The sequence below is a fragment of the Paraburkholderia sp. MM6662-R1 genome, from assembly GCF_050436245.1.
In the GTDB taxonomy this organism is placed as follows: Bacteria; Pseudomonadota; Gammaproteobacteria; order Burkholderiales; family Burkholderiaceae; genus Paraburkholderia; species Paraburkholderia tuberum.
Window position 1 is genome coordinate 1200473 of the sequence record NZ_JBNDLV010000001.1, and the last position, 57293, is coordinate 1257765.

Below are 57293 nucleotides of genomic sequence, written 5' to 3' on the forward strand. Positions count from 1 at the left end.
CGCAGGAGGCGACACGCTCGCCTTACGCGTCTTCTCCAGCGTTGCGAGTTGCTGCTGCGCCAGCGCCAGTCGTTCGCACTCGCGCAGCAGCCGCTCACGCAGCTCGGGCGGCAGCGGCGTGCCGTCGTGGCACTTCACCTCGTTACGGGCGAGCCGGCCAGCGAAGGCCCGGTGGTCGACCTCATCCCAGCAGCCGAGCGTGGCCAACAGTTTGCGCATGCGGTCGCGGTGCTGCAGCACTTCCTTCTGCAACTGGCCGCGATCGCGCATCAGCTGGCGCGACGCCTCGTCCTGTGGCGACGGCACGTGGACCACGTGCATGCGATCGCGCTCGCCGCGTAGCCACGCGCGCAGATTCATCACAAGCTTGATGGCATCGAGCCGGTCAGTTTTCGCGCGCCGCTTGTGGCGTTCGACCGGAATGCTCGCCGGATCGACGACGTAGCACTCGATGCCGTGCGCCTGCAGCGCGCGACAGATCCAGAACGCGTCCTGGCCGGCCTCGTAGCTGACGACGATGCGCACGCCCGCGGGCAGCGACCACTTCTCCTTGTGCCGTTCGATCAGGTCCAGCACCGCCTGCAGGCGGGCGGCGGCCTGTGGCTGCGCGACCGCGTACACGGCGGGCTTCTCGCGTCGGCCGTCGTGCAGCGCGACCTTCCAGGTTGCTGCGGCGAGCTCGAGTGACATCGCCAATACCAGTTCTTCGCCACCCGCCGTGAACGTCTGATTCGTGCGCATGATGCTCCTCCTTTGAACGGGACTTGACACGCTGATTTTAAGTATCAGTTCGTCGACGCCCCTCGCTCATAGGATCTGTCGCTGCTGCTCAACGATCTGCGGCTGCCGGCCATCAAGCAGATCTGGTCCAGCTTTGCCGAGCGGTCCGACACGGAAGGCTGGCCGGCAGCGCGCCTGCTGATGGCGCTGACCGAACACGAGATCGCCGGGCGTGATCGACGCCGGATCGAGCGTCACCTCAAGGACGCCAGGCTATTGCCGGGCAAGACGCTGGAGAACTTCGATTTCGATGCAGTGCCGATGGTGTCCAGGGCACACATCTCGGCGCTTTGCGCTGGCGACGGCTGGTTGCGTAACGGCACCAACCTGATTCTTCTGGGGCCCAGTGGGGGTGGCAAATCACACTTGTCGTCGGCGATTGGACTGAGCCTGCTGGAGAAGGGCTGGAAGGTCCTCTTCGCTCGCACGACCGACCTCGTGCAGCGGTTGCAGGTCGCGCGCCGCGAGCTCGCTCTGGAGTCCGCCATCAACCGGCTGGATCGCTTCGATTTAGTCATCCTGGACGATTTCGCATACGTCAGCAAGGATCAGGCCGAGACGTCGGTGCTGTTCGAGCTCATCAGCGCCAGGTATGAGCACCGTTCTCTTTGCATAACGGCCAACCAGCCGTTCGGCGAATGGGACAAGGTCTGAGGTTGACCCGGTTCGACGGATAGATTTGCAGTTGAGTTTAATGCGGTGTGGCACCTCCCGATAAGATCAAATCGCAGGTTGTCCACGGCCGGGCGGCGGGTCGCCTGTCAAGACCACGACGCTGCCCGGCGGTGGGCAACCCGCGCGACGATAAGCTTTGATTTTGCGCATGCAGGTTTTCGAATTCGAGCGGCGAACAGTGGCCGATGCTGCTGTGGAGGCGGCGTATGTTGTACCAGCTCTCCAGAAACGAGAACCGACGCCGCCTTGCCTGTTCGTGGGTCGCGAAGTGTTCGCGACAGAGCAGTTCGGCTTCGAGCGTGCCGAAGAATGACTCGCACATCGCGTTGTCATAAGCGTCGCCGGTGGTTCCCATCGACGGTTGTACGCCGGCTTCTCGGCAGCGCCGCCCGAAGGCAATGGAGGTGTATTGGGCAGCCTTGATCGGAATGTAGAATCACACCGTCATGGCGTCGCTGCTGCAACGCCATGTCCAGGGCGCGTAGCATCAGTTCGGTGTACAGATGGTTGGACATCGCCCAGCCGACGACGCGACGGCTGAATACATCCAGCACAACCGCCAGATAGAGGAATCCTTCACCGGTGGGTACATAGGTCGCGTCTGCGACCCACAGCACGTTTGTCGCCTCGGCACTGAAGTGCCGGCGCACCAGATCAGGCGCACGCCGGGCGCCTGCGCGTGGCCGTGTGGTGCGCGGCCAGCGCCGCCGGCTTGCCCCGCACAGACCCGCCATACGCATGAGGCGCGCCACCCGCTTGCGCCCCACGTGTACGCCTTCGCGCGCGAGTTGCGCATGAATACGCGGTGCCCCATACGTGCCGCGCGAGCTTGCATGGAGCGTGCGGATATGCGCGAGCAGTTGCGCATCGCTACGCGTGCGCATCGCGGGCTCCCGCACCAGCCACGTGTAATAGCCGCTCGTCGAGACGCCGAGCAGCCGCGCCATCATCGCAATGGGCCAGCGGGCCCGGTTCGCTTTCATGAATCCGTACCGCCCTTCGGTGGAATGGATCCCGTCTCCCTCGCGAACCAGGCTGCCGCGTGAGAGAGTATGTCGCGCTCCATCTTCAGTTGCCGGACTTCGCGACGCAACCGTGTGAGCTCCTGGCGTTCGGCTGTGGTCAGACCGTCATGCCGCACACCTGTGTCGCGATCAGCCTGCGCCACCCAGTTGTAGATGGTCTGTGCAGTCGGCTCGAACTCCTTTTCCAGTTCCTCCGGCCTGCGTCCGGCCTTCACCAGCCCGACCATTTGCGCCCGAAATTCCGCCGGGTACGGGGTACGATGCTTGGCCATAATCGGCACCTCCTTCTCCAAAGGATAGATGTCCGTTTTTGCGGGTCAACTTCAGAACGTCGAAAGCTACCGTCGCCGTACCGCCCTGCAGCGCAAGCAACAGGGACCGGGACGCCCGGCCAGCATAGCGACACCAAAGAACGTCGGCGTGCCGCCGAAACAGGAGGATCAGCAATGACGGGCAATTCGCAGCCCACGGGCGTAACGGGTGACGACACATCTGACAGTGCGATGGCGACGCCCCGCGCACTCACGGGAGCGCAACGGCAACGCGCGTATCGTTTGCGGCGCAAACGGACCGTGATTGACGCCATTGGCGAGGAAGCCATCGCGTCACGCGTTACTTTGCTGGCCCTGCTCGGTGACGCACTGGCTGCACTGGAATCCAGTTGCACTTCGACGATGCTCATCGAGATCAAACGCGAGAGCGTAAAGCGCGTGCTCAAGGCGATCATCACGCGTTACGGCATCGACCTCACCGACTGACGCGCTGTTCTCATCCAGATTGACGCGCGGCTGGCAGGCAAAGCTCGCCGGCGTCAATCAACATCGGCGTCATCACGCACGCCACCACATTCTTATCCTGATTGTCGCGCGGCCAGAATACCTGCAGCGTCACGCGTCACACAGCAATCCTAAACGACCGAAGAGCAACCATCAGCTTGATTGTCGCGCGCGTCAATCAATAAACGCTTGCCAGCGTCAATCAACGTCGGCATCATCATCCCTACCGCGACATTCTCAACTTGATTGTCGCGCGTCTCTCATCCAGATTGTCGCGCCACAGCCAACCTCCCCGCCTGCGCACTATTGGGGCTCGCAAGCTGCAGGCCATGGGCCATATGGTCCGACTGATTGCACCGCAGTTTGTCAAACCGTACGTCAAGACGAACAAGAATGACGCGGCGGATGCTGAGGCAATCTGCGAGGCAGTCGCGGGGCCGAACATGCGTTACGTGCCGGTCAAGAGCATCGAGCAGCAATCGGTGTATAGGCAACTTGATGAGCAGGGACTTCAGGGCGGCGAGTTTCTGCTGAACCTGTTGATCGTCTTTCACCGGTCAGTACGCCAACCACGATGAAGCACGGCGCGACATCAACCAGTACATCGTCGGTTTTTACAACGCAGTACGCTTGCATTCGACTTTGGGCTATTCGTCGCCCGTTGCCTACGAGGCAAAACCGACAGTAAAAGAACCTATCAGCCTGTCCGAAATAACTTGACCACTACAATTAAACCCGCCATTGCGCTTCGACCTTGAAACCGCCCTTTCCACGTAGTGATTTGGCTTACTGATACGCATAAGACTATCCGATATAGTAAGAGAGTCCTTGTGTCCTTAGATACGTGCGGGAGGCTAGCGTCGAGCGCGGGAACGCCACCGAGCAGCGCTCGGGACGAGCTAGACGCTTGTTTGTGCGCAGGTCGTATGCGCAAAAACGCGTCGATCAACAGGCTACTTTTGGCAGTGGCTGGCAACGGCGTCCGACCACGCTTGTTGTTCGTGCTCGGTCGAGCATGTTGCTGTTGATTTGGGCCGCGGTAAACGCAAAAACCCCACCGCGGCGGGTGGGGTTTCTGACTGGAGGGGAGCCTGACGATTACCTACTTTCACACGGGCAATCCGCACTATCATCGGCGTGGAGTCGTTTCACGGTCCTGTTCGGGATGGGAAGGGGTGGGACCGACTCGCTATGGTCATCAGGCATGACGGGTTGCTGCGTCGCAGGGCTGGAGTCAACCGGTTGCGCCACAGCCAATCGGGAAGAAGCGTAAAGGATTCGAGTGTGGGGGTTGTGTTGTTTCTGGCACAACACTGAATCCCAACCGTGCGTTTCTGTGAGCTCCCGCGGGAGGTCACACAAATCCCCTTCGGGGATCGGACCCGCGTAAGTGCTGAAGCACTCACGCGGGTCGAGACACACCTGTTATAGGATCAAGCCTTACGGGCAATTAGTATCAGTTAGCTCAGTACATTACTGTACGTGCACACCTGACCTATCAACGTCCTGGTCTTGAACGACCCTTCAAGGGGCTCGAAGCCCCGGGGATATCTCATCTTAAGGCGAGTTTCCCGCTTAGATGCTTTCAGCGGTTATCTCTTCCGAACATAGCTACCCGGCGATGCCACTGGCGTGACAACCGGTACACCAGAGGTTCGTCCACTCCGGTCCTCTCGTACTAGGAGCAGCCCCCTTCAAATATCCAGCGCCCACGGCAGATAGGGACCAAACTGTCTCACGACGTTTTAAACCCAGCTCACGTACCTCTTTAAATGGCGAACAGCCATACCCTTGGGACCGGCTACAGCCCCAGGATGAGATGAGCCGACATCGAGGTGCCAAACACCGCCGTCGATATGAACTCTTGGGCGGTATCAGCCTGTTATCCCCAGAGTACCTTTTATCCGTTGAGCGATGGCCCTTCCATACAGAACCACCGGATCACTATGACCTGCTTTCGCACCTGTTCGACTTGTCAGTCTCACAGTCAAGCACGCTTATGCCATTGCACTATCAGCACGATTTCCGACCGTACCTAGCGTACCTTCGTACTCCTCCGTTACACTTTGGGAGGAGACCGCCCCAGTCAAACTGCCTACCATGCACTGTCCCCGACCCGGATCACGGGCCAAGGTTAGAACCTCAAACAGATCAGGGTGGTATTTCAAGGACGGCTCCATTGAGACTGGCGTCCCAACTTCATAGCCTCCCACCTATCCTACACAGACCGGTTCAAAGTCCAATGCAAAGCTGCAGTAAAGGTTCATGGGGTCTTTCCGTCTAGCCGCGGGGAGATTGCATCATCACAAACACTTCAACTTCGCTGAGTCTCGGGAGGAGACAGTGTGGCCATCGTTACGCCATTCGTGCAGGTCGGAACTTACCCGACAAGGAATTTCGCTACCTTAGGACCGTTATAGTTACGGCCGCCGTTTACCGGGACTTCAATCAGGAGCTTGCACCCCATCATTTAATCTTCCGGCACCGGGCAGGCGTCACACCCTATACGTCCACTTTCGTGTTTGCAGAGTGCTGTGTTTTTATTAAACAGTCGCAGCCACCAGTTTATTGCAACCCTTTCACCCTTCTGGCGCAGGCCAGTCAGGCTATGAGGGCGTACCTTATCCCGAAGTTACGGTACCAATTTGCCGAGTTCCTTCTCCCGAGTTCTCTCAAGCGCCTTAGAATACTCATCTCGCCCACCTGTGTCGGTTTGCGGTACGGTCACTGTGAAACTGAAGCTTAGAGGCTTTTCCTGGAACCCCTTCCAGTTGCTTCGCCACCGAAGTGGCTCGCCTCGCACCCTTGAATTCTGCGCCCGGATTTGCCAAAGCGCCTTCTCCAATGCAAGGACCGGGACTTCCAACACCCGGACAACCTTCCGCGATCCGTCCCCCCATCGCATTTCACAATGGTGCAGAAATATTAATCTGCTTCCCATCAGCTACGCATTTCTGCCTCGCCTTAGGGGCCGACTCACCCTACGCCGATGAACGTTGCGTAGGAAACCTTGGGCTTACGGCGAGGGGGCCTTTCACCCCCTTTATCGCTACTCATGTCAGCATTCGCACTTCCGATACCTCCAGCACACTTTCCAGTGCACCTTCGCAGGCTTACGGAACGCTCTCCTACCATGCACATTACTGTGCATCCGCAGCTTCGGTATATGGCTTAGCCCCGTTACATCTTCCGCGCAGGACGACTCGATCAGTGAGCTATTACGCTTTCTTTAAAGGGTGGCTGCTTCTAAGCCAACCTCCTGACTGTTTTAGCCTTCCCACTTCGTTTCCCACTTAGCCATATTTGGGGACCTTAGCTGGCGGTCTGGGTTGTTTCCCTCTTGACACCGGACGTTAGCACCCGATGTCTGTCTCCCGTGATTGCACTCTTCGGTATTCGGAGTTTGCTATGGCGTAGTAATCCGCAATGGACCCCACAACCATGACAGTGCTCTACCCCCGAAGGTGATACACGAGGCACTACCTAAATAGTTTTCGGAGAGAACCAGCTATTTCCAGGTTTGTTTAGCCTTTCACCCCTATCCACAGCTCATCCCCTAACTTTTCAACGTTAGTGGGTTCGGTCCTCCAGCACGTGTTACCGTGCCTTCAACCTGGCCATGGATAGATCACCTGGTTTCGGGTCTACACCCAGCGACTGGACGCCCTGTTCGGACTCGCTTTCGCTACGCCTGCCCTAATCGGTTAAGCTCGCCACTGAATGTAAGTCGCTGACCCATTATACAAAAGGTACGCCGTCACCCCTTCGCAGAGGCTCCGACTGTTTGTATGCATGCGGTTTCAGGATCTGTTTCACTCCCCTCCCGGGGTTCTTTTCGCCTTTCCCTCACGGTACTGGTTCACTATCGGTCGATCACGAGTATTTAGCCTTGGAGGATGGTCCCCCCATCTTCAGACAGGATTTCACGTGTCCCGCCCTACTTCTCGTACACCCAGTTCTTCCATGCTGTTTTCGTCTACAGGGCTATCACCTGCTATGGCCGCACTTTCCAGAGCGTTCGACTAACAATACAGATAACGTGTACCGGCTGATCCCATTTCGCTCGCCACTACTCTGGGAATCTCGGTTGATTTCTTTTCCTGCGGTTACTTAGATGTTTCAGTTCACCGCGTTCGCCTCACGCAGCCTATGGATTCAGCTACGGATACTCCATTAGGAGTGGGTTTCCCCATTCGGACATCTCCGGATCAATGCTCGTTTGCCAGCTCCCCGGAGCTTTTCGCAGGCTACCGCGTCCTTCATCGCCTGTGATCGCCAAGGCATCCACCACATGCACTTGTTCGCTTGACCCTATAACGGGTGTGTCTCTGTGTCGACCCACGCTAGCGCTTTAGCGCTTACGTGGGTCCCATCCCCGCAGGGGATAGACGCACTCGCTACAGGTTGAGTATTCGTGTTGCGCCGTATTCCAAAGCGATCTCTCGATCACCTTTAAAATACATCGATACAATCACAACCCTGATTCACCTACTCCGCACCCATCTCCAGGTGCCTTTCGTGAATCTCTTTACTACTTCTTCCTGATTGTTAAAGAACGGCAGCCGGTATGAAGCCTGTGCCTCATACCGCTCTGACTGGCTCAATCGCCAATGCAAAGTACTCAGCATCACTTCGTGCTGAACCCTTGGCATTGAGGATTGGTGGAGGATGACGGGATCGAACCGACGACCCCCTGCTTGCAAAGCAGGTGCTCTCCCAGCTGAGCTAATCCCCCAGTCTCACAGATATTCCAGCGGCCCCAGCCCTTCAGCTCACCAGACAAGACACTGGTGGGTCTGGATGGATTCGAACCATCGACCCCCGCCTTATCAAGACGGTGCTCTAACCGGCTGAGCTACAGACCCCTGAGCCTGCCTGCGTTTCTTCTAACCACAGCCGATAAGCGTGAGCACTTGAGTGCGATGAATGCACAGCTCTGGAAAGGAGGTGATCCAGCCGCACCTTCCGATACGGCTACCTTGTTACGACTTCACCCCAGTCATGAATCCTACCGTGGTGACCGTCCTCCTTGCGGTTAGACTAGCCACTTCTGGTAAAACCCACTCCCATGGTGTGACGGGCGGTGTGTACAAGACCCGGGAACGTATTCACCGCGGCATGCTGATCCGCGATTACTAGCGATTCCAGCTTCACGCACCCGAGTTGCAGAGTGCGATCCGGACTACGATCGGTTTTCTGGGATTGGCTCCACCTCGCGGCTTGGCAACCCTCTGTTCCGACCATTGTATGACGTGTGAAGCCCTACCCATAAGGGCCATGAGGACTTGACGTCATCCCCACCTTCCTCCGGTTTGTCACCGGCAGTCTCCCTGGAGTGCTCTTGCGTAGCAACTAGGGACAAGGGTTGCGCTCGTTGCGGGACTTAACCCAACATCTCACGACACGAGCTGACGACAGCCATGCAGCACCTGTGTTATGGCTCCCTTTCGGGCACTCCCGCCTCTCGGCAGGATTCCATACATGTCAAGGGTAGGTAAGGTTTTTCGCGTTGCATCGAATTAATCCACATCATCCACCGCTTGTGCGGGTCCCCGTCAATTCCTTTGAGTTTTAATCTTGCGACCGTACTCCCCAGGCGGTCAACTTCACGCGTTAGCTACGTTACCAAGCCAATGAAGGCCCGACAACCAGTTGACATCGTTTAGGGCGTGGACTACCAGGGTATCTAATCCTGTTTGCTCCCCACGCTTTCGTGCATGAGCGTCAGTATTGGCCCAGGGGGCTGCCTTCGCCATCGGTGTTCCTCCACATCTCTACGCATTTCACTGCTACACGTGGAATTCCACCCCCCTCTGCCATACTCCAGCGCTGCAGTCACCAATGCAGTTCCCAGGTTAAGCCCGGGGATTTCACATCGGTCTTACAGCACCGCCTGCGCACGCTTTACGCCCAGTAATTCCGATTAACGCTCGCACCCTACGTATTACCGCGGCTGCTGGCACGTAGTTAGCCGGTGCTTATTCTTCCGGTACCGTCATCCCTCACGGATATTAGCCACGAGGTTTTCTTTCCGGACAAAAGTGCTTTACAACCCGAAGGCCTTCTTCACACACGCGGCATTGCTGGATCAGGCTTGCGCCCATTGTCCAAAATTCCCCACTGCTGCCTCCCGTAGGAGTCTGGGCCGTGTCTCAGTCCCAGTGTGGCTGGTCGTCCTCTCAGACCAGCTACAGATCGTCGGCTTGGTAGGCCTTTACCCCACCAACTACCTAATCTGCCATCGGCCGCCCCTTGAGCGCGAGGTCCCGAAAGATCCCCCGCTTTCCTCTCCCGAGCGTATGCGGTATTAATCCGGCTTTCGCCGGGCTATCCCCCACTCCAGGACACGTTCCGATGTATTACTCACCCGTTCGCCACTCGCCACCAGACCGAAGTCCGTGCTGCCGTTCGACTTGCATGTGTAAGGCATGCCGCCAGCGTTCAATCTGAGCCAGGATCAAACTCTTCAGTTCAAACCTGTTACTGTGTTCGGGCTCTCTCGAACCCGGTCGCTCACTCAACGTACTGACGATGATTGATCCGTCTTTCGACAGACAAACCTTCCTCTAATACTGTGTGAGGCTTCTGATACTTCTGCCTGACAGCAGACTCCGGAGAATCCGCCGCCGCATTCCGCATCAAGCGCCCACACTTATCGACTGTTAGTTTTTAAAGATCGGTCCGCCAAACCCGCCGCGCCTGACCCACCACTACCCGGCACCGCTTCGTTTGCGTCGCTGCGTCTGCAGCAGAGAAACGGGATTATGGAGAACTTCCACCGGATCGTCAACAGGTTTTTATCACTCGCCTAACCTGCCCACGCCGCCGAAGCCCACGCCATCAAAGGCTTCCCGCTTCTCCGCACCCCGGCGTCCGGAGCGCGAAAGACCGGAATTCCAGTCGCCGCAGCCCGAACTTGCAAGCGAAATCCTGGGGTTTTCCTTAGGGGATCTTTCCCATACGGCCCGGATCGTCTATCGATGGGGTTTTCACTTCGGGCGCCAGCGTCTGGGCGGCGCATGCGCCGATCGTCCAATCATGCAGCACGGTATAAGCGACCGCCAGCAACGTCGGGCCGATGAAAACACCAAGAAAACCAAACGCAAACGCGCCGCCGAGGATGCCGAGCATCACCAGAATCAACGGCATGTCACTGTTTTTGCCAATCAGGATCGGCTTGATGACGTTGTCGGCCATGCCGACTACCAGCAGGCCCCATATGACCACAAAAATCGCCCATCCAGTCGACCCGCCCTGATACAGCCAGATCGCTGCCGGCAACCAGACAATGACCGGACCGCCCGGCACCACCGACAGAAAAAAAGTCACGAGCCCGAGCAACGCCGGCGCCGGTACGCCCGCCATCCAGAAACCGAATCCCGCGAGAACCGCCTGTACGAGGGCCGTACCAAGAATCCCGTAGACCACCCCCTTCACCGTGCTGCCCGCCAGCGCCAGCAGATACCCGGCGCGCTCACCGGCTACTCGACGCATGCCGGCGTTCAGCCAGGCGGCCGCCCCCTCGCCACCGGTATAAAAGAAGAACGCGAGCACGATGCTCAACGCCAGCAGCCCCAGCCCATGCGTCACCGCAAGCGCCGCCGCCAGAATCCACTTCCCAGCCGGCGCGGCGAGCGTGTGCAATTGCGCGATCAACTCGGAATTGCTGCTGGTCAAGCGCTCCCAAAAGGCCTCGATGCTCGAACCAACCAGCGGGATCCGCTGCACCCACGGCGGCAAATCGGGCAACCCCGACTCGAAAAGTCTTTGCACCAGCGCAACGATGTCGTGAACATGCGCGCCGAACGCGAAACCCGCATAGACGAACGGCCCGAGCACCACGACCAGAATAATCAGCACGATCAAGGTCGCGGCCAGCTTGCGCCGCCCGCCGACCACGCCGGTGAGTCGCCGGTAGAGTCCCCAGGAACTGTAGCTGAGGATGGCGCCCCACAGCAGCGCGGTCGTAAATGGCGCCAGCACCAGCAACGACCCACCCACGAGCACAATCAATGCGAATACCGCGGCAAGTCGCTCGATCAGTTGGTCAGATTTCACGATGAATCTCCTATTGCACCAGACCGTGGCAATGACATGACACACGCCCGTCAGGCGCCCGCTGAACGCCGTCAGTATAGAAGCGAGTTGGGCGTCCGGGGTGTCTTATACCATCCCGCCAGGGTGTTGCGAGTCGCTTGCGACTGTGCCGGTGGCGACCGCATTTTTTGAGATGAAAGCGCCCAAATTGCCCGGAGATTGCTGGCCAATCCATATAGCTGCCTGGAAAAGACTAGAATATAAGGTTCCGTGCCCCCAATTTTTCTGGATTTATGCGCTCGCGAATCACCAAACGTCTCCCTCCCGACGCCGACAAGCTCGTCGGTCTCTCGCTCGCGCTTTTCGCCTCGGGCAGCCGTACCGAAGATCGCTTCTGGGAAGCGAAGCTCGACGCGCTGCTGGCCAAAGTCGTGCGCAACGCCAACCAGACTACGCTAGACGCCGCGCTCGACCATCTGCAGCAAAACCATCCGGATGCCTACGGCGCGCTGGCCGACATGGCGGAAACGCACAGCGAATCGTTCGTGATCGAATATGAAGGCGTGTCTTATGAAGCGCTGCTGATCGCCGCGCCTGTGCTCGCCTGGACCCGCTACGTGATTCCGTCCGGCCCGCTCAAGTCCGACGCCGCCGACGCCCTGCGCGCACACCTGCAAGCGCACGTGCTCGCCGCCAACACGCGCGTGGCAATGGCTCCGTTCCTGTTCAGCATCGACCAGTTGCCGCGCCATCACGTCGAAACGTGGCGCATCGCCCAGCAACTTGCGCAAGCCGCGGTCAGCGGCGGCAACGCGAAGCTCAATTTCGGCGAACTGCCGGAGACCTCGCCGATTCTGGCGGACCCGCGCTTTCTGCTCGCCGTAGTCGCCGCTCCCGTCGGCGACGCGACGTTCCGCTGGCAGGAAGAAGAGCACGGCGCTCGCATCGAGCGCGGCCAATGTCTCGAACAATGGGCCACCCAAGGCGGCGCGAATCTGTCGGTCGTGCTGCCGGGCTGCGAATTCGAATGTCTGCTGCCGGATGCGTACTACTCGGCGTGCCGCGACGCCGATGAAAGTGTGCGTCCGCACACCGTGCGTACCGCCGTGCGTTATCTTTTCGACACTATTGGCGCGGCGCCGCAGGATCTGCGCGCGGTGGTCGCCGGCTTCGGCGAACGGCGCATCGACGAGTACCGCGTCGGCTTCACGCGCAAGGGCAGCAACGACGTGATCTACGGTGTCGTGTGGCCACTCTACGGCCGCGAAAACGGCGAGGCGGGCATCGACGAGGAGCCGGAGGAAATCACCGGCTCGGATGAACCGCTCGAGGAAATCGTCGCGCTGCTCAAGGAAACCGGCATCACGGATGTGCGCCGCCACGCGGGCCGCTTCGAGCCGGAATATTGCGACGACTGCGGCGTGCCGCTGTATGCGGACCCGCTCGGCGAAATCGTCCACGCGGAAATGCCCGAAGACGCCGAGCCCGCGCAACCCCATTTCCATTGATTTCGAAGTCGTCATCCCTGCCTTATCGCAAAAAAGCCCCGTATACACGGGGCTTTTTTGTTGATTGTCCGCATTTCTTATGCCTTTTGGACAGCCGTCAAAACGAAGGGAATTTGTCATCATAGGCACGGTGACGCATCGCCGTGATCGAGTCAGCTCCACGAGTCCCACAGATGCGTCGCGCCATTTCGCCCGATACATCTGGAGACATGCATGCGCTTCGCGATTCTCAATTCAAACGCAGAACGACGTGATGGACTCAAGGCCTTGCTGCGGCAGATCGACCGGCTGGCACGCTTCACAGAAGCCGATGAACGGCGTCTGCTCGAACGTCCGTTCAAGCGTTATCGGCCTGATCTCGTCGTGATCGACTGGGAGGACTGGATGTCGGTTGCGCAGGTGCGCGCGTTGCTCAGCCACTTTCCGGACCTGCGCATCAGCGTGCTCACCGACGGGACTTTGCCCGCGCTCGTGCGCGCGCTGATGGACGAAGGTGTGCTCGGCGTTGTTCCACGCGACACCGATCCCTGCCTGATCGTGCGCGCATTGGAAATGGTGCTGCTCGGCGGTCACTACGTGCCGCCCGGCGCGCTGGCGATCGATCCGCCGCTGCCGACCGACACCGCGATCCGTACGTTCGACGAAGAAAGTCCGCCGCCCCGCCGCAACAAACTCTCGGGCGGGCTGTCACCGCGGCAGGAGCAGATCATGCGCTGCGTGCACATGGGCAGCACCAACAAGATGATCGCGCGCACGCTCGGCATTAGCGAAGGTACGGTCAAGATCCACCTGACGAGCATATTCCAGCAACTTGGTGCGCCCAATCGCGCCGCCGCGGTCGCGCTTTACAACGGATGGCTCACGAATCATTTGCAAGTGCTGCGCAACAACGGCGAGCACAGCGCGCGGCCGGTCATCCGCGGGCAGCCTGGCCCAGTTCCGCTCCGGCGCCGCACACGTGCGCGCTTCCAGTATCCGTTGCCGGGCAGCGACGCCAGCAGCGCGCTACCGATGGCCGCGGAGCCCGCCACGTCGTACGGTGAGGCCCCACCCGGCCGGCCCGCGCGGAAGTCGGTCGGGCCGGGTTCCGCATGACGCGGGGCGCGGGGCACGCCGCGCGCATGGGTTGGAACGTCCGCATGCGCGCAGCGTCGAGGGTGGGCTGGCATGGAATCCGCTCACACCTTTTGTCGTCCAACGAGTAATATGAGACACATGGGTTTCCTCTACACACCGCTTCCGTTTTGGGTCGCTGTCGGTGGCTGGATTGCCACTGCGATGGTGATCGCGCTCGCGCTGTGGAAAAAACCTTTCAAAAGACTTCAGGACGGCACGCTCCAGCATGTCTGGCTCGCGATAATCGTCGCGGTGTCGGTGCTGTGGTCGAGCAACGCCTGGCTCGACGACGGCACCGTGATGCACCTGCTCGGCGCCACGCTCGTCGTCACGCTGTTCGACTGGGGGCTCGCCCTGATCGCGATGGCGGTGGTCGCGGGTCTGGCCGCCGTCGTCTTCGATGCGCCGTGGCAGGGCATCGCGCTGACGTTCCTCGTGTACGGAGCCCTGCCCGTCGCCATCTCGACCTTGCTCCAGCGCATCTGCACCGCGTGGCTACCGCGCAATCTTTTCATGTTCATCTTCGGCCAGGGCTTCGTTTCGCCCGCCATTGCCGTGTCGTTGACGGCCGCGGCAGCGCTCGGCATCCATATCGTCGTGTCCGGCGGTTCGATGACCGTGGTGCCGATCGGCTACGCGCTCAGCGTGCTGCTGCTCGCCACCGGCGAAGCATGGTTCACTGGCATGGCGACCGCGCTGATCGCGGTCTACCGTCCCGCATGGGTGACCACCTACGACGTGCGGCGCTATCGTCTGGGCGGCCCGCGCACCTGAGAATGCGCGCTTTGACGTCGCGTGCGGCGCATCTGTGATAATCAGCGCCTCGTCACTGGAGACTTTCCGGGCGCCCCCATCAGGACAAGGCAGAATATTTGCAGCAACATTGAACTCAACCCTTGCGCGCGGCATCTTATTTGCCTCGTCTCCCATTTGCGTCTAAAGAACTAGATGGATCGCACCAATGTACCGAGCCGGTTGCTGCGGGTGATCGGCCGGTTGGCAGCCTGCGCAGCGAGTCTCTCGCTCATCTGCGCGGCTCCCGCACTCGCTGATCAACTCGAACAGCACAACGACCTCGTCAAAAGATTTATCACCGAAATGCACGCGGATCCGCTCGTCGCGGACTGCGCCGCGCATGGCGACTTCGTCGCGAGCACGTCGACCGCTTTCGACCACGTCGAATTCCCGTCCAGTTCGTTCGACAGTGCGCACTCGTCGGTCACGCCATGGAACGACTCGTTCGACGAAGGCAAGCAGCGCGTCAAGGTGGACAGCATCGTCACCGTCGAGGGCGTCGGCGTGCGCCAGGACAACTCGGGCGAGCCGGCCGATCTGAAATTCCGCTGCGGCTACGTCGGCTCGCAGATGCTCGCATTCAGCTGGAACGATCCGGTACCGCCAAACCGCGCGCATAGCGCGGGATCGGGCAAGCACAAAGGCGGCAAAGGCAAGCACGCGGTCGGCGGCAAGACGTCGAAGAAGTCGTCGAAGACAGGCTCGGGCCAATCGTCGCGCACGACGTCGAGCAAATCGGCAAACAAGAGCTCGAAGAAGAAGAGCCAATGACATCTGGCGCTGATCGAGCCGCGCCATCGTCCGATCAGTCGCCCCAATAAAAAACGAGGCACGCACTTTTGCCGTGCGCGCCTCGTTTTTTGTGTCCATCCGTCCGCTTCTTCAGGCGAACGTCTCCACGTGTCGCAGGATCGCTTGCAACATTGCGGCGCCAAGCGATGCGCTGCGCTCGCCGTTCCAGCCGACCCGCTCGTCGGGCAGATTTGCGTTGTCCTTGAACGGCATTTCCAACGTCAACGACAGACAGCCGAATTCGTTGCCGATGTACTTCGACGCGAGCTTCAACGCATCCTCGCGATACTTGCTCGCCGCATAGCCATACTTGTCCTGAAAATCCGGACTCGCGTGCTTGAACGCCTCGATGAACGCCGTCTGCTCGCGGCCCTGCCGCTCGGTGAAGCCCGGCAACATTTCGGAGCCCGCGACGAACACATACGGCAATGCCTCGTCGCCATGAATATCGAAGAACAGGTCGCAGCCTATCGCATGAATCGCGTCGCGCACCACCAGCACCTCGGGACTGCGCGCGGCATCCGGCTCCATCCATTCGCGATTCAGGTTCGCGCCGGCCGCGTTGGTGCGCAGATTGCCGCGCACGCTGCCGTCCGGATTCATGTTCGGCACGATGTGAAACACCGCATGATCGTAGAGCTTGCGCGCGACCGGGTCGCCCGCCCAATCGCCCCAACCGGCGAGGCGCTTCACGAACCCCTCGATGAACCATTCGGCCATCGTCTCGCCCGGATGCTGCCGGGCAATCAGCCAGATGTTCTTTTTGGGCGCGGCGTTGGCGGCATCGTTGGCGGGCGGCGTGCCGAGCGTGAGCAGCGAAATCGGCCGGCCTTCGACCGTCTTGCCGAGTTCGGTCAGCGACGCGTGCGGCATCTGCTGCACGGCGCCGAGAAACTCGGCATGACGCTCCTCGCTGTACGGTTCGAAGTACGCGTAGTAGATGCTGTCGAAATCGGGCGTATGGTCGATCGTCAGCACGCGGCCGTCGTATGACGTCGGCACGCGAAACCAGTTCACGCGGTCGTAGCTCGCGACCGCCCGATAGTCGCGCCAGCCCTCCGCGAACGCGCACGCGGCGGCGTTCTCGAAGGTCATCACGCAGCGCTCGCCCGCCGCGCCCGACAGGCGGAAATAGAACCACTGCGCGAACTCGGCATGGCTGTCGGGCCGTACGCGCAGGCGAATATTGCCGGCGTCCTCGCAGGACAACACATCAACTGCGCCTGCGTCGAAATTGCTCGTAATCGATAACGTCATCGGAGTCTTCCCTGCCTGAATTCACGCTGCCTTTTTAGCGCAGCGGCACGCTTATTCCGCAACGCGGCGGCGAAATACGAAAGTGGAGTCGTTCGAGGCTTCGGCACAGAACGCGTAGCCTTCGGTCTCGAAGTCCTTCAACTGCTCGGGACGATCGAGGCGATTTTCCACCGCGAAGCGCGCCATCAAGCCGCGCGCGCGTTTTGCATGGAAGCTGATGATTTTGTAGCGGCCGCCCTTCCAGTCTTCGAACACCGGCGTGACGACCGGCGCGTCGAGCAGCTTCGGCTTGACCGACTTGAAATATTCGCCCGATGCGCAATTGACCAGCACGCGCGAGGTGGCCGCATTCTTCTTCAACTGCGCGTTCAACGCGTGCGTGATCCGCTCGCCCCAGAACGCGTACAGATCCTTGCCGCGCGGGTTGACGAAGCGCGTGCCCATTTCGAGCCGGTACGGCTGCAGCAGATCGAGCGGACGCAGCAGGCCGTAGAGGCCCGACAGCACCCGCACGTGATTCTGCGCATAGTCGAGATCGGCCGACGACAACGTCTTCGCATCGAAACCTTCGTACACGTCGCCGTTGAAAGCGAGCACCGCCTGCTTGGCGTTGTGCATGCCGAATTGCGGCGACCAGTCCGCGTAACGCTGAAAATTGAGGTGCGCGAGCTGATCGGAAATGCTCATCAGCGAAGCGATCTGTTGCGGCGACAAACGGCGCAGGCCGCTGATCAGTTCGGCGGCGTCATCGACGAAATCGGGGATCGTGTGCTTTTTGACGTGCGGCGGGGTGTCGTAGTCGAGCGATTTCGCCGGCGACAGAACGATTATCATAGAGGCTTGCAGGCACGCCGTGCCTGGCGGTCAAAGACGAAAGCCCGATTGTAACGAATGCCCGGTTCCCTCGCCTCAAGCGGCGCGTTGCGCGTCGTACTCGATTCCAATGTCTGGATCGACATACTCGTATTCGACGACCCTCACACGCGGCCGATCGCCGCCGCGCTCGAAAGCGGCGCGCTCGCCGCGCTGATCGACGCGCGCTGCCTCGCCGAGCTCGCCTACGTGCTCGACTATCCGCAGTTCGCGCACCGCAGTGTCGACAAAGCCGCTGCGCTCGCGGTCGTCGCGCGGCTGGCGCAACTGGTCAAGCCGTGTGAGCCGACCGAGTCCGCCGCCGACGCGCGGCCGCTGCCCCAATGCAAGGATCGCGACGATCAGAAGTTTCTCGAGCTTGCGCATGCGGCGCAGGCCGACTGGCTCGTGTCGAAAGACCGTGCGGTGCTGAAGCTCGCGAAACGGATCGCGCGCGACTTCGGCTTCAGGATCGCGCAACCGGCACCGTTCGTCGCGGCAATCGGCATCGCGCAGAATGCTGGGGGCGAGCCCGTCAACGCGTGAATCCGACCGTCCGTGCGGCGCGTTGAGCCGAGCGCATGTTGAAGGTTCATCGTCAGGCGGCTTCTGACGATCAACGCGACACCCACGGCGCGCACAGCGTGTCGCGATTCCCTACAATCAGGCTTCGCCCTTCGCAACGACAGTTCGAGAACCGGCCAACCTTATCGCCCTGCTACCCACGACGCCATGAACGCACCGCACGACACGCCCACGAGCCCCACGTTTCCGTCTCGCCTGCCGAACGTCGGCACGACAATTTTCACCGTGATGAGCGCGCTCGCCGCGGAAAAAGGCGCGGTGAATCTGGGTCAGGGCTTTCCCGACTTCGCCTGCGATCCGCGCATCGTCGACGCGGTCGCGAACGCGATGCGCAACGGTCACAACCAGTATCCGCCGATGGCCGGTGTGCTGCCGCTGCGTCAGGCGATTTCGGACAAGATCGCGAATCTGTACGGCCGCCACTACGACGCCAATAGCGAAATCACCGTGACCGCGGGCGCCACACAGGCGTTGCTGACCGCGATTCTTTGCACTGTCCATCCCGGCGACGAAGTGATCGTGATCGAACCGACCTACGACAGCTATCTGCCGTCGATCGAACTCGCGGGCGGCAAGCCGGTCTTCGTCACGCTCGACGCACCCGACTACGCGATCCCGTTCGACAAGCTCGCCGCCGCGATCACGCCGAAGACGCGGCTCATCATGATCAATACGCCGCACAATCCGACCGGCACCGTGTGGCGCGAACAGGACATGCGCAAGCTCGAGGAGATCGTGCGCGGCACCAACGTGCTGATCCTGTCCGACGAGGTGTACGAGCACATGGTCTACGACGGCGCGCCGCATGAAAGCGTCGCGCGTTATCCGCAACTCGCGCAGCGCAGCTTCGTCGTGTCGAGCTTCGGCAAGACCTACCACGTAACGGGCTGGAAAGTCGGCTATGTGGCCGCGCCCGCCGCGCTGACCGCCGAGTTCCGCAAGGTGCACCAGTTCAACGTGTTCACCGTCAACACACCGATGCAGATCGGCCTCGCCGATTACATGAAAGACCCGGCGCCGTACGTGGAGCTACCGGCGTTCTATCAGCGCAAGCGCGATTTCTTCCACGCGGGCCTCGCGAATTCGCGCTTCAGGCTGCTACCGTGCACGGGCACGTATTTTCAGTGCGTCGACTATTCGGCGATCAGCGACCTGCCCGAAGCCGAATTCGCGCAATGGCTGACCGGCGAAATCGGCGTCGCGGCGATTCCGGTCTCGGCGTTCTATCACGAGGCGCACGAGTCGGGCGTGGTGCGCTTCTGCTTCGCCAAGCAGGAAGGCACGCTCGCTACCGCGCTCGAACGGCTCGCGCGGCTCTAGGATGCCTTGCGCGATGCCACGAACGAACCCACGTTACTTGCCATCGCGCTGCGCGGCACGGGTGTGCGCTTCGCACCCATGCGCGCTTCATGGCACTGCGCTCATTCCCTCAGGACGCACGCGATGCCGCGACACAGGCCTTGCGATCCTCCGTCACGCGCTGCGCAGCCGGCCGCGGGTTGATCGTCTTCACGTAGCGCTTCCAGTCGATCCCCGCTTCGAGCAGAAGATCGCGGCCGTAAATGGTCTGTGTCGCCATACCGACGAGCGGCAGGCTCACGTAGCCGGCGGTATCCGCCACGCTGAATTGCTCGCCGCACAGATACGGCGAGAACTTCGCGATCCGTTTGAAACCGGCGATGTGATGCGTGAGCAGCTTCTCGACGCGCCCTTTCGTCGCGTCGCTGACCGTGCCGCCGAAAAACGCTTCCTTGTACAGATTGCGCACTGTCAGCTCGAGATGTACATCGACGAAAAAGATCATTTCGCGTTCCTTGGCGGCCTGCCACGGATCGGCGGAGAAGATCCGCTTGTCGGGAAAACGCGCAGCCAGATATTCGACGATGCACTGCGACTCGCAGAGGTCGCCGTGCTCGGTCTGCAGATATGGCACCTTGCCGAGCGGCGAATGCTCGAGCAGCGCTTCCTCCTGACTCGGCTTCACGAACTGCTCCTCGAACTCGATGCCATGTTCGAGCAGCACGAACTTGACCTTGTTGTAGTAGTTGGACAGCGCAAAACCGCACAGCTTGATCATGGGGTGTCTCCTTGTGTCATGGTGTGTGAGACCGCGCGTCGAGGTTGAAGCAGCGGCTTTCCATCGAATCATCCAAGAAATTGCACGATCGTGCTATTCTAAAATAACCATGGAGTCGGGCATCACAATGAACTCTCGCAATTTCAGCATCGCAACCATCGGCATCGTCGGCACCGGCGCGATGGGCCGCGGTATCGCGCAAATCGCGGCGCTCGCGGGCCTGCGCGTGCGGCTCTACGACACCCACGCGGCCGCCGTCGGCGCCGCGCGCGACTATCTCGCGGAGACTTTCGCCAAATTGACGGCCAAAGGCAAGCTGGAGCAGTCGCGCTCGCTCGCCGCGCTCGTCAACGTGAGCGGCGTGCAGACGATCAGCGAGCTGGTCGGCTGCGATCTCGTCATCGAGGCGATCGTCGAAAAGCTCGAGGTGAAGCAGGCGCTGTTTCGCGAGCTCGAAACCGTGGTCAGCGGCCGCTGCATCCTCGCGTCGAATACGTCGTCGCTGTCGATCACCGCGATTGCCGCGGGCTGCACCGATCCGTCGCGCGTGGTCGGCTATCACTTCTTCAATCCGGTGCCACTGATGAAGGTCGTCGAAGTGATCGACGGCCTGCGCAGCGACCCCGAAGCCGGCGACGCGCTGATGGATCTCGCGCGCCGCATGGGCCACACGCCGGTGCGCGCGAAGGACATGCCGGGTTTCATCGTCAATCACGCGGGCCGCGGCATGAATACCGAGGGCTTGCGTGTGGCGGGCGAAGGCGTCGCGAGCTTTGCGGACATCGACCGCATCATGCGCGAGCAGGCCGGCTTTCGCCTCGGGCCGTTCGAGCTGCTGGACCTGACCGCGCTCGACGTGTCGCATCCGGTGATGGAGTCGATCTATCACCAGTTCTACGAAGAACCGCGTTACACGCCGTCGCCGATCACGGGCACGCGGCTATCGGGCGGACTGCTCGGCCGCAAGAGTGGCGAAGGTTTCTATCGCTACGTGGACGGCAAGCAGCAGGTTGCCGCCGAAGCGCCCGCGCCGACCACGCTGCCGCAAAGCGTGTGGGTCAGCCAACGCTACCGCGACGCGTACGAGGCCGTCGTGCAACTGGTCGGCAAAGCGGGCGTAAAGCTCGACGAAGGCGCGACGCCCGCCGCCGGTTCGCTGATCGTCGTCACGCCGTTTGGCCACGACGCGACCACGGCCGCGGTCGACGAAGCGCTCGACGCGAGCCGCGTCGTCGCCGTCGACGCACTGTTCCCGCTCCTCAGCGCGCAACGCCGCACGCTGATGACCACACCGGCCACGACACGCGCCGCGCGCGATAGCGCGCATGCGCTGTTCGCCGCCGACGGCATCCCGGTCACCGTGATCCGCGATTCGACCGGCTTCGTCGCGCAGCGGGTGGTCGCGACGATCGTCAACATCGGCTGCGACATCGCGCAGAAGCAGATCGCGACGCCGGAGGACATCGACCTCGCCGTCATGCTCGGCCTCGGCTATCCGCGCGGACCGCTCGCGCTCGGCGACGCGCTCGGCGCCACCACCATTCTCACGATCCTGCGCAACATGCACAGCGTGCTCGGCGAGCCGCGCTACCGTCCGTCGCCATGGCTCGCAAGACGCGCGCAACTCGGCCTCGCGCTCACGCAGCGCGACGCCGCCGACATCCCAACGGAGACCCAATCATGAGCGCCGCCCTGCTCGCTTCACGCCCGGCCAGCAGCGAATCCACGCTGGTCCTCACGCTGTCGAACCCCGGTGCGCGCAACGCGCTGCATCCGGACATGTACGCCGCGGGCATCGAGGCATTCGATACCGTCGAGCGCGATCCGTCGATTCGCGCCGTCGTGATCACCGGCGCCGATAACTTCTTTTGCGCGGGCGGCAACCTGAACCGCCTGCTCGAAAATCGCGCCAAAGATCCCTCCGTGCAAGCCGATAGCATCGACATGCTCGCTCAATGGATTTCGGCACTGCGGCTATCGTCGAAGCCGGTCATTGCCGCGGTGGAAGGCGCGGCGGCAGGCGCCGGATTTTCGCTCGCGCTCGCCTGCGATCTGATCGTCGCCGCGGACAACGCCAAATTCGCGATGTCCTACGCGCGCGTCGGTCTGACGCCCGACGGCGGCGGCTCGTGGTTTCTCGCAGAGGCGCTGCCGCGCCAGCTGGCCACCGAGGTACTGATCGAAGCCAAGCCGATCGGCGCCGCGCGTCTGCACGAACTCGGCGTCGTCAACCGGCTCACCAAAGCCGGCACCGCGCTCGATAACGCGCTCGCCTGGGCCGACGAGCTCGGCGCGATTTCGCCCAATTCGGTCGCGCGCATCAAGGGGCTGATCGCCGCGGCCGGTACGCAGCCGCTCGCGGATCATCTGGTCGCCGAGCGCGATAACTTCGTCGCGTCGCTGCATCATCGCGACGGTCTCGAAGGCATCACCGCGTTCCTCGAAAAACGCGCACCGATCTACAAATGAACGACGAGAGAGCCGCCCGACATGCCCGACTACCAACTGCCGAAACGGCGCCGCATCTTCCTGATGCGTCACGGCGACGTCACCTACTTCGACGACTCCGGCCGCGCGATCGATCCTGAAACCGTGCCGCTGAACGCGAACGGCCGCGAGCAGGCGAGCGCGGCGGGCCGCGTGTTCGCCGAACAGCAGGTGCGCTTTGACCGCGTGATCGTCAGCGGCTTGCCGCGCACGATGGAAACCGCGCGGTGCGTGCTTGCCGAAACGGGTCAGCAGATCGAGCCCGAAATCGAGCCCGCGTGGCGAGAAATTCGCGGCGGACGGCTCGGCGGCATTCCGCCGAGCGATATCGAGGCCGCGTTTCTCGGCGTGTTCGACGGCATCGTGCCGGAGAGCATGCGCTTTCTCGACGGCGAAACGATCGGCGAGCTGTTCGATCGCGTTCTGCCGGCCGTCACGGCGCTGCGCGAAGACACGTCGTGGGACACCGCGTTGCTGGTGCTGCACGGCGGCGTCAATCGCGCGATCCTGTCGCACGCGCTGACGGCCGGCGGCCGCACGTTCTTCGGTCATCTGGCGCAGGCGACCGGCTGCATCAATGCGCTCGACGTCGGCGCCGCGCCGCGCGACTGGGTGCTGCGCATGCTCAACTATTCACCGCCGTCGCCGTTGCATCGCGACGTTCGCAACACCACGATGGAAATGCTCTACGCACAGTTCATCCGATACCAGCGTAGCTGACACCGAACTGGAGGAGACACATGGCGCAAGCCACGCAGACCGGCGAACCCGCACGCAGACAGGACTACTCGGCTTTCGAGGGCACCCGCCCGGTCAACGAGCGGCAACGCTTCGACAACGACGCGCTCGCCGCGTGGCTGGCCGGACATGTCGGCGGATTCGAGGGGCCGCTCACGCTCGAGCAATTCGCGGGCGGACAATCCAATCCCACGTTCAAGCTGATCACGCCGTCGCGCGCGTACGTGATGCGCGCGAAGCCCGGACCCGCGGCGAAGCTGCTGCCGTCCGCGCATGCGATCGAACGCGAATACCGCGTGATGCACGCGCTCGCCGACACCGACGTGCCGGTCGCACGCATGCTCGCGCTGTGCGAGGACGAAAGCGTGATCGGTCGCGCGTTCTACGTGATGGAGTTCGTGGAAGGTCGCGTGCTGTGGGATCAATCGCTGCCCGGCATGACGCCCACCGAGCGTGCGGCGATCTACGACGAAATGAATCGCGTGATCGCGGCGTTGCACAGTGTCGACGCCGCCACCGCCGGCCTCGCCGACTACGGTAAGCCAGGCAATTACTTCGCGCGCCAGATCGGCCGCTGGAGCAAGCAGTATCTGGCGTCCGAGACCGAGCCGATCGACGCGATGCACCGGCTGATCGAATGGCTGCCGCAGCATATGCCGGCCGAAACGAACGAGCGCGTGTCGGTCGTGCATGGCGACTACCGGCTCGACAATCTGATTTTCGATCGCAACGAGCCGCGCGTGCTCGCGGTGCTCGACTGGGAACTGTCGACGCTCGGCGATCCGCTTGCCGACTTTGCTTACCACTGCATGGCGTGGCATGTCGACCCCACGCAGTTCCGCGGCATCGCGGGACTCGATTGGGCCGCGCTCGGCATTCCCGATGAAGCGCGGTACGTCGAGCGCTATTGCAAACGCACCGGTTTCGAGATTCGTGGCGACTGGAATTTCTATCTGGCCTACAACATGTTCCGCATCGCAGCGATCCTGCAAGGGATCATGAAGCGCGTCGTCGACGGTACCGCATCGAACGCGCAGGCGCTCGACGCCGGCCGGCGCGCGAAGCCGATGGCCGAACTCGCCTGGCGCTATGCGCAGAAGGTTCTCTAGACACAAGGGCGCGCCCTGCTCCCCATCATTCGCAGTCCGTTACCCGCGAGGTCCAAGATGAATTTCGATTACACCCCGAAGGTCCAGGCGTTGCGCGAAAAGCTGCTCGCCTTTTTCGACGAGCACATTTACCCGAACGAACAGGCGTTCTATGCGGAGATCGCGCGCAACCGCCAGAACGGCAACGCATGGGTGCCGACCGAACTGGTCGAGCAACTCAAGCAGAAGGCGCGCGACGCCGGTCTATGGAATCTGTTCCTACCGCAATCGGAGCGCGGCGCGGGCCTGACGAATCTCGAATATGCGCCGCTGTGCGAGATCATGGGCCGCGTGCCGTGGGCGCCGGAAGTGTTCAACTGCAACGCGCCGGACACCGGCAACATGGAGACGATCGAGCGCTACGGCAGCGAAGAGAACAAGCGCGAGTGGCTCGAACCGCTGCTGCAAGGACAGATCCGTTCGGCGTTTCTGATGACGGAGCCAGAGGTCGCGTCGTCGGATGCGACGAACATCCAGACCAGCATCGTGCGCGATGGCGACCATTACGTGATCAACGGTCACAAGTGGTGGTCGTCGGGCGCGGGCGATCCGCGCTGCAAGGTCTATATCGTGATGGGCAAGACCGATCCCGACGCGCCGCGCCATCAGCAGCAGTCGATGATCCTCGTGCCCGCCGACGCCACCGGCATCACCGTGCATCGCCCGCTCACGGTGTTCGGTTACGACGACGCGCCGCACGGCCACATGGAGATCACACTCGACAACGTGCGCGTGCCCGCTACCAGCATGCTGCTCGGCGAAGGCCGCGGCTTCGAGATCGCGCAAGGCCGTCTCGGCCCGGGACGCATCCACCACTGCATGCGCCTGATCGGTCTCGCCGAACGCGCGCTCGAATTGATGGCGAAGCGCTCGCTGCAACGTGTCGCGTTCGGCAAGCCGGTGGCGTCGCAAGGGGTCACGCAGGAGCGTCTCGCCGAGGCGCGCTGCATGATCGAGCAGGCGCGTCTGCTCACGCTGAAGACCGCGTACATGATGGATACCGTCGGCAACAAGGGCGCGCGCGGCGAGATCGCGATGATCAAGGTGGTCGCGCCGAACATGGCGTGTCAGGTGATCGACTGGGCAATTCAGGCGCATGGCGGCGGCGGCGTCAGCGACGATTTTCCGCTCGCGTATGCCTATGCGTCGGCGCGCACGCTGCGTTTCGCCGACGGCCCCGACGAAGTGCATCGCAACGCGATCGCCAAGCTCGAACTTGCGCGTCATATGGATGCGGGCGCGGCGGCTCGCGTTGAGATGCCGGTCACACGCGTTTGAGTGCTTCGGCTCGGTGTGAGCGTGGGGACTGAGCCCGCGGCAAGCAGCGTCGCGCGATCTATGCTCTAATTTTCGGCAACGGCGGCGCCCTCTTTGCGGCGCCGCTTCGACGAACAAAGGAGCCAGGATGATCGACGTCTATAGCTGGGCGACCCCGAACGGCCACAAGATTCATATCATGCTCGAGGAAACGGGCCTACCCTACAACGTGCATGCCGTGAACATCGGTGCCGGCGACCAGTTCAAGCCGGAATTTCTCGCCATCAGTCCCAACAACAAGATTCCCGCGATCGTCGATTCCGAAGGTCCGAAAGGCGCCGACGGCCGGCCTTTCGCGCTATTCGAATCGGGCGCGATCCTGATTTATCTGGCCGAGAAAACCGGCAAGTTTCTACCGAGCGATCCGGCCGCGCGCTACGCGGCACTGCAATGGCTGATGTTCCAGATGGGCGGCCTCGGTCCGATGCTGGGGCAAACGCATCACTTCCGCGTGTATGCACCCGAGCAGATCGAATACGCGGTCAATCGCTACACCAATGAGGCGCGACGTCTGTACGGCGTGATGGACACGCAACTCGGCAAGACGCGTTACCTGGCCGGCAACGACTATACGATCGCGGACATCGCCGCGTTTCCGTGGACCCGTTCGTGGAAAAACCAGGGCATCGAGCTCGATACGTTGCCGAACGTGAAACGCTGGCATGAAGAGATCGCTGCGCGGCCGGCGGTGGTGCGCGGCGTCGACGTGCTGGCGTCGGCGCGCGCGCCGCTGATGGACGACAAGGCGAAAGAGATCCTGTTTGGCGCGACGCAGTACGCGAAACACTAGTTTCGGCCGTCTCGCTGACGCGGCTCGATACAAACAGAAAGCGCGAGCGGCATGCCTGCCGGCTCGCGCTTTTTCATTTCGTCTGCGAAGGGAAAACGCTAGAAATAATGCCGCGTGATGAACTCCGCGACGCACACCGGTCGTTTGCTGCCCTGACGCTCCAGCATCACGTTCCACGCGAGTTGCACGCCGCTGTTGTCGACGTCGGTCACCGACTCGACGGCGAACTTCCCGCGCAGCGACGACCCCACGAGTACCGGCGACATGAAACGCACGCGGTTCAAGCCATAGTTGACTCCCATGCGCTGCTCGATCTTCACCGTTTTGCCGAGCAAAGCCGGAATCAGCGACAGCGTCAAAAACCCATGCGCGACCGGGCCGCCAAACGGCGATTCGCGTTTGGCCCGCTCGGGATCGATGTGAATCCACTGATGATCGCCGGTTGCCTCGGCGAAACGGTTGACCCTCTCCTGATCGACGCTCAGCCATTCGCTGACGAGCGGCTCGGCGCCGATGAGCGCGCGCAAAGCACCCGCATTGTCGAAAGCGACTAGCGTCGCCGCGCTCGCCGTCATGCCGCCGCTCCCGGATTGCGCAGGCCGAACATGCCGTTCGAGCGCACGGTGATCACCGTTTCGCCGTGCTGATTGATGCCCTCCCAGCGTGTCGACACGATGCCGCGATCCGGCTTGCTCTGCGACACGCGCTTGTCGACGATGACGTTCATCATCGTGATCGTGTCGCCGACTCGTACCGGCTTGAGCCAGCGGATCTCGTCGATCCCGGGCGAACCCATCGATGTCGAATCCGCCAGTACCTTGCGCACGAGCATGCCCATCATTACCGAGCAGGTGTGCCAACCACTCGCGACGAGGCCGCGGAATGGCGATTCGGCCGCGGCGGCTTCGTCGAGATGAAACGGTTGCGGATCGAACTTCTGCGCGAACTCGACAATCTCCTCGCGCGTGAACATGTGCTTGCCGATTTCGCGGCTCGAGCCCACTTCCATGTCTTCGAAACTGATTTTCATCGTGCACCTCCTTTGTCCGGTGGAACGGCCCGATCAGTCTTCGGCGACCGCAAATCCGGGCAGCGTGGCAAACCGCGCGAGATGATGATCGACGTCGCCAAGCGTGGTCTCGATGATCGCGAGGCGCTTGAACAGATGCGCGGCCGCCACTTCGTTCGTGACACCCATGCCGCCGTGCAACTGCACCGCCTGTTGACCAACGAAACGCGCGGCCTGGCCGACCCGAACTTTTGCCGCGGAGATCGCTCGACGGCGCTCGTTCGCGTCTTCACTCGCGTAGCGCATCGCAGCCAGATACGTGATCGAGCGCGCCTGCTCCGCGTGGATCAGCATCTCGACCATGCGATGCTGCAACGCCTGGAAACGCGCGATCGGCTGGCCGAACTGCTGGCGCGTTTTGGTGTACTCGACGGTGGCGTGATTGAGCGCGTCGAGCGCGCCGAGCGCTTCCGCGCACAGCAGCAGCGTGCCGTAGTCGGCGATCTGCTCGAGGGTTGCCGCCCCCCCGTGTTCGCCGGCGAGCCGGCGCGCGGGCGTGCCATTGAATTCGAGCGTCGCGGCGCGTTGACCGTCGATCGTGCGGTACTCGGTGAGCGTGACGCCGGCCGCGTCACGCGCGACGACAAAGAGTGCGATCTCGCCATCGAGGCGCGCCGGCACGATCCAGTGGTCTGCCTGCGCGCCGTGCAGCACGACCGATTTGGTGCCGCTCAGCGCGTGCTGCGCACCCTGCCCGTTCGCGGTCGTCGCGACGTCGAACAGATCGTAGCGCGCATGCGGCTCGTGAAACGCCACGGCCAGCCTCGCTTCGCCCCGGGCCGCCCGTTCGAGCAGCACGGCATCTTCGCCGTCGCCGGTGCCGGCAAGGCGCAGCGCTTCGATGCCGACCGCGGTCGCCCAAAACGGCTCGACGACGAGCGCGCGGCCGAGCTCCTGCATGACCACGAGCATGTCGAGCGGACCACCGTTGAAGCCGCCCTGCGTTTCGGGCACCGGCAACGCGGTCAGCCCCAGTTCGGTGAACGCGGCCCAGTGCACAGCCGATACGCCCGCCTCCGAGCGCACGATCTGCTGGCGCGCTTCGAAGCCGTAGCTCCTGTCGAGATAGCGGCGCAGCGCATCGGCAAATTGCTGTTGTTCGTCGTTGAAAGTGAAGTCCATGCGCCCCCCTCAAAGTCCGAGAATCATCTGCGCGATGATGTTCTTTTGAATTTCGTTCGAGCCGCCGTAAATCGACGTCTTGCGGAAGTTGAAGTAGTACGCGGCAAGCGGCGCGGCATCGTCGTCGCCGGCAAGACTGTGCTCGCGTTCGCCTTCGAGGAACGGCACGTCGAACGGCGCGGCCAGCGGGCCGATTGCTTCGAACATCAGCTCGGTGAGCCCCTGTTGCACTTCCGTGCCCTTGATCTTCAGCATCGACGCTTCCGGGCCCGGGCCGCGACCGCCCGCCTCGTTGGCTACCACCCGTTGCACGGTGACTTCCAGCGCCATCAACTCGATTTCGAGACTCGCTACCTTCGCCGCAAATACCGGATCGTGCAGCAGCGGCTTGCCGTTCTTTTTCTGATTCAGCGCGACACGCTTCAGAAACGCCAGCTCACGCTTCGACGCTCCGACTCGCGCAATGCCGGTACGCTCGTGGCCGAGCAGATATTTCGCGTACGTCCAGCCGCGATTTTCTTCGCCGACGAGATTGTCGACCGGCACTTTGACGTCCTCGAAGAACACCTCGTTGACTTCGTGATCTTCGTCGAGCGTGATGATGGGCCGCACCGTGATGCCCGGGGTTTTCATATCGATCAGCAGGAACGAGATGCCCTCCTGCTTTTTGGCGCCGCTGTCGGTGCGAACGAGGCAGAACATCATGTCGGCGTGCTGGCCGAGCGTGGTCCAGGTCTTCTGGCCGTTGACCACGTAATGATCACCGACGCGCTCCGCGCGGGTGCGCAGCGACGCAAGGTCGGAGCCCGATCCCGGTTCCGAGTAGCCCTGACACCACCAGTCCGTGCCGTCGAGGATACGCGGCAGATAGTGGCGCTTCTGCGCCTCGTTACCGTACTTCATCAGCACCGGCGCAACCATCGACACACCGAAAGGCAGCACGGAAGGTGCGCCGATACGCGCGCACTCTTCTTCCCAGATATGTCGTTGCGTCGCGTCCCAGCCGGGGCCGCCGTATTCGCGCGGCCACGCGACTGCCGACCAGCCTCGCGTGCCGAGCAGCCTGTGCCAGCTTGCGAAGTCTTCGCGGGAAAGCCGTTTGTGATTGAGAACCTTGTCGCTCAGCTCGCGAGGCAGATTTGCTTCGAGCCAGGCGCGGATGTCGGCGCGGAACGCGTCTTCAGCGGGGGAATAGTCCAGATTCATGCGTAGTGTCTCCTGGCCGCCACCGCCCGGCCGCCTGGAGCCACCGCGCTATTGCAGTGGTTCCTTCAGCGCAGCTGGGACCGGCAGCGGCATCACTTCGATGCCTTCCTCGACCAAGGCACGCGCATCCTCCGGTGTCGTGACACCGCGAATACTGCGCACAGGCGCTTCGTTGTAGTGAATGCGTCGTGCTTCCTCGGCGAAGCGGTCGCCCACGTTCTCCGTCTTCTCCAGTACCTCGCGCAGCGCGCGCATCAGGTGCGCCTGCATTTGCTCCACGCCCGCCGGCGCCTTGGAGTCGGTCGCGCCCGACAGATTCAGACGCGGTGCCGAAGGCAAACGGCTCACCTCGTTCGCGCCGCAGATCGGACATTCGACGAGCTTGCGGGACTGCTGCGACTCGAAGTCATCGGTCGAAGCGAACCAGCCTTCAAACCGATGGCCATGCGGACACTGTAAATCGAGGACCTTCATGTGGAATCAGGGCTTGCGTGCCAGTTTAGCGCAAAATGGAAATTTGTGAACGATCGTTCGCAAAGCTTTAGAGTCGACGCGCAAGCGTCAGCGGCCGCAAGGGAATATGACGCGGGTGGGCGATTTTAACGCTTTACGGCAGGTGCTGCCGAAGGCGGCCCGGCTAGTAAGCGGTGCCACATCTGCTCCGCTCTACGGCCCGCTTGCGGCGCACTGCTACGCCACGAGATTGCTCAGTTGACGGCTCACACGCGGTTCAATCTGCCGGGCCTCCTTCGTCAGATTGATCTGCTTCGCGAGTTTTGCGACATCCGCCACACCGACCTCAATCTCGTACCCGCCGCGCGCGGTCAGCCATTCGAGCACGTCCGCCAGATGCCAGACCGACGCACTGCCTTCGTGGACCGGTGACGGGAAGTCGATTGCGTTGTTCAGCATCAGCTTGCGCATGTTTTGCCGCGACACGCCGGCCACCTCGGCCACGTCGGTCAGCCCTACGAAGTCAGGTCCCGCCTCGACCAGCCGCGCGGACGGCACCGCACCTTTCACGTCCTTGAGCGCGCTGGTGACAGCCGCGAGCGCGCTCGCGCCTTCACGGGTGAAAAGCAGCCCGAGGCGGCCGGGTTGCCCGACGCCAATCGTGGCGTCGTCGCACCCCGCTTCGCCCAACCGCTCGACGATTGCGTCTGCATCGCATTCTTCCGCGGCGAGGCGGTATTTCAACGTGAACACATATTCCATACGTTACTCCTGTCTTCGTTGAGCCCAGGTTGTTGCGATTCCTGCTTGATACCTGCTTGATACCTGCGTGATACCTACGAACCCACTAGCGCAGTGCCGTGCAGTTGCCGACGATGCGCCGCAAGTGCCTGGCGTGATTGCCGGCATTCTTCGGCGTACTCCAGACGCTCGATATACAGAACTCCCCGCAACGACATTCGGCGTCTCTGTACGGGCAATGGATTTTTCCCCACGCATGACCTCTTCCGCCGTCCTGAACGCGCCAGCCGTGCTGCTCCGCGTATGCCAATGCGGCCTCGATCTCTTTCTTCATGTGCCTTGCTCGAACCATCGAGACCTCCAATTTAGTCGCTCCAGCACAGGTTGTCAATTGACAACCTGTGCTGGAGCAGAAATGAGATCACTGCGATCTTTAACCTCAGTCATCCAAAACAGAATCGACGACGAATTCGGTGATCGAGAGGTTCATATTAGCCGGCCGCCGGCGCCACGACGAGCTAGCCAGATGGCATAGGAGACGGCTTATTTTTCGAGCCAGAAAGAAACCGCGAAGCCAATGAAAAGCCCCTGCCGGTCATCGACCAACAGGGGCTCCGTTCACCTGCAACGCGGATCAGCTACCGGGCAGACGCGAACTTATACCGTTTCGGGCGCCTCGGTCGGCCACGTACCCGACAGCACTTTCTCGAGCCAGAAGGTACCGATGATCGTCTTCACATCGGTGATCTTGCCCGTGCGCACCCACTCGGATACCTGCTCCACGGTCGCGGTGAAAAGTTCGAGAAACTCGCCTTCATCGAGGTTGCGCTCACCCGCGGTCAAGCCCCGCGCGAGATAGATATCAATGAATTCGGTCGAGTAAGAAATGATCGGGTGAATCCGAGTCAGGTACACGTACTCGCGCGCGGTATAGCCGGTTTCCTCGCGCAGTTCCCGGACCGCGCAGGCCAGCGCGCCCTCGTTCGGGTCGAGCTTGCCGGCCGGATATTCGACCATCACCTTGCCCATCGGATAGCGATACTGACTTTCGAGCAGCACGCGAGCGTCGTCGAACAAGGGGATCACCATGACGGCGCCCGGATGCTGAACGTATTCGCGCGTTGCCTGTTTGCCGTCGGGCAGTCGGACCGTATCGTACTTGACCGTCATGAACGGTCCTTGATGGACCGTCTTGCTGTCGATACAAGTCTCGGTTAGCGCGGCGTCGTGATTGGGAAGCTCAGCCATGTGCGGACCTCAGAACAAGCCAGGCGCGCGCGACGGCGGGACGCCGTCAGCGGCGTTTGACGAGATATTGGAAGGTAAAGCCGGGGAAAGCGAACACGACGAACAGCGCGAACGTGATCGCGTAGAACTGCCAGCCCTGCTCGAAGCGATTTCCCGCGCGCGCTTCGAGCAAAAAGCCCAGCGCGCCGACCACGAAATACAGCACGATCAATTCGGCAATCCGGAGCCAGGCGCTTTTCTTCGCCGCTTTCAACGGCACCGCGGCGAAGAGGCGCTGATTCAGGAACGGCAGGTTGGCGCCGACCAGCGCCAACAGCACGATAAACCAGCCCGCAGCGGACATCAGAGCAGTAGCGTGTGCTGGATCGCCTGCAAGCAGGCGCGCAACAGCGGATCCGGCACGATACCGAGCACCAGCACGGCGACGCCGTTCAACGCGAGCAACGCGCGCGTGCTCGTGTCCGCCACGATCGGCGACTTGTCTTGCGGCTCGTCGAAGTACATCAGCTTGACGATACGCAGGTAGTAGAACGCGCCGAACAGCGACGTGATCACGGCGAGCACAGTGAGCCAGGTCAGGCCGGCGTTCATCGTCGCTTGCAGCACGGCGAGCTTCGCATAGAAGCCGACTGCCGGCGGAATACCCGCGAGCGAGAACATCATGATCATCATCACGAACGCGAATACCGCGCTGCGCTGATTGAGGCCCTTGAAGTCCTCCAGCGTGTCCGCTTCGAAGTCGCGGCGCGCGAGCAGCATGATGACGCCGAAGGTGCCGAGCGTCGTGATCAGGTAGACGATGCTGTAGAACATCGCCGAGCCGTACGCGTTCGCGGCGCCCGTGGTCTTCTGGTCGACCACGCCGGCGAGCAGGCCGAGCAGCACGAAGCCCATGTTCGAGATCGCCGAATACGCGAGCATCCGCTTGACGTTGCGCTGCACGATCCCGGTGATGTTGCCGACGATCAACGACAGCGCCGCCAGAATCACCAGCATCTGCTGCCATTCGACCGCCAGCGGCAGCAGGCCCATCACGAGGAAACGCAGACCCCACGCGAACGCCGCGACCTTCGGGCCGCCGCCGACGATGAGCGTCATCGCCGTCGGTGCGCCCTGGTACACGTCAGGCACCCACATATGGAACGGCACCGCACCCATCTTGAACGCCACGCCCGCCACGATGAAGATGACGCCGAACAGCAGCACGGTCGGATCGTAGTGGCTCGTGCTGATCGCCTTGAACACTTCGTTCAGGTCGAGCGAGCCGGTCGCGCCATACAGCATCGAAACACCGTATAGCAGGAAGCCGGAAGCCAGCGCGCCGAGCACGTAGTACTTCATCGCCGCTTCGTTCGACGACGCCACTTCGCGACGCAGCGCGATCACCGCGTACAGCGATAGCGACATCAGTTCCAGACCGAGATACAGCGTCAGGAAGTTATTGCCCGAGATCATCACGATCTGGCCGAGCAGCGAGAACATGCCGAGCAGGAAGAAGTCGCCGCGGAACAGGCTACGGTCTTCGAGGTAGCGACGCGAATAAACGATCGTCACCGCATAGCCGAGCGACACCACTGCCTTCATCACATTGGCGAACGGATCGACCACGTACATGTGATCGAAGAAGTAATGCACTTGCGGGTCGAACGCATTGATCGCGAACCAGATCCCGGCGACGAGCGTCGAGAAGAACGCGATGAAATACGTGGTACGGCGACCCTCCTGGCCGACGAACGTGTCGTTGAGCCACGCGATGACAATGGCGGACATCACCAGTGCGTCGGGCAACAGAGCAGTCATAGGGGCGTTTTGCATGGTCTTAAATTCCTCCGCTCGTCGTTACTGAGGCAACGGCAGCTTCGATTGGGCAACGTGGGAGAGGAGGTTTTCCACGGATACGTGCATCACATCGGTAAAGGGCTTCGGGTACAGGCCCATGAACAGCGTCAGTGCGGCGAGCACAGCCAGCATGAAAAATTCGCGACGGTCGATGTCGAGCAGGTTCTTCACATGGTCGTTCGCGACCGCGCCGAAGTACACACGCTTGTACATCCACAGCGTGTAGGCCGCGCCGAGAATCAGCGTGACTGCCGCGCCACTCGCGATCCAGAAGTTGTACTGGACGGAAGCCAGAATCACCATGAATTCGCCGACGAAACCAGAAGTGCCCGGCAAGCCGCAATTCGCCATCGCGAACAGCATGACGAACGCCGCGAACTTCGGCATCACGTTGACGACGCCGCCGTAATCGGCGATCTGACGCGAGTGCATGCGGTCGTACAGTACGCCGATGCACAGGAACATCGCGCCCGACACGAAACCGTGCGAGATCATCTGCACGATCGCGCCTTCCGCGCCGAGCTGATTGAAGATAAAGAAGCCGAGCGTGACAAAGCCCATGTGCGCGATCGACGAATACGCGACCAGTTTCTTCATGTCGGCCTGCACCATCGCGACGAGACCGATGTAGATCACCGCGATCAGCGACAGCGTGATGACGACCGGTGCGAGGAAATGGCTCGCATCAGGCGTGATCGGCAGCGAGAAGCGCAGGAAACCGTACGCACCGAGCTTCAGCATGATCGCGGCCAGCACGACCGAGCCGCCGGTCGGCGCTTCCACGTGCGCGTCCGGCAACCACGTGTGCACCGGCCACATCGGCACCTTCACCGCGAAGGCCAGGAAAAACGCGATAAACAGTAGCACCTGCGGCGTCATCGCTATCTGCGCGTGCTGCCACGTGGCGATGTCGAACGAGCCGGTCTGGTTGTACAGATAGATCAGCGCAACCAGCATCAGCAGCGAGCCCGCCAGCGTGTACAGGAAGAACTTGAATGCCGCGTACACGCGGTTCGCCCCGCCCCACACGCCGATGATGATGTACATCGGGATCAGTGTCGCTTCGAAGAACACGTAGAACAACAGGCCGTCGGCCGCGCTGAACACGCCGACCATGATGCCCGACAGGATCAGGAAGGCCGCGAGGTACTGGCCGACGTTCTTCGTGATCACTTCCCACGCCGCGATCACGACGATCACCGTGATCAACGCGGTCAACGCAACGAACCACATCGAAATGCCGTCCACGCCGAGGTGATACGTGATGTGGAAGCGCTCGATCCAGTTCGCCTGCTCGACGAACTGCAACTCGGCGGTGCTCGAATCGAAGCTGGTGATCAGTGGCAGCGTGACGAGGAAGCTCAGAACCGAGCCGATCAGCGAAATCCAGCGCGCGGGGGCGGGGTTCTCGTCGTTGCCGATCGCGAGGACCAGCAGACCGAAGAAGATCGGCAACCAGATCGCGATGCTCAGAATCGGATAAGCGTGCATGGGTGTCCCTCGCCTTTATTTGCCGCCGAGCGTTACGAACAGGGTCAGGAGCCCCAGCATGCCGATGATCATGGCGAACGCGTAGTGGTAGATGTAGCCGGATTGGAGGAAGCGGATCACGCTCGCGAACCAGCCGATAAAGCGTGCGCTGCCGTTGACGATGCCGTCGATCACGACCACGTCGCCTTCCTTCCACAGACCCCGGCCAATGGCCACCGCGCCTCGCGCAAACACGACTTCGTTGATCTTGTCCATGTAGTACTTGTTATCGAGCAACGTGTAGATCGGGCCGAATGCGCGCTTGACGACAGCGGGCAGATCCGGACGGACCAGATACAGAAACCATGCGACCACCACGCCTGCGAGCGCGAGCCAAACAGGCAGGCCCGACACCGAGTGCAGACCCATCGACGCCCAGCCGTGGAATTCTTCGGTCATCTCATGCAGCGCCGGATGGTTCTCGCCGATGTAGATCACCTTGTCGAACGCGACGCCGTGCTGGAAGAAGTCGCCGAACAGCATCGGACCGACGCCGATCGCGCCGATCACGACCGACGGAATCGCCAGCAGCACGAGCGGCACCCACACGACCCACGGCGTTTCGTGCGGCTCGTGAGCGTGGTCGTCGTGACCATGACCATGGTCGTCGTGGCCGTGCGCGTCATGCCCATGCGACTCGGCCTCCGCGCCCATCGGCGATTCCGGGTGCTTCGGATTGCGGAAGCGCTCCTCACCGTGGAACACCATGAAATACATACGGAACGAATACAACGCGGTCACGAACACGCTTGCGACCACCGCGAAGTATGCGAAACCCGAGCCCGGCAGATGCGACAGTTTCACCGCGTCGATGATCGAGTCTTTCGAGTAGAAGCCCGAGAAGAACGGCGTGCCGATCAGCGCGAGCGAACCGATCAGCGACGTGATCCACGTAATCGGCATGTACTTGCGCAGGCCGCCCATGTTGCGCATGTCCTGATCGTGATGCATGCCGATGATCACCGAACCCGCGCCGAGGAACAGCAGCGCCTTGAAGAACGCGTGCGTCATCAGGTGAAACACGGCGACCGAATATGCCGACGCGCCGAGCGCGACCGTCATGTAACCGAGCTGCGACAGCGTGGAATAAGCGATCACACGCTTGATGTCGTTCTGGACGATCCCGAGGAAACCCATGAACAGCGCGGTAATCGCACCGATAACCATGACGAACGACAGCGCCGTATCCGACAGTTCGAAGAGCGGCGACATGCGCGTGACCATGAAGATACCGGCCGTCACCATGGTCGCCGCGTGAATCAGCGCGGAGATCGGCGTCGGGCCTTCCATCGAGTCCGGCAGCCACACGTGCAGCGGGAACTGAGCCGACTTACCCATCGCGCCGATGAACAGGCAGATGCAAGCCACCGTCAGCAGGCCCCAGTCGGTACCCGGGAAGTTCAGCGCCGCGAGTTCGGTACGCTTCGCGAAGACTTCGCCGTAGTTCATCGAGCCGGCGAACGCGAACAGCAAACCGATGCCGAGCAGGAAACCGAAGTCGCCGACGCGATTCACGATGAACGCCTTCATGTTCGCGTAGATCGCACTCTCACGCTTGAAGTAGAAGCCGATCAGCAGGTACGACATGAGACCCACCGCTTCCCAGCCGAAGAACAGCTGCAGGAAGTTGTTGCTCATCACGAGCATCAGCATCGAGAACGTGAACAGCGAGATGTACGAGAAGAAGCGCTGGTAGCCGTCGTCGTCGGCCATGTAGCCGATCGTGTAGATATGCACCATCAGCGACACGAAGTTCACCACGCAGATCATCATCGCGGTCAGCGAGTCGACCAGGAAACCGACTTCGAGCTGGGTCTTGCCGATTGACATCCATTGATAAATGGTCGCGTTGAAGCTCGCGCCGTCCATCACCTGGAAAAAGACCATGACCGACAGGATGAACGAAATCGCGACGCCGAGGATCGTGACCGAATGCGCACCCGCCCGCCCTATCGCCTTGCCGAACAGCCCCGCAATCAGGGAACCAGCGAGCGGTGCCAGCGGAATTGCCAACAGCAGGTTTTCATTGAGTATCGTGGACATAACCGCTTTTCCTGAAATTAACCTTTGAGCTGATCGAGATCCTCGACATTGATCGTGTCGAGACTACGGAACAGGGTCACCAGAATTGCGAGACCGATCGCCGCTTCGGCTGCCGCAACCGTCAGCACGAAGAAGACGAAAATCTGGCCATGCACGTCGCCCAGGTAGTGCGAGAACGCGATGAAATTGGTGTTCACCGCGAGCAGCATCAGTTCGATCGCCATCAGGATGATGATGACGTTGCGGCGGTTCAGGAAAATGCCGACGATGCTGATCGCAAACAGGATCGCGCCGAGGACAAGGTAATGGGCAAGGGTCAACATGATTTCTATCTCCTGTCCGCTCAGCTGTTCTTGGCCGGCGCCGAGTCGGCTGCTGCTGCAGCTGCCGCGGCAGCCGCTTGTTCCGCAGCGAGGGTCGCCGCGGTTTTCTCTGACGGCATCTTCACAACGCGCACGCGGTCCTGCACGCGCACCTTGACCTGTGCGCTGACGTTCTGACGCTTGCTGTCCTTCTTGTGGCTCGTGGTCAGCGCGATCGCCGCGATGATGGCAACTAGCAGGATCAGGCCGGCAATTTCGAACGCGAAGATGTAGTCGGTATAGATGACCTTGCCGATCAGGCGCGTGTTCGACCAGTCGCCCATGCCAGCGGCGGCCGCGGCCGTGTCGTGCAGCGCCGTGGTGGTCGCGCCGTAGCCGTGCCACAGGATCAGCGCGGTTTCGATCACGATGATCGCGCCCACCGCCGAGGCCATCGGCACGAAGCGTTTGAAGTCCTTGCGCAGCACGTCGAGATTGACGTCCAGCATCATCACGACGAACAGGAACAGCACCATCACCGCGCCGACGTAGACCAGCACCAGCAGGATCGCGAGGAACTCGGCCTCCAGCAGCATCCAGATCGCCGCTGCGTTGAAGAACGCCAGCACGAGAAACAGTGCGGACGACACCGGGTTGCGCGAGGTGATCACCTTCAGCCCTGAAACCACCAGGAGCAGCGCGAAGATGTAGAACAGTACGGTCGTGAATTCCATGATTACCGGTTCATCGTTAGGCCATCGTCAGGCATTGTTCTTTGGCACCCGTGGCTGGCAAAAGCGGACGAAACCGCCAGAACCGCCACACAGGTGCACCGTGCCGCGGCGTTCAGGCCGCGGCGGTCGGCCCGACAGCAGGCCGTGTTACTGCTTTTACTGCCGCATTTGCTGCAAGCGGGAAAACGCTTCAACGATACGGTGCGTCGGCTGCCTTGTTGGCGGCGATTTCTGCTTCGTAACGATCGCCAACGGCCAGCAGCATTTCCTTCGTGAAGTAAAGGTCGCCGCGCTTCTCGCCGTGATACTCGAGAATGTGCGTCTCGACGATCGAATCGACCGGGCAGCTTTCTTCGCAGAAACCGCAGAAGATGCACTTGGTCAGGTCGATGTCGTAGCGCGTCGTGCGGCGCGTGTTGTCCGCGCGCGTTTCCGATTCGATTGTGATCGCGAGCGCCGGGCACACTGCTTCGCACAGCTTGCACGCGATGCAGCGCTCTTCGCCGTTTTCATAGCGGCGCAGCGCATGCAGACCGCGGAAACGCGGCGAGATCGGGGTCTTCTCTTCCGGGAACTGCACGGTGATCTTGCGCTGGAACGCGTAGCGTCCGGTCAGCGCGAGGCCTTTCAGCAGTTCCGTGAGGAAGAAAGTCTTGAAGAAGTTTTGGATTGCGGTCATAGGTTCGTCCGCCCTTTATTTCCAGATGTTCAACGGCGACATGATCCAGAAGCCGACCACCACGAGCCACACCACGCAGACCGGAATGAAAATCTTCCAGCCGAGACGCATGATCTGGTCATAGCGGTAGCGCGGGAACGTGGCACGCGCCCAGATGAACACCGACAACAGGAAGAAAACCTTGGCGACGAGCCAGACGATGCCCGGGATGAACGACAGGAACCCGAACGGGGCGCTCCAGCCGCCGAGGAACAGTGTTGCAGCCAATGCCGAGATCACGATCATGTTGATGTACTCGGCGAGGAAGAACAGCGCGAACGCCATACCCGAGTAATCGATCATGTGGCCCGCGACGATTTCCGATTCGCCCTCCACCACGTCGAACGGGTGGCGGTTCGTTTCGGCGATGCCCGAGATGAAGTACACGACGAACATCGGCAGCAGCGGCAGCCAGTTCCAGGACAGGAAGTTCAGGCCGTGCGAGGCGAAGAAGCCCTGCTCCTGCGAGCCGACGATGCCCGACAGGTTCAGCGTGCCGGCCGTCATCAGCACGACCACCAGCGCGAAGCCCATCGAGATTTCGTACGAGACCATCTGCGCGGCGGCGCGCATCGCGCCGAGGAACGCGTACTTCGAGTTCGACGCCCAGCCGGCCAGAATCACGCCATACACGCCGATCGACGAGATCGCCATCGCGTATAGCAGACCCGCGTTGATGTCACCGAGCACCGCGCCCGCCTGGAAAGGAATCACCGCCCAGACCGCGAAGGCCGGCACCACCACCATGATCGGCGCGATCATGTAGATCCAGCGGCTTGCCTGAGCGGGCTGGATCACTTCCTTCAGCAGCAGTTTCAGCACGTCGGCGATCGGCTGCAAGAGCCCGGCGGGACCGACGCGGTTCGGACCGAGACGCACATGCATCCAGCCGATCAGCTTGCGCTCCCACAGGATCAGGTAAGCGACGCACAGCAGGATCGCGACGGCCACCACCAGGATGCGCACGAGCGCCCACACCGTGGGCCATGCCACACCGAGAAGTTGGGCGCCGCCCGAGTTGATCGTATCGAACAAGCTCATTTACGCCTTCTCCACCACCAGTTCACCGAACAGGCTGCCCAGCGCTGCACCGGCAGGCGTAGCCGCCGATACGCGGACGACTGTCTCCGCAAGATTCGCATCGCGCACGGCCGGCAACTGCACCGCTTGCTCGCCCTGACGAACGCGCACCGCGTCGCCCTCTTTCAAACCCAGTTTGTCGAACAGCGCAGCCGGCAGGCCGACCGAATTCGCCGTACGGGCCGCCGCGGTCAGATGCAGCGACTCCGCGCGACGCACGAGCGCATCGGCATGATAGATCGGCACGTTCGCGAGACGCTCGAACTTGCCTTCCGCCGCCTTCACGGCCTGGCCGCGCGTCACCGCGACGCTGGTGCGGTTCGATAGACGCGACTTCAGCTCGCCGTCGCCGAGCGCGGCCGCACGCACTTCTTCGACCGTGTCGTATTCGAAGCCCGGCGCGCCGAGCAGGCTGCCCAGCACGCGCAACACCTTCCAGGCCGGACGCGTGTCGCCGAGCGGACGCACGACGCCGTTGAACGCCTGCACCGTGCCTTCGGCATTGACGAACGTACCGCCCGATTCGGTGAATGGCGCGATCGGCAGCAGCACGTCGGCGTAGTCGGCGCCGGTCTGGAACGGCGACATCACGACGACCATTTCGGCCTGCTTCAGCGCCGCAAGCGCCCGCGCCGGATTGGCCGTGTCGAATTCCGGCTCGAGATTCAACAGCAGATAGCCCTTGCGCGGCTGCTCGAACACTTCGCGCGCGTTCAGACCGCCTTCGCCCGGCAGCGCGTTCACGAGGTGCGCGCCGACCGTATTGGCCGCTTCGGTCAGGAAACCGAGCGTTGCACCGGTTGCCTCGGCAATCCATTGCGCCGCGGCGTGGATCGCCGCGAAGTCCGGATGACGGACCGTTTCGTTACCGAGCAGCACGACGCGGCGCTCGCCGGTAGTCAGCGATTTCGCTATCTGCTTGTGCGCGTCCGTCGGCTGCGTGCCCGCGAATGCTTCCGGCAGCGCGACGCCCTTCGCTTCGCCCACCGCGCCGGCGATGCCTGCCAACACCTCGAGCCATGCCGACGGCGCCGCGACCACGCATTGCGCCTGAGGGATCATCGCGTCGTCGTTGGTAGCCTGGAGCAGCGTAAGTGCCGAACCGCCTCGTGCGACCTGGCGCAAACGCGCGGCGAGCAGCGGATGGTCACGGCGCAGATCCGAGCCGATCACGAGCGCCGCATCGACGTTCGACAGATCGGCGATCGTGCCGCCGAGCCAGGGCGCGCCAGTAACGGGCGCCGAGAAATCCGACTGACGCAGACGGAAGTCGACGTTCGGCGTGCCGACCGCTTGCGCGATCTGCTTCAACAGGAACAGTTCTTCGACGGTGCTGTGCGCGCTCGACAGTGCGGCAAGCGCGTTCGCGCCGTGGTCACTCTTGATGCCCTTCAGACCCTTGACCGCGTATTCGAGCGCGGTCTGCCAGTCGGTTTCGACCCACTGGCCGCCTTGCTTGAGCATCGGTTTGGTCAGACGCTCGGGGCTGTTCAGGCCTTCGTACGAGAAGCGGTCCTTGTCCGAGATCCAGCACTCGTTGATCGCTTCGTTTTCGAACGGCAGAACGCGCATCACGCGATTGTTCTTCACCTGCACGATGAGGTTCGCACCGACGGAATCGTGCGGGCTCACCGACTTGCGGCGTGACAGCTCCCACGTACGGGCGCTGTAGCGGAACGGCTTGCTCGTGAGCGCGCCGACCGGGCACAGGTCGATCATGTTGCCCGACAGCTCGGAGTCGACCGTCTTGCCGACGAACGATGTGATTTCCGCATGCTCGCCGCGGCCCAGCATGCCCAGTTCCATCACCCCGGCGATTTCCTGGCCGAAGCGAACGCAACGCGTGCAGTGAATGCAGCGCGACATCTCTTCCATCGAGATCAGCGGACCCACGTTCTTGTGGAACACCACGCGCTTTTCTTCGCTATAGCGTGACGACGACTTGCCGTAACCAACGGCCAGATCCTGCAACTGGCATTCGCCACCCTGATCGCAGATCGGGCAGTCGAGCGGATGGTTGATCAGCAGGAATTCCATCACGGCTTGCTGGCCCTTCACCGCCTTGTCCGACCTGGTGCGCACGATCATGCCGGCCGACACCGGGGTCGCGCACGCGGGCACGGCCTTCGGCATCTTCTCGACATCGACCAGACACATCCGGCAGTTGGCCGCAATCGACAGCTTCTTGTGATAGCAGAAGTGAGGAATGTAGGTGTCGACCTTATGCGCAGCCTGGATCACCATGCTGCCTTCAGGCACCTCGACTTTCTTGCCGTCTATTTCCAGTTCAACCATGATGGTCAATCTTCCTTAACCTGTTACCGCTCAATCGTTCGCGTGTTCATCGCCCGCTTCGGGCGATGAATCCTGCGGTTGAGGTGTTCGTCTGGTAGTTATCCGTCAGCCAAACCTGTCGGCCCGACTCAGGCAGCCACGGTTTCGGGCGCCGCCGCCATGCCGGCATGGCCGCCGACGAGGCAATGCTTGTGGGCGACGTGATATTCGAATTCGTCCCAGTAGTGCTTGAGCATGCCCCGAACCGGCATCGCGGCCGCGTCGCCGAGCGCGCAGATCGTGCGGCCCATGATGTTTTCCGCGACGGAGTTCAGCAGATCCAGATCTTCCTGGCGGCCGAGACCATGCTCGATACGATGAACGACGCGATACAGCCAGCCCGTGCCTTCACGGCAAGGCGTGCATTGACCGCACGACTCTTCGTAATAGAAGTACGACAGGCGCAGCAGCGAGCGCACCATGCAGCGCGTCTCGTCCATCACGATCACTGCGCCCGAGCCGAGCATCGAGCCGGCCTTCGCGATCGAGTCGTAATCCATGTCGGTCTGCATCATCATCTCGCCCGGAATCACCGGCGCCGACGAACCACCAGGAATCACAGCCTTGATCTTCTTGCCGCCACGCATGCCGCCGGCGAGTTCCATCAGCGTCGCGAACGGCGTGCCGAGCGGAATTTCGTAATTGCCCGGACGCTCGACGTCGCCCGACACCGAGAAAATCTTCGTGCCGCCGTTGTTCGGCTTGCCGATTTCAAGGTAATTCTGCGGGCCGATGGCGAGCAGGAACGGCACCGCCGCGAACGTTTCGGTGTTGTTGATCGTGGTCGGCTTGCCGTACACGCCAAAGCTCGCCGGGAACGGCGGCTTGAAGCGCGGCTGCCCCTTCTTGCCCTCGATCGATTCGAGCAGCGCGGTTTCTTCGCCACAGATGTACGCGCCGTAACCGTGATGCGCATGCAGCTCAAACGAAAAGCCAGAGCCCATGATGTTGTCGCCGAGGAACCCGGCGCGACGAGCTTCTTCCAACGCTTCTTCGAAGCGCTTATAGACTTCCCAGATTTCGCCGTGAATATAGTTGTAGCCGACCGTGATGCCCATCGCGTACGCGCCGATCGCCATACCTTCGATCAGCGAATGCGGATTGAAGCGCAGAATGTCGCGGTCCTTGAACGTACCCGGCTCGCCCTCGTCCGAATTACAGACGAGGTACTTCTGGCCCGGGAACTGACGCGGCATGAAGCTCCATTTCAGACCGGTCGGGAAGCCCGCGCCGCCGCGGCCGCGCAGACCCGACGCCTTGACGTCGGCGATCACCTGCTCGGGCGCGATCTTTTCTTCCAGGATGCGGCGCAGCTGGGCGTAACCGCCGCGCGCCACATAGTCTTCGAGATGCCAGTTGTCGCCGTTCAGGCCGGCGAGAATCAGCGGTTTGATGTGACGATCGTGTAAAGACGTCATTTCGAAAGTTCCTCGAGCAGCTGGTCGATCTTCTCGCGGCTCATGAAGCTGCACATGCGATGGTTGTTCACCAGCATCACCGGCGCGTCGCCGCACGAACCCATGCACTCACCTTCTTTCAGGGAGAATTTGCCATCGGGCGTGGTTTCGCCGAAGTCGATGCCGAGCTTCTGCTTCAGGTATTCAGCGGCGCTTTCGGAACCGCCGTCCGGGCCGAGCTGGCACGGCAGGTTCGTACAGAGCGTGATCTTGAACTTGCCGACCGGCGAGGTCTCATACATCGTGTAGAAGGTCGCTACCTCCTGCACGGCGATTGCCGGCATGCCGAGATAATCCGCGACGAACTGCATGAGTTCGGGCGACAGCCAGCCATGCTCCGTTTGAGCAATGGCCAACGCCGACATCACGGCGGACTGTTTCTGATCCGCGGGGTACTTTGCGACCGCACGATCGATTTCTTTCAGGCCTTCAGCTGAGATCATTTTCAGACACGACTCTTTCAATTCCTACCGAACGAAAACCTGTCGCTCACGTCATACTGCGACAGACCCGGCGTTCCTTTGCTTGACCCGCGTGGCGGTGCGACGACCGCAGACGCGCGTCGATGAATACGTCCTAGCGATCTATTTCGCCGAACACGATGTCCTGCGTGCCGATGATCGTTACTGCGTCGGCGATCATGTGGCCGCGCGCCATTTCGTCGAGCGCGGACAGGTGCGCATAGCCCGGGGCGCGGATCTTCAAACGATACGGCTTGTTGGCGCCGTCCGAGATCAGATAGATGCCGAACTCGCCCTTCGGATGTTCGACTGCGGCATACGCCTCGCCTTCGGGCACATGGAAGCCTTCGGTGAAAAGCTTGAAGTGGTGGATCAGATCTTCCATGTTCGACTTCATGCCGACGCGCGACGGCGGCGCAACCTTGTGATTGTCCGTCATTACCGGGCCCGGATTTTTGCGCAGCCACTCAATGCACTGTTTCGCGATACGCGTGGACTGGCGCATTTCTTCGACGCGCACCAGATAGCGGTCATAGCAGTCGCCATTCACGCCGACCGGAATGTCGAAGTCGAGCTTGTCATAAACCTCATACGGCTGCTTCTTGCGCAGATCCCACTCGATGCCCGAGCCACGCAGCATCGCGCCGGTCATGCCGAGCTGCAGCGCGCGCTCCGGGCTGACCACGCCGATACCAACCAGACGCTGCTTCCAGATCCGGTTGTCGGTGAGCAGCGTTTCGTATTCGTCGACACACTTCGGGAAGCGCGTAAAGAAGTCGTCGATGAAGTCGAGCAGCGAACCCTGACGGTTTTCGTTCATCTTCGACAACGCCTTCGCATTGCGAATCTTCGACGCCTTGTATTGCGGCATTGCGTCAGGCAGATCGCGATAGACGCCGCCCGGGCGATAGTAGGCCGCGTGCATGCGCGCGCCCGACACCGCCTCGTACACGTCCATCAGGTCTTCGCGCTCGCGGAACGCATACAGGAACACCGCCATCGCACCGACGTCGAGCGCGTGCGAGCCAATCCACATCAGGTGATTCAACACGCGCGTGACTTCGTCGAACAGCACACGAATGTATTGCGCGCGCAGCGGCACGTCGATGCCGAGCAGCTTTTCAATGGCGAGCACGTAGCCGTGCTCGTTGGCCATCATCGACACGTAGTCGAGACGGTCCATGTACGGCACCGACTGGATGAACGTCTTGCTTTCGGCGAGCTTTTCAGTCGCGCGATGCAGCAGACCGATGTGCGGATCGGCGCGTTGGATCACTTCGCCGTCGAGTTCGAGCACGAGACGCAACACACCGTGCGCTGCCGGGTGCTGCGGACCAAAGTTGAGCGTGTAGTTCTTGATCTCTGCCATGACGTTCTCTTAGTGTTTCAGACCGCCATAGCGATCCTCGCGGATCACGCGCGGCGTGATTTCCCGCGGCTCGATCGTCACCGGCTGATAAACGACGCGCTTCTCTTCCGGGTCGTAACGCATCTCGACGTAGCCGGAGACCGGGAAATCCTTGCGGAACGGATGACCGATGAAACCGTAGTCGGTCAGAATGCGGCGCAGGTCCGGGTGACCTTCGAAGACGATGCCGTACAGGTCAAACGCTTCGCGCTCGTACCAGTTGACCGAATTCCAGATATCGACGACGGACGGCAGGATCGGCATGTCGTCGTCCGGCGCGAATACGCGCAGCCGCAGACGCCAGTTGTTTTGTACCGACAGCAGATGCAGCACTGCCGCAAAACGCGGGCCGTCGTAAGCGCCTTCGGCATAGGTCTGATAATCGACGCCGCACAGGTCGACACACTGCTCGAAACCGAGCGAGCGATCGTCGCGCAGACGCTTTGCCACGTTGAGGTAGTCGCCGGCCTTGACGACGATCGTCAATTCACCGACCGACTCGGTCACGCTCAACAGGAGGCCGCCAAAGGCCGCCTCGAGGTTCGCTTTCAGGGTCTCGAGTTTGCTTGCCATATTGTGGGGAGGCGTTGGCCTTATTGACGGGCGATGGTGTTAGTGCGGCGAATCTTGGCTTGCAGCTGGATCACGCCGTATACCAGCGCCTCCGCCGTGGGCGGACAACCCGGCACGTACACGTCGACCGGGACGATCCGGTCGCAGCCGCGCACCACCGAGTACGAGTAGTGGTAATAGCCACCGCCGTTCGCGCATGAGCCCATCGAGATCACCCACCGCGGCTCCGCCATCTGGTCGTAAACCTTGCGCAGAGCGGGCGCCATCTTGTTGCACAGCGTGCCGGCGACGATCATCACGTCCGACTGACGCGGACTCGGACGAAACACCACGCCGAAACGGTCGAGATCATAACGGGCAGCGCCCGCATGCATCATCTCGACCGCGCAGCACGCAAGACCGAACGTCATCGGCCACAGCGAACCGGTGCGCGTCCAGTTAATCAGTTTGTCCGCCGTAGTGGTGACAAACCCTTCCTTCAAGACCCCTTCGATACTCATTTGCTTTCCACTCCAGACGGGGCGGCAAGCCTGGCCACCCACGCAAACCGGCGATTAATCCATCATTCCCAGTCGAGGCCGCCCTTCTTCCAGATGTACGCAAAGCCAAGCAGGAACTCGAGCAGGAAAATCATCATTGCCGTGAACCCAGCCCAGCCGATGTCACGCAACGCCACGCCCCACGGGAACAGGAATGCGGTCTCAAGGTCGAAAATGATGAAGAGAATGGCGACGAGATAGTAGCGCACGTCGAATTTCATGCGCGCATCTTCGAATGCTTCGAAGCCGCACTCGTACGGTGCGTTTTTCTCGGTGTCGGGCTTGTTGGGACCGAGGAGCTTGCCAATACTGACCAGTGCTACGCCTAAACCGGTGCCCACAATAAGGAACAGCAAAACGGGGAAATAGGCTGCGAGGTTCAAGACAATCCTCAATCGGTTGGTTCTGAGTGCCGTCAGGAGCATAGCACCCCTGACGCGAAATCACTTCCTCAACGCGCATGACGTAAGCCGTACAGCGATACGCCAGAAGTGAAAATGCCAGCCGAAGCGAAGCAAACGGCTGGCATTTAGATAACATTTGGTGCCGACGGCGAGACTCGAACTCGCACAGCTTTCGCCACTACCCCCTCAAGATAGCGTGTCTACCAATTTCACCACGTCGGCACTATATGCAATCCGGGAAAACAACTTGCAAAACCCGCGAATCGCTTCAAGACTTCAATTGTAACTTGCTTAAGCAGATTGTTCAACGCACAAGACCACGTCCGCCGAAAATTTATTTCGGCACGCCCGTCGCCGGAACCGACGCAGGCGAAGCCGGCGCTGCCGCCACCGGGGCCGAGCCCGCAGCCGGCGAAGCCGCGACCGGCGCAGTAGCTGCCGCGCCCAGCACGCCTGCCGACGGCTTCACGTGATACGCACCAAGGTAAGTGAGTGCCAGTGTCGTGGCAAAGAACAGCGCTGCGAGCACTGCCGTGGTACGCGACAGGAAGTTCGCCGAACCCGTCGCACCGAACAGGCTACCCGACGCGCCGCTGCCGAAAGCCGCGCCCATATCGGCACCTTTGCCGTGCTGCAGCAACACAAGTCCGATGACCCCGAACGCCGACAACAACTGAACGACGATAATCAATGTTTTCAAATACAGCATCACACTCACCTGAGTCTTTATTTAACCGCGCCGCACACTGTGTGTTGCGCGAAATGGAGTCATCCTCGCCGAGACGCCCAGCTTAACCAGCCACGCTGGTCGCAGCGGCCGCCTTGCAGATCGCCAGGAAATCCTGATCTTTCAACGACGCGCCGCCGATCAGGCCGCCGTCGATATCGAGCTGACGGAACAGTTCTTCCGCGTTGTCCGGCTTAACGCTGCCGCCGTATAGCAACGGCACGTCCGCCGCACCCTTGGCCGCGAGACGTGCGCGCAGGAACCCATGCACGGCCTGCGCCTGTGCCGCCGATGCGCTCTTGCCGGTGCCAATTGCCCACACCGGCTCATACGCGACGACGAGGCGAGCCGCTTCCTGAGCCGACAGCTTCGCGAGCACCTCGTCGAGCTGACCGCCGACGACCTGCTCGGTGCAACCCGCTTCGCGTTCTTCGAGCGTTTCGCCGACGCACACGATCGGCGTCAAACCCGCCTCGAGCACACGCTGCGCTTTCACCGCGACCAGTTCGGCGCTTTCGCGGTGATACGCGCGGCGCTCCGAGTGCCCGACGATCGCAAACGTGGCGCCGAAGTCCGTCACCATCGGCGCAGCCACTTCGCCGGTATAGGCGCCATGCGTGAACGCGGACACGTCCTGCACGCCCCACACGACCGGGCTGCCTTCGAGCAGCGACTGAGTCTGCCCGAGATAGAGGCTCGGCACGCACACACCGACGCGCACGTCGGCCGGCAATTCACTGGCGCCCTGTGCCACTGCCTGCAGCAACGCGGCGTTGGCGGCGAGCCGCCCATGCATCTTCCAATTACCGACTACCAGTTTGGCTCGTTGTTGATTCGACATCGTCTCGTATTGTCCTGTCTTGCCAGTCCGGCCTGCTGCCGGCGGACTTCGCTCGCGCCTCGCTGCAGTTTGTTCCTGCGCTCGCGGCCCGCCCGTCGGATTGATCCGGCGCGCGCAAAACGCGCAATTTTACTGCGTGGGGTGGATCGGGTCAAACCGATGACGTCAAGCCTCCTGACCCCACGTCAACACGATCTTGCCGACGTGCGTGCCGCTTTCCATCAGCGCATGCGCGTCGGCAGCCTGGGCGGCCGGAAACACGCGATGCACGACCGGCTTGATGCGCCCAGCTTCGAGATGCGGCCACACGCGCTCCTTCAGTTGCGCGGCGATCTGCGCCTTGAACTCGATCGGCCGTGGTCGCAGTGTGGAACCGGTAACCGTCAGACGGCGACGCAACACTTCGTTCAGGTTCAGCTCCGCCTTCGCGCCGCCGAGCAGCGCAATTAGTACGATACGGCCACCGTCGGCGAGAGCCGACAATTCGCGCGGCACGTAGCTGCCTGCCACCATGTCGAGGATCACGTCGACGCCACGATCGTTGGTCAGCGACTTGATGACTTCGACGAAATCTTCAGTCCTGTAGTTGATCGCGCGTTCGGCGCCGAGCGCTTCGCACGCGCGGCACTTTTCGTCCGAACCCGCGGTCGCGAACACACGGAAGCCGAGCGCGTGCGCAATCTGGATCGCCGTCACGCCGATGCCGCTCGAACCACCCTGCACGAGCAGCGTTTCATTCGCACCGCCCTCGCCCTGGCCGAGCTGCGCGCGATTGAAGACGTTGCTCCACACCGTGAAAAAAGTCTCGGGCAGCGAAGCCGCTTCGATATCCGACAACCCCGTCGGCACCGGCAGGCATTGCAGCAGCGGCGCGGCCGCAAATTCCGCGTAGCCGCCGCCCGCGAGCAGCGCGCACACGCGATCGCCGATCTTCAGACCAAACGGGTTGTTCTTCGCGTCGATCGTGCCGCCGACGATCTCGCCCGCCACCTCCAGCCCCGGCAGATCCGACGCTCCCGGCGGCGGCGCATAGCCGCCCTTGCGCTGAAACACGTCCGGACGATTGATGCCGGATGCCGCCACCTTGATCAGCACCTCGCCAGCCTTGAGCTGCGGCGTCGGACGCTCCGCCAGCTTGAGGACTTCCGGCGCACCGAATTCAGTGATTTCGATCGCTTTCATCTGCGTCAACTCCAAGATTGGATTGCGTTACCTACCCGTTGCTGCCGTCTGCCGTAGCGCCGCGCTGCGATTCGAATGCGCAACGCAATCCATCCTGCATGAAAAACGGCCGGCGCGCATGACACGGCCGGCCGTTTGTCCGCTACCGCCTTACTGCGGCGTCGGCTCGCCTTGCGGCGCGTCGTTCAGCAATGCCTTCGCAGACAGACGCACACGACCCTTCTCGTCCGTCTGGATGACCTTGACCTTCACTTGCTGGCCATCCTTCAGATAGTCGTTGATGTCCTTGATGCGCTCGTTCGCGATCTCGGAGATATGCAGCAGACCATCCTTACCCGGCAGGATGTTCACGATCGCGCCGAAGTCGAGCAGCTTGAGCACGGTGCCTTCGTACACCTGGCCCACTTCGACTTCCATCGTGATCGCTTCGATACGACGCTTCGCTTCGGCCATGCCTTCGCTGTTCGTGCTCGCGATCGTGACGACGCCGTCATCCGAAATGTCGATCGTCGTGCCGGTTTCTTCGGTGAGCGCGCGGATCACCGAGCCGCCCTTGCCGATCACGTCGCGAATCTTTTCCGGGTTGATCTTGATCGTGATCATGCGCGGTGCGAACTCCGACAGTTGGGTGTTCGCGCCGGCCACGGCCGAGGTCATCTTGCCGAGGATGTGCATGCGGCCTTCCTTCGCCTGCGCGAGCGCGACCTGCATGATTTCCTTCGTGATGCCCTGAATCTTGATGTCCATCTGCAGCGCGGTCACGCCTTGTTCCGTACCCGCGACCTTGAAGTCCATGTCGCCGAGGTGATCTTCGTCACCGAGAATGTCGGTCAGCACCGCAAAGCGATTACCTTCGAGGATCAGGCCCATCGCGATACCGGCGACGTGCGCCTTCATCGGCACGCCGGCGTCCATCAGCGCGAGGCAGCCGCCGCACACCGAAGCCATCGACGACGATCCGTTCGACTCGGTGATTTCCGACACGACGCGGATCGAGTAGCCGAACTCGTCGGCGCTCGGCAGGCACGCGACGAGCGCGCGCTTGGCGAGACGGCCGTGACCGATTTCACGGCGCTTCGGCGAACCGACGCGGCCCGTTTCGCCCGTCGCGAACGGAGGCATGTTGTAGTGGAGCATGAAGCGTTCGCGGTACTCGCCTTCGAGCGCGTCGATGTTTTGCTCGTCGCCCTTCGTGCCGAGCGTCGCGACCACCATCGCCTGCGTCTCGCCGCGCGTGAACAGCGCCGAGCCGTGGGTACGCGGCAGCACGCCGGTGCGGATTTCGATCGGGCGCACGGTGCGCGTGTCGCGGCCGTCGATACGCGGCTCGCCGTTCAGGATCTGCGTACGGACGATCTTCGCTTCGATGTCGAACAGCACGTTGCCGACCGACGCCTTGTCGGCCGCCACGGTGCCCGCTGCTACCGCTTCTTCCTCGAGCTTCGCCGAGGTCGCCGCGTAGACTTCCTTCAGCTTGGTCGAGCGAGCCTGCTTGTCGCGGATCTGGTAAGCGGCGAGCAGATCGGCCTGCGCGAGTTCGGTCACGCGTGCGATCAGCGCTTCGTTCTTTGCGGCGGGCTGCCAGTCCCATTCGGGCTTGCCGCCTTCGCGGACGAGTTCGTGGATCGCGTCGATCGCGGTCTGCATCTGCTCGTGACCGAACACGACGGCGCCGAGCATCACTTCTTCGCTCAATTGCTGCGCTTCCGATTCGACCATCAGCACCGCGCGTTCCGTGCCGGCGACGACGAGGTCGAGTGCCGATTCCTTCATCTGCGGACGCGTCGGGTTCAGCACGTATTCGTTGTTGATGTAGGCCACGCGCGCCGCGCCGACCGGGCCGTTGAACGGCAGACCGGACACCGCGAGCGCCGCCGAGGCGCCGATCAGCGCAGGGATGTCGGCGGGGATTTCCGGATTCAGCGACAGCACGTGAATCACGACCTGCACTTCGTTGTAGAAGCCTTCCGGGAAGAGCGGACGCAGCGGACGGTCGATCAGGCGCGAGATCAGCGTCTCGCCTTCCGACGGACGGCCTTCGCGACGGAAGAAGCCACCCGGGATCTTGCCGGCGGCGTAAGTCTTTTCGATGTAATCGACGGTGAGGGGGAAGAAGTCCTGGCCCGGCTTCGCGGTCTTCGCGCCGACCACGGTGGCGAGCACCACGGTATCTTCGACGTCGACGATCACCGCGCCGCCCGCCTGGCGAGCGATTTCACCGGTTTCGAGGCGAACGTTGTGCTGCCCCCACTTAAACTCTTTGACGATCTTATTGAACATAGTCATTGCTTTTCCTCATCGTAATGCCGCGCGGACCGGAGCGGCGCGGCAACGCCAGGCCGGCGCCGCATGGGAAGAGTCGTGCTATGCCATTCCAGAGAGTCACGTGCTGCGACTGCGCGCGAACCGCTGGAATGACACAAAACTCCGCCCTGAAGCCCGGCCTTGTTTCCTGTTACTTCTTCTACTGCTGTTCTGCTACTGCTACTGCGCTTGCCCATAGACGCCGCGCGAACCGGCATACGCCGCGGATCACAGGCGGTGCGCGTTACACGCAGCGCGCCGCGCAAAAACAAAATGCCTGTATCAGCGAAACTGACACAGGCATCTTGCTGAACGACTGGCCGATTACTTACGCAGACCCAGCTTCTCGATCAGGCTGCGGTAACGATCCGCGTCCTTACCCTTCAGGTAGTCGAGCAACTTGCGACGGCGGCTCACCATGCGCAGCAGACCGCGGCGGCTGTGGTGATCCTTCGTGTGCTCCTTGAAGTGGGAGGTCAGTTCGTTGATACGGGTCGTGAGCAGCGCGACCTGAACTTCGGGGGAGCCGGTGTCGTTGGCTGCGCGTGCGAATTGCGCGACGACTTCGGACTTCTTGCTTGCTTCAACTGCGGACATGTCAATTTCCTTGATAACTGGACAGGCGGTCACGGAAGAAAGGCCGTGCCGTGGGATACCCGTTTCACAATTTACTGAGTCCCGTTCGTGGCTGAATTAACTGAATCAGAACCCAGCCCAGCAACGGGACGCGTATTGTAGCACAGCCGATTCCGGCCGCGAACCCCGGGCCAGCAAGGCGGATTGAGTGTCGCTCGCGGGCGCTCAGGGGCGCCGCATCCGGCAGACCGTCGGCAATAGGGTGCGTTCGGCTGGTATCGCCAGCACCGTGCGAAAGCCATAGCCCGACCCTTCGTTATCGAAATGCACGCCGGGTGTGCCTGCTTTGTCCATCTGCATCACGTAGAGGGGCTGGATCAGCTGATGGTCATCGGCGCGCATCCACGATGCGTGAATACCGTTGTCGAAGCGGATGCCCTCGAGCGCTTTCGCGACCGCCGTCGGAGCGGCGCTGCCGGCGCGGCTCATCGCGGCGGCGAGCGTTTCGATCATCAGTGGCATGCGCAGCACCGGATAGTCGTCCTGGGCGGCCGGAAAGCGCGCGCGGAACGCCGCGTACCACGCGTCGGAGGCCGCGCCACCGACATTCGGATGCCACTCGGCCACCGCGATCACGTGACCCACGCCTGCGTCGCCAAGCGCGGCCGGCGCGCCGAGGCTGTTGCCGTAGAACGTGTAGAACTTCGTGTCGAGGCCCTGCTCGCGCGCCGCCTTCACGAGCAGCGTTAGGTCGTTGCCCCAGTTGCCGGTGATCACGGCGTCCGCGCCGCTCGCGCGGATCTTCGCGATGTACGGCGCGAAATCCTTCACGCGGCCGATCGGGTGAAATTCGTCGCCGACCACCGCGATGTCGGGACGCTTCGCCGCGAGCGTCGAACGCGCAAGGCTGCTCACGTCGTGTCCGAAGCTGTAATCCTGGTTCAGCAGGTACACCTTTTTCACCGCCTTGTCGCGCTCGATCACCTCGGCGAGCGCGGCCATCCGCATGCCGGCGTGCGCGTCGAAGCGGAAGTGCCAGAAGCTGCAGTCCGCGTTGGTGAGCGCGGGGTCGTCGGCGGAGTAGTTGAGGAACAGTTCGCGGTTGTCCGGCTCGCGGCTGTTCTGCTTCTCGATCGCGCCGATCAGCGCCGCGGCGACCGCCGAGCTATTGCCCTGCAGGATGTAGCCGATATGGCGATCCGCGGCCGCGCGCAATTGCGTCAGCGCTTCCTCCGTGCTGCCCTTGCTGTCGAGCACGACGAGTTCGAACGGATGCGCGCCGTCCGCGAGTTCCACGCCGCCGTGCGCGTTGACCTGCTCGACACCGAAACGCAGATTGCGCTCGACTGCCGCGCCCGCGTTCGCGAACGGGCCGGACATGCCTTCGATCAGCGCGAGCTGGATTGGCGTGCCGGTGAGTTTGCCGGCCGGCAGGCTGGCGAACTTGCTTGCGTGATTACCGGCCGGGCTTGCCGCCAGCGTGGCCGCGCGGCTCCCCGGCTTGCCGGTGGGCGGAACGGTCTCCTGCGCGGACGCCTGACTCGCGCCCGTCGAGGCCGGATTCGCCGCCTCAGCCACGCCAACTCCCGCCACCGCCATCGAAATCGCCGTCAGCGCAACCGCCGCCGCCCCTCGCCATATCGCCGTCATGGTCGTCCCGCCTGAATCTTCGAAGCGCGGATCATAGGATGACGCGCACGGAATAGGCAAGCCGGCGCATCCGTTACCGTTTGATGGCGACGCACGTGCAAGCAACGCCGTTCTTTCGCCACAGCGCGTGTCAAAATGGTGCGTTTCGATGATAAGAACCGCTATTCAAACGCCATCGGAGGAATACATGCCGAACCGCCACCACCCCACGGCCGCTGCTATCACAGCCCCGGCCGGCGCCAGTCTGCGCCGCGCCGCGCTCGTTTGCCTGAGCGTGCTCGCGCTCGCCGGCTGCGCCCAGCCGTGGCAGCAGTATCAACCGGGAGCGGACGCATCGACGGTCATCGCGCGTCTCGGTCCGCCGCGCGAAACCTATGATCTGCCCGACGGCGGCAAGCGTCTGATGTGGCCGACCCAACCGATGGGCGAAACCACCACCGCCGCCGACATCAACGCAGCCGGCAAGATCATCAACATGCGCCAGGTGCTGCAGCCCAACGAGTTCTACCGCGCCGAGATCGGCAAATGGACACGCGGCGACGTGCTGGTGAACTTCGGCCGCCCGGTCGAAACGTCGTACTTCCCGCTGATGAGGCGCGAAGTCTGGACCTATCGCTATCTCGAAGACAACGTCTGGTACATGATGTACAACTTCTACTTCGATGACCAGGGCATCTTGCGCCTCACGCAGAAGACCCCCGACCCGCTGCACGACCCCGACCGCCGCAACCTGTTCTGAGCACTGAGCACCCTCTTCGGAAGAAGCACCAAATCTCAAAAAAGCCGCCTTCGATAGGCGGCTTTTTTATTGTTTAAGCATAAAACAGAATTTTATCCTGTTTACGTCCACAATTTTGCGAAAGAAAGGTTATTGTAAACGCCGTTCGAGCACCGGCTCGCAATCACGTGCAGACGCGGTTTCGGTCCGGTGCCAGGTCAATTGCCTCTCATACGGAGTTGCTACGATGAACCGACCCAAACACCTGCTGGTCGCCAACGTCGCGTGGGCCCATGAAACCGCGACGCGTAATCCGGCATTTTTTCGCGACCTGATGCGCGGACAGAATCCACACATTCTTTGGATCGGCTGCGCGGACAGCCGCGTGCCCGCCGAAACGATCACGCATTGCGAGCCCGGCGATCTGTTCGTCCATCGCAACATCGCCAACCTGTTTCATCCCGGCGACGATAACGTCGCGAGCGTCCTTGAATACGCGGTGCGGGTGCTCAAGGTCGGCCATGTGATCGTCTGCGGCCACTATGGCTGCGGCGGCGTGCGCGCCGCGCTGCTGCCGCCGGACCCCGCGCTGCCCCATGTGAACCGCCGTATCGCGCCGCTCTGCGCACTCGCCAAAACGCATCACTCGGAGCTGGACGGCGCAGCGACCGAGCCGGATCGCGTCAATCGCCTCGCCGAGCTGAACGTGCTCGAACAGGTGCGGCAGCTACGGGCGAGCCCGATCGTGCACGAGGCTGAGCCGGCGCCGCTCGTGCACGGCTGGATCTTTGCGCTCGACGACGGGCGCATCAAGGTTCTCACCTCCGGCTATACCGCCGACGACGCGATGACCTGCACGACCGCGGCGCACAGCGCGGCCTAGCGAAGCGCGTCGCCCGTCCCATTCGAACCGCGGACGGAGCCGACAGCGGAATCGTCATCGGGCCATACCTGTTCGTCGCCCATCGTCCCACCTCTCGCTCTTCGACACCATGGACAATCAAACCTCTTTCTCCGCGCTCCAGAGCGACGTGCTCGCCGGAACGGCCGTTTTTCTGGTGGCCCTGCCGCTTTGCCTCGGCATTGCTCACGCATCGGGCGTCGACCCGTTTGCCGGACTGGTGTCCGGCATCATTGGCGGGCTCGTGGTTGCCGCGCTGAGCGGCTCGCGTCTGAGCGTGAGCGGCCCGGCCGCGGGCCTCGTCGTGATCGTCGTCGACGGCATCGCACGGCTTGGCGGCTTTTCCGCTTTCCTGCTGGCCGTACTGCTGTCGGGCGT

The 57293-nt window shown here is 61.9% G+C and carries 51 protein-coding genes, 3 tRNA genes, 3 rRNA genes and 4 pseudogenes (2 of these 61 running past the window's edge); 19 read left to right on the plus strand and 42 right to left on the minus strand.

The window, feature by feature from the left end; all coding sequences use genetic code 11:
• Positions 1-741, minus strand: a pseudogene (locus tag OKW39_RS05665) (IS110 family transposase); it reaches 414 nt to the left of the window's first position.
• Between the two features lie 75 nt (positions 742-816).
• Here OKW39_RS05665 and istB point away from each other — a divergent pair.
• A pseudogene (istB, locus tag OKW39_RS05670) lies at positions 817-1431 on the plus strand (IS21-like element helper ATPase IstB); the annotation flags it as partial.
• Positions 1432-1603: 172 nt separating this feature from the next.
• On the opposite strand, the pseudogene OKW39_RS05675 reads toward istB, so the two are convergent.
• Positions 1604-2752: pseudogene (locus OKW39_RS05675) on the minus strand (IS3 family transposase); the annotation flags it as partial.
• A gap of 300 nt (positions 2753-3052) precedes the next feature.
• Between OKW39_RS05675 and OKW39_RS05680 the strand changes: the two are divergent.
• On the plus strand, positions 3053-3238 hold the full coding sequence (locus tag OKW39_RS05680; RefSeq protein ID WP_429562255.1) for a hypothetical protein: 186 nt from the start codon (positions 3053-3055) through the stop codon (positions 3236-3238).
• Positions 3239-3248: 10 nt separating this feature from the next.
• Here OKW39_RS05680 and OKW39_RS05685 read toward each other — a convergent pair whose 3' ends face one another.
• Positions 3249-3371 carry a hypothetical protein gene (locus OKW39_RS05685; protein WP_429563511.1) on the minus strand — a complete coding sequence of 41 codons (123 nt, stop codon included), beginning with the start codon at positions 3369-3371 and terminating at the stop codon, positions 3249-3251.
• Positions 3372-3554: 183 nt separating this feature from the next.
• Between OKW39_RS05685 and OKW39_RS05690 the strand changes: the two are divergent.
• A pseudogene (locus tag OKW39_RS05690) lies at positions 3555-3741 on the plus strand (IS110 family transposase); the annotation flags it as partial.
• Between the two features lie 118 nt (positions 3742-3859).
• Positions 3860-3976, plus strand: a complete 117-nt coding sequence (locus tag OKW39_RS05695; protein ID WP_429563459.1) for a hypothetical protein — start codon at positions 3860-3862, stop codon at positions 3974-3976.
• A 369-nt stretch (positions 3977-4345) separates the two neighbouring features.
• Here the strand turns inward: OKW39_RS05695 and rrf are convergent.
• The 6 genes from rrf to OKW39_RS05725 all read right to left on the minus strand — a co-directional run bounded on the left by rrf (position 4346) and on the right by OKW39_RS05725 (position 11314).
• Positions 4346-4459, minus strand: a 5S ribosomal RNA gene (rrf, locus tag OKW39_RS05700).
• A gap of 226 nt (positions 4460-4685) precedes the next feature.
• Positions 4686-7567: ribosomal RNA gene (locus tag OKW39_RS05705) — 23S ribosomal RNA — on the minus strand.
• Between the two features lie 348 nt (positions 7568-7915).
• Positions 7916-7991: transfer RNA gene (locus OKW39_RS05710), tRNA-Ala, on the minus strand.
• Between the two features lie 53 nt (positions 7992-8044).
• Positions 8045-8121, minus strand: a tRNA-Ile gene (locus OKW39_RS05715).
• Between the two features lie 75 nt (positions 8122-8196).
• A 16S ribosomal RNA gene (locus OKW39_RS05720) occupies positions 8197-9729 on the minus strand.
• Together the 16S, 23S and 5S rRNA genes with 2 tRNA genes alongside form the textbook arrangement of a ribosomal RNA operon.
• A 469-nt stretch (positions 9730-10198) precedes the next feature.
• A complete protein-coding gene (locus OKW39_RS05725; protein ID WP_429361817.1) occupies positions 10199-11314 on the minus strand; it encodes an AI-2E family transporter in 1116 nt (371 codons plus the stop codon).
• A gap of 272 nt (positions 11315-11586) precedes the next feature.
• Here OKW39_RS05725 and OKW39_RS05730 point away from each other — a divergent pair, with 272 nt between their 5' ends.
• The 4 genes from OKW39_RS05730 to OKW39_RS05745 all read left to right on the plus strand — a co-directional run bounded on the left by OKW39_RS05730 (position 11587) and on the right by OKW39_RS05745 (position 15483).
• Positions 11587-12801, plus strand: coding sequence for a DUF2863 family protein (locus OKW39_RS05730; RefSeq protein ID WP_429336052.1), 1215 nt, complete (start codon positions 11587-11589; stop codon positions 12799-12801).
• A 213-nt stretch (positions 12802-13014) separates the two neighbouring features.
• Positions 13015-13896 (plus strand): LuxR C-terminal-related transcriptional regulator, encoded by an 882-nt coding sequence (locus tag OKW39_RS05735; RefSeq protein ID WP_429562256.1) that lies wholly within the window; start codon positions 13015-13017, stop codon positions 13894-13896.
• 120 nt (positions 13897-14016) lie between these two features.
• Positions 14017-14691 carry an energy-coupling factor ABC transporter permease gene (locus tag OKW39_RS05740; protein WP_184028785.1) on the plus strand — a complete coding sequence of 225 codons (675 nt, stop codon included), beginning with the start codon at positions 14017-14019 and terminating at the stop codon, positions 14689-14691.
• 174 nt (positions 14692-14865) lie between these two features.
• On the plus strand, positions 14866-15483 hold the full coding sequence (locus OKW39_RS05745; RefSeq protein ID WP_429336051.1) for a BspC domain-containing protein: 618 nt from the start codon (positions 14866-14868) through the stop codon (positions 15481-15483).
• A 111-nt stretch (positions 15484-15594) separates the two neighbouring features.
• Here OKW39_RS05745 and OKW39_RS05750 read toward each other — a convergent pair whose 3' ends face one another.
• Together OKW39_RS05750 and yaaA are read right to left on the minus strand one after the other, a co-directional pair.
• Complete coding sequence (locus OKW39_RS05750) at positions 15595-16761, minus strand: M14 family metallopeptidase (RefSeq protein WP_090803809.1); 1167 nt, start codon at positions 16759-16761, stop codon at positions 15595-15597.
• A gap of 51 nt (positions 16762-16812) precedes the next feature.
• Positions 16813-17595 carry a peroxide stress protein YaaA gene (gene yaaA, locus OKW39_RS05755; protein ID WP_429346865.1) on the minus strand — a complete coding sequence of 261 codons (783 nt, stop codon included), beginning with the start codon at positions 17593-17595 and terminating at the stop codon, positions 16813-16815.
• 57 nt (positions 17596-17652) lie between these two features.
• On the opposite strand from yaaA, the gene OKW39_RS05760 reads away from it, so the two are divergent.
• Both OKW39_RS05760 and OKW39_RS05765 read left to right on the plus strand, forming a co-directional pair.
• Complete coding sequence (locus tag OKW39_RS05760) at positions 17653-18159, plus strand: putative toxin-antitoxin system toxin component, PIN family (RefSeq protein WP_429361822.1); 507 nt, start codon at positions 17653-17655, stop codon at positions 18157-18159.
• A gap of 186 nt (positions 18160-18345) precedes the next feature.
• Positions 18346-19518 carry a pyridoxal phosphate-dependent aminotransferase gene (locus tag OKW39_RS05765; RefSeq protein ID WP_429361823.1) on the plus strand — a complete coding sequence of 391 codons (1173 nt, stop codon included), beginning with the start codon at positions 18346-18348 and terminating at the stop codon, positions 19516-19518.
• Between the two features lie 109 nt (positions 19519-19627).
• On the opposite strand, the gene OKW39_RS05770 is transcribed toward OKW39_RS05765, so the two are convergent.
• A complete protein-coding gene (locus OKW39_RS05770; protein ID WP_187610954.1) occupies positions 19628-20275 on the minus strand; it encodes a glutathione S-transferase family protein in 648 nt (215 codons plus the stop codon).
• A gap of 127 nt (positions 20276-20402) precedes the next feature.
• Between OKW39_RS05770 and OKW39_RS05775 the strand changes: the two genes are divergently transcribed.
• From OKW39_RS05775 to OKW39_RS05800, 6 genes are all read left to right on the plus strand, one after another.
• Complete coding sequence (locus OKW39_RS05775) at positions 20403-21959, plus strand: 3-hydroxyacyl-CoA dehydrogenase (RefSeq protein ID WP_429562257.1); 1557 nt, start codon at positions 20403-20405, stop codon at positions 21957-21959.
• Positions 21956-22744 (plus strand): oxepin-CoA hydrolase, alternative type, encoded by a 789-nt coding sequence (locus tag OKW39_RS05780; protein WP_090803799.1) that lies wholly within the window; start codon positions 21956-21958, stop codon positions 22742-22744. The genes OKW39_RS05775 and OKW39_RS05780 overlap by 4 nt, the downstream gene beginning before the upstream one ends.
• Before the next feature lie 21 nt (positions 22745-22765).
• Positions 22766-23482 (plus strand): histidine phosphatase family protein, encoded by a 717-nt coding sequence (locus OKW39_RS05785; RefSeq protein ID WP_429562258.1) that lies wholly within the window; start codon positions 22766-22768, stop codon positions 23480-23482.
• A gap of 20 nt (positions 23483-23502) precedes the next feature.
• Positions 23503-24609: a phosphotransferase gene (locus OKW39_RS05790; protein ID WP_429562259.1), complete on the plus strand. Its 1107-nt coding sequence runs from the start codon at positions 23503-23505 to the stop codon at positions 24607-24609.
• A 57-nt stretch (positions 24610-24666) separates the two neighbouring features.
• Positions 24667-25926 (plus strand): acyl-CoA dehydrogenase family protein, encoded by a 1260-nt coding sequence (locus OKW39_RS05795; RefSeq protein WP_429361829.1) that lies wholly within the window; start codon positions 24667-24669, stop codon positions 25924-25926.
• Between the two features lie 127 nt (positions 25927-26053).
• Positions 26054-26755 (plus strand): glutathione binding-like protein, encoded by a 702-nt coding sequence (locus OKW39_RS05800; protein WP_018420032.1) that lies wholly within the window; start codon positions 26054-26056, stop codon positions 26753-26755.
• Positions 26756-26853: 98 nt separating this feature from the next.
• On the opposite strand, the gene OKW39_RS05805 is transcribed toward OKW39_RS05800, so the two are convergent.
• The 30 genes from OKW39_RS05805 to OKW39_RS05950 all read right to left on the minus strand — a co-directional run bounded on the left by OKW39_RS05805 (position 26854) and on the right by OKW39_RS05950 (position 55296).
• Entirely contained in the window at positions 26854-27330 is a 477-nt protein-coding gene (locus tag OKW39_RS05805; protein ID WP_429361830.1) for a MaoC family dehydratase, read from the minus strand.
• Positions 27327-27785, minus strand: a complete 459-nt coding sequence (locus tag OKW39_RS05810) for a MaoC family dehydratase (RefSeq protein WP_090803790.1) — start codon at positions 27783-27785, stop codon at positions 27327-27329. Before OKW39_RS05810 ends, OKW39_RS05805 begins: the two co-directional genes overlap by 4 nt.
• Positions 27786-27818: 33 nt before the next feature.
• Positions 27819-28946, minus strand: coding sequence for an acyl-CoA dehydrogenase family protein (locus OKW39_RS05815; protein ID WP_429562260.1), 1128 nt, complete (start codon positions 28944-28946; stop codon positions 27819-27821).
• Positions 28947-28955: 9 nt separating this feature from the next.
• Positions 28956-30152, minus strand: coding sequence for an acyl-CoA dehydrogenase family protein (locus OKW39_RS05820; RefSeq protein WP_090803787.1), 1197 nt, complete (start codon positions 30150-30152; stop codon positions 28956-28958).
• Positions 30153-30200: 48 nt separating this feature from the next.
• Entirely contained in the window at positions 30201-30626 is a 426-nt protein-coding gene (locus tag OKW39_RS05825) for a DUF1178 family protein (protein ID WP_184072125.1), read from the minus strand.
• Between the two features lie 216 nt (positions 30627-30842).
• Positions 30843-31367, minus strand: a complete 525-nt coding sequence (locus OKW39_RS05830) for a helix-turn-helix transcriptional regulator (RefSeq protein ID WP_429336039.1) — start codon at positions 31365-31367, stop codon at positions 30843-30845.
• A gap of 85 nt (positions 31368-31452) precedes the next feature.
• Positions 31453-31698, minus strand: a complete 246-nt coding sequence (locus OKW39_RS05835) for a hypothetical protein (protein WP_429562261.1) — start codon at positions 31696-31698, stop codon at positions 31453-31455.
• A 305-nt stretch (positions 31699-32003) separates the two neighbouring features.
• The gene (locus tag OKW39_RS05840) at positions 32004-32594 is read right to left on the minus strand and encodes an NUDIX domain-containing protein (protein ID WP_090803782.1); all 591 of its coding nucleotides are present in this window, start codon (positions 32592-32594) and stop codon (positions 32004-32006) included.
• 46 nt (positions 32595-32640) lie between these two features.
• On the minus strand, positions 32641-32937 hold the full coding sequence (locus tag OKW39_RS05845; protein WP_018420024.1) for a DUF2818 family protein: 297 nt from the start codon (positions 32935-32937) through the stop codon (positions 32641-32643).
• Positions 32937-34409 (minus strand): NADH-quinone oxidoreductase subunit NuoN, encoded by a 1473-nt coding sequence (gene nuoN, locus OKW39_RS05850; protein ID WP_187610963.1) that lies wholly within the window; start codon positions 34407-34409, stop codon positions 32937-32939. The genes OKW39_RS05845 and nuoN overlap by 1 nt, the downstream gene beginning before the upstream one ends.
• A 24-nt stretch (positions 34410-34433) precedes the next feature.
• On the minus strand, positions 34434-35924 hold the full coding sequence (locus tag OKW39_RS05855) for an NADH-quinone oxidoreductase subunit M (protein WP_090803779.1): 1491 nt from the start codon (positions 35922-35924) through the stop codon (positions 34434-34436).
• A 15-nt stretch (positions 35925-35939) separates the two neighbouring features.
• A complete protein-coding gene (gene nuoL / locus OKW39_RS05860; protein ID WP_429336037.1) occupies positions 35940-38006 on the minus strand; it encodes an NADH-quinone oxidoreductase subunit L in 2067 nt (688 codons plus the stop codon).
• A 17-nt stretch (positions 38007-38023) separates the two neighbouring features.
• The gene (gene nuoK / locus OKW39_RS05865) at positions 38024-38329 is read right to left on the minus strand and encodes an NADH-quinone oxidoreductase subunit NuoK (protein WP_187610965.1); all 306 of its coding nucleotides are present in this window, start codon (positions 38327-38329) and stop codon (positions 38024-38026) included.
• 20 nt (positions 38330-38349) lie between these two features.
• A complete protein-coding gene (locus OKW39_RS05870) occupies positions 38350-39042 on the minus strand; it encodes an NADH-quinone oxidoreductase subunit J (protein WP_090803774.1) in 693 nt (230 codons plus the stop codon).
• A gap of 190 nt (positions 39043-39232) precedes the next feature.
• A complete protein-coding gene (gene nuoI, locus OKW39_RS05875) occupies positions 39233-39721 on the minus strand; it encodes an NADH-quinone oxidoreductase subunit NuoI (RefSeq protein ID WP_090803773.1) in 489 nt (162 codons plus the stop codon).
• Between the two features lie 15 nt (positions 39722-39736).
• Complete coding sequence (gene nuoH / locus OKW39_RS05880; protein WP_187610967.1) at positions 39737-40801, minus strand: NADH-quinone oxidoreductase subunit NuoH; 1065 nt, start codon at positions 40799-40801, stop codon at positions 39737-39739.
• Entirely contained in the window at positions 40802-43135 is a 2334-nt protein-coding gene (nuoG, locus tag OKW39_RS05885) for an NADH-quinone oxidoreductase subunit NuoG (protein WP_429562262.1), read from the minus strand. It abuts the gene before it with no gap.
• Positions 43136-43263: 128 nt separating this feature from the next.
• Entirely contained in the window at positions 43264-44592 is a 1329-nt protein-coding gene (gene nuoF / locus OKW39_RS05890; protein WP_090803768.1) for an NADH-quinone oxidoreductase subunit NuoF, read from the minus strand.
• Complete coding sequence (gene nuoE, locus OKW39_RS05895) at positions 44589-45074, minus strand: NADH-quinone oxidoreductase subunit NuoE (protein ID WP_090803767.1); 486 nt, start codon at positions 45072-45074, stop codon at positions 44589-44591. Before nuoE ends, nuoF begins: the two co-directional genes overlap by 4 nt.
• A 133-nt stretch (positions 45075-45207) precedes the next feature.
• Entirely contained in the window at positions 45208-46461 is a 1254-nt protein-coding gene (locus OKW39_RS05900) for an NADH-quinone oxidoreductase subunit D (protein WP_184072120.1), read from the minus strand.
• 9 nt (positions 46462-46470) lie between these two features.
• Complete coding sequence (locus tag OKW39_RS05905; RefSeq protein ID WP_090803764.1) at positions 46471-47073, minus strand: NADH-quinone oxidoreductase subunit C; 603 nt, start codon at positions 47071-47073, stop codon at positions 46471-46473.
• A 20-nt stretch (positions 47074-47093) separates the two neighbouring features.
• A complete protein-coding gene (locus tag OKW39_RS05910; protein ID WP_006052903.1) occupies positions 47094-47573 on the minus strand; it encodes a NuoB/complex I 20 kDa subunit family protein in 480 nt (159 codons plus the stop codon).
• 62 nt (positions 47574-47635) lie between these two features.
• Positions 47636-47995, minus strand: coding sequence for an NADH-quinone oxidoreductase subunit A (locus OKW39_RS05915; RefSeq protein WP_018420012.1), 360 nt, complete (start codon positions 47993-47995; stop codon positions 47636-47638).
• 158 nt (positions 47996-48153) lie between these two features.
• Positions 48154-48238 (minus strand) — tRNA-Leu (locus tag OKW39_RS05920).
• A 112-nt stretch (positions 48239-48350) separates the two neighbouring features.
• Positions 48351-48725, minus strand: coding sequence for a preprotein translocase subunit SecG (secG, locus tag OKW39_RS05925; protein WP_090803763.1), 375 nt, complete (start codon positions 48723-48725; stop codon positions 48351-48353).
• An 82-nt stretch (positions 48726-48807) separates the two neighbouring features.
• Positions 48808-49584 carry a triose-phosphate isomerase gene (tpiA, locus tag OKW39_RS05930; protein WP_090803761.1) on the minus strand — a complete coding sequence of 259 codons (777 nt, stop codon included), beginning with the start codon at positions 49582-49584 and terminating at the stop codon, positions 48808-48810.
• 165 nt (positions 49585-49749) lie between these two features.
• Positions 49750-50766 carry an NAD(P)H-quinone oxidoreductase gene (locus tag OKW39_RS05935; RefSeq protein WP_184028504.1) on the minus strand — a complete coding sequence of 339 codons (1017 nt, stop codon included), beginning with the start codon at positions 50764-50766 and terminating at the stop codon, positions 49750-49752.
• Between the two features lie 150 nt (positions 50767-50916).
• Positions 50917-53052 (minus strand): polyribonucleotide nucleotidyltransferase, encoded by a 2136-nt coding sequence (gene pnp / locus OKW39_RS05940; protein WP_429562263.1) that lies wholly within the window; start codon positions 53050-53052, stop codon positions 50917-50919.
• Between the two features lie 342 nt (positions 53053-53394).
• Positions 53395-53667, minus strand: a complete 273-nt coding sequence (rpsO, locus tag OKW39_RS05945; protein ID WP_008920609.1) for a 30S ribosomal protein S15 — start codon at positions 53665-53667, stop codon at positions 53395-53397.
• Positions 53668-53871: 204 nt separating this feature from the next.
• Positions 53872-55296 (minus strand): branched-chain amino acid ABC transporter substrate-binding protein, encoded by a 1425-nt coding sequence (locus OKW39_RS05950; RefSeq protein WP_429562264.1) that lies wholly within the window; start codon positions 55294-55296, stop codon positions 53872-53874.
• A 187-nt stretch (positions 55297-55483) separates the two neighbouring features.
• Here OKW39_RS05950 and OKW39_RS05955 point away from each other — a divergent pair, with 187 nt between their 5' ends.
• The 3 genes from OKW39_RS05955 to OKW39_RS05965 form a co-directional block, all read left to right on the plus strand.
• Positions 55484-56035, plus strand: a complete 552-nt coding sequence (locus OKW39_RS05955; protein WP_090803756.1) for a hypothetical protein — start codon at positions 55484-55486, stop codon at positions 56033-56035.
• A gap of 226 nt (positions 56036-56261) precedes the next feature.
• Positions 56262-56897: a carbonic anhydrase gene (locus OKW39_RS05960; RefSeq protein ID WP_018420005.1), complete on the plus strand. Its 636-nt coding sequence runs from the start codon at positions 56262-56264 to the stop codon at positions 56895-56897.
• Between the two features lie 109 nt (positions 56898-57006).
• Positions 57007-57293 carry the beginning of a SulP family inorganic anion transporter gene (locus tag OKW39_RS05965; RefSeq protein ID WP_090803753.1) on the plus strand. 1276 nt of this gene lie beyond the right edge of the window, so the window shows 287 of its 1563 coding nt (coding positions 1-287); it begins with the start codon at positions 57007-57009; the stop codon falls past the right edge of the window.

Coding starts and splice junctions, on each gene's coding strand:
- OKW39_RS05800 (WP_018420032.1), top strand. CDS start 26,054: ATGATCGACGTCTATAGCTGGGCGACCCCGAACGGCCACAAGATTCAT.
- OKW39_RS05905 (WP_090803764.1), bottom strand. CDS start 47,073: ATGGCAAGCAAACTCGAGACCCTGAAAGCGAACCTCGAGGCGGCCTTT.
- OKW39_RS05855 (WP_090803779.1), bottom strand. CDS start 35,924: ATGCACGCTTATCCGATTCTGAGCATCGCGATCTGGTTGCCGATCTTC.
- OKW39_RS05770 (WP_187610954.1), bottom strand. CDS start 20,275: ATGATCAAGCTGTGCGGTTTTGCGCTGTCCAACTACTACAACAAGGTC.
- OKW39_RS05870 (WP_090803774.1), bottom strand. CDS start 39,042: ATGGAATTCACGACCGTACTGTTCTACATCTTCGCGCTGCTCCTGGTG.
- OKW39_RS05795 (WP_429361829.1), top strand. CDS start 24,667: ATGAATTTCGATTACACCCCGAAGGTCCAGGCGTTGCGCGAAAAGCTG.
- OKW39_RS05740 (WP_184028785.1), top strand. CDS start 14,017: ATGGGTTTCCTCTACACACCGCTTCCGTTTTGGGTCGCTGTCGGTGGC.
- OKW39_RS05840 (WP_090803782.1), bottom strand. CDS start 32,594: ATGGCTGAGCTTCCCAATCACGACGCCGCGCTAACCGAGACTTGTATC.
- pnp (WP_429562263.1), bottom strand. CDS start 53,052: ATGACTATGTTCAATAAGATCGTCAAAGAGTTTAAGTGGGGGCAGCAC.
- nuoH (WP_187610967.1), bottom strand. CDS start 40,801: ATGAGCTTGTTCGATACGATCAACTCGGGCGGCGCCCAACTTCTCGGT.
- nuoG (WP_429562262.1), bottom strand. CDS start 43,135: ATGGTTGAACTGGAAATAGACGGCAAGAAAGTCGAGGTGCCTGAAGGC.
- nuoK (WP_187610965.1), bottom strand. CDS start 38,329: ATGTTGACCCTTGCCCATTACCTTGTCCTCGGCGCGATCCTGTTTGCG.
- OKW39_RS05820 (WP_090803787.1), bottom strand. CDS start 30,152: ATGAATCTGGACTATTCCCCCGCTGAAGACGCGTTCCGCGCCGACATC.
- OKW39_RS05750 (WP_090803809.1), bottom strand. CDS start 16,761: ATGACGTTATCGATTACGAGCAATTTCGACGCAGGCGCAGTTGATGTG.
- OKW39_RS05760 (WP_429361822.1), top strand. CDS start 17,653: ATGCCCGGTTCCCTCGCCTCAAGCGGCGCGTTGCGCGTCGTACTCGAT.
- OKW39_RS05765 (WP_429361823.1), top strand. CDS start 18,346: ATGAACGCACCGCACGACACGCCCACGAGCCCCACGTTTCCGTCTCGC.
- OKW39_RS05815 (WP_429562260.1), bottom strand. CDS start 28,946: ATGGACTTCACTTTCAACGACGAACAACAGCAATTTGCCGATGCGCTG.
- OKW39_RS05785 (WP_429562258.1), top strand. CDS start 22,766: ATGCCCGACTACCAACTGCCGAAACGGCGCCGCATCTTCCTGATGCGT.
- OKW39_RS05835 (WP_429562261.1), bottom strand. CDS start 31,698: ATGGTTCGAGCAAGGCACATGAAGAAAGAGATCGAGGCCGCATTGGCA.
- nuoN (WP_187610963.1), bottom strand. CDS start 34,409: ATGCAAAACGCCCCTATGACTGCTCTGTTGCCCGACGCACTGGTGATG.
- rpsO (WP_008920609.1), bottom strand. CDS start 53,667: ATGTCCGCAGTTGAAGCAAGCAAGAAGTCCGAAGTCGTCGCGCAATTC.
- OKW39_RS05950 (WP_429562264.1), bottom strand. CDS start 55,296: ATGACGGCGATATGGCGAGGGGCGGCGGCGGTTGCGCTGACGGCGATT.
- yaaA (WP_429346865.1), bottom strand. CDS start 17,595: ATGATAATCGTTCTGTCGCCGGCGAAATCGCTCGACTACGACACCCCG.
- OKW39_RS05730 (WP_429336052.1), top strand. CDS start 11,587: ATGCGCTCGCGAATCACCAAACGTCTCCCTCCCGACGCCGACAAGCTC.
- OKW39_RS05960 (WP_018420005.1), top strand. CDS start 56,262: ATGAACCGACCCAAACACCTGCTGGTCGCCAACGTCGCGTGGGCCCAT.
- OKW39_RS05805 (WP_429361830.1), bottom strand. CDS start 27,330: ATGACGGCGAGCGCGGCGACGCTAGTCGCTTTCGACAATGCGGGTGCT.
- nuoI (WP_090803773.1), bottom strand. CDS start 39,721: ATGACCGCAATCCAAAACTTCTTCAAGACTTTCTTCCTCACGGAACTG.
- OKW39_RS05910 (WP_006052903.1), bottom strand. CDS start 47,573: ATGAGTATCGAAGGGGTCTTGAAGGAAGGGTTTGTCACCACTACGGCG.
- OKW39_RS05790 (WP_429562259.1), top strand. CDS start 23,503: ATGGCGCAAGCCACGCAGACCGGCGAACCCGCACGCAGACAGGACTAC.
- tpiA (WP_090803761.1), bottom strand. CDS start 49,584: ATGTCGAATCAACAACGAGCCAAACTGGTAGTCGGTAATTGGAAGATG.
- OKW39_RS05810 (WP_090803790.1), bottom strand. CDS start 27,785: ATGAAAATCAGTTTCGAAGACATGGAAGTGGGCTCGAGCCGCGAAATC.
- OKW39_RS05780 (WP_090803799.1), top strand. CDS start 21,956: ATGAGCGCCGCCCTGCTCGCTTCACGCCCGGCCAGCAGCGAATCCACG.
- OKW39_RS05900 (WP_184072120.1), bottom strand. CDS start 46,461: ATGGCAGAGATCAAGAACTACACGCTCAACTTTGGTCCGCAGCACCCG.
- OKW39_RS05735 (WP_429562256.1), top strand. CDS start 13,015: ATGCGCTTCGCGATTCTCAATTCAAACGCAGAACGACGTGATGGACTC.
- OKW39_RS05830 (WP_429336039.1), bottom strand. CDS start 31,367: ATGGAATATGTGTTCACGTTGAAATACCGCCTCGCCGCGGAAGAATGC.
- nuoL (WP_429336037.1), bottom strand. CDS start 38,006: ATGTCCACGATACTCAATGAAAACCTGCTGTTGGCAATTCCGCTGGCA.
- OKW39_RS05935 (WP_184028504.1), bottom strand. CDS start 50,766: ATGAAAGCGATCGAAATCACTGAATTCGGTGCGCCGGAAGTCCTCAAG.
- OKW39_RS05845 (WP_018420024.1), bottom strand. CDS start 32,937: ATGTCCGCTGCGGGCTGGTTTATCGTGCTGTTGGCGCTGGTCGGCGCC.
- OKW39_RS05825 (WP_184072125.1), bottom strand. CDS start 30,626: ATGAAGGTCCTCGATTTACAGTGTCCGCATGGCCATCGGTTTGAAGGC.
- nuoF (WP_090803768.1), bottom strand. CDS start 44,592: ATGACGTCTTTACACGATCGTCACATCAAACCGCTGATTCTCGCCGGC.
- nuoE (WP_090803767.1), bottom strand. CDS start 45,074: ATGATCTCAGCTGAAGGCCTGAAAGAAATCGATCGTGCGGTCGCAAAG.
- secG (WP_090803763.1), bottom strand. CDS start 48,725: ATGCTGTATTTGAAAACATTGATTATCGTCGTTCAGTTGTTGTCGGCG.
- OKW39_RS05745 (WP_429336051.1), top strand. CDS start 14,866: ATGGATCGCACCAATGTACCGAGCCGGTTGCTGCGGGTGATCGGCCGG.
- OKW39_RS05955 (WP_090803756.1), top strand. CDS start 55,484: ATGCCGAACCGCCACCACCCCACGGCCGCTGCTATCACAGCCCCGGCC.
- OKW39_RS05775 (WP_429562257.1), top strand. CDS start 20,403: ATGAACTCTCGCAATTTCAGCATCGCAACCATCGGCATCGTCGGCACC.